The sequence below is a fragment of the Enterococcus caccae ATCC BAA-1240 genome (assembly GCF_000407145.1).
GTDB classification, from domain to species: Bacteria; Bacillota; Bacilli; order Lactobacillales; family Enterococcaceae; genus Enterococcus_L; species Enterococcus_L caccae.
Map to the genome: position 1 here is coordinate 1 of NZ_KE136472.1, position 57,671 is coordinate 57,671.

The following is a 57,671-nucleotide window of genomic DNA, read 5'->3' on the forward strand; positions in this document are numbered from 1 at the left end:
TTATTCCGGCATAGCTCAGTTGGTAGTAGCGCATGACTGTTAATCATGATGTCGTAGGTTCGAGTCCTACTGCCGGAGTAAAGAACGAAAACTTTTCAGTTTTCGTTCTTTTTTTATTTTTATAGTAAAGTAAACTTTATTATTTGATAGAAACAACAAAACATGAAATAATAATAATGATGGGTAAAAATGATGATCTTTATCTAACATTTTTGTCATGTGAAGAATCTATTTTGAGGAATAATGGCTTTCTTATGCTGTTTTTTGATATAATACTTGTAAGTTGATCACTCTAAGACTTTAGGTTGAGTGAGGTCTCTTTAACATGTGTTATAATGATTTTAAGAAGTTAGGAGGGGCAACGTGAAGGTTTTATTATATTTTGAAGGTGAAAAAATATTAGCAAAGTCTGGAATTGGCCGAGCGTTAGACCATCAGAAACGAGCTCTCTCTGAAGTTGGGATAGAGTATACTTTAGATGCTGATTGCACTGATTATGATATTTTACATATTAATACATATGGAATTAATAGCCATAGTATGGTAAATAAAGCAAAAAAAATGGGAAAAAAAGTTATTTATCATGCACACTCAACTGAAGAAGATTTTAGAAATTCTTTTATTGGATCAAATCAGATTTCTCCTTTAGTTAAGAAGTACTTAGTAGGTCTGTACTCTAAAGCAGATTATTTAATCACACCTACACCATATTCGAAAGACTTATTAGAAGGGTATGGAATCACTGTTCCAATCGTTTCTATTTCAAATGGAATTGACTTAGGTCGATTTAAACAGTCTGATGAAAAAGAACAAAAATTTAAAGAGTATTTTAATATAAAGAATAATCAAAAAGTAATTATTTGTGTTGGTTTATACTTTGAAAGAAAAGGAATTATTGATTTTGTTGAATTAGCTAGAAAGTTTCCAGAATATCGTTTTATCTGGTTTGGGCATACACCAATGTACTCGATTCCTAAGGCTATTAGAACCATAGTGAAAGAGGAGCATCCCGAAAATGTAGAGTTCCCTGGTTATATTAAAGGGGATATTATTGAAGGTGGATATTCAGCAGCTGATCTATTTTTCTTTCCCTCATATGAAGAAACAGAAGGAATCGTTATATTAGAAGCTTTAGCGAGTAAACAACAAGTTTTGGTCAGAGATATTCCGGTCTATAAAGGATGGCTTGTAGATAAGCTAAACTGCTATATGGGTAGAACTAATGAGGAATTTGCTCATTTAATTGAAGAACTTGTTGAAAAGAAAATACCAAGTACATGTGAAGCTGGCTATAATGTAGCAGAAGAAAAGAGTATTGAACGAATTGGGCATGAGTTAAAAGCTGTTTATGAAAAAGTATTAGCAAATGAAGTTATTGAAGACAACGAAAAAAAACATCAGGAAAATTAGAATTAATGGAGGGGAACAAAGTGAAATTTGGTTTCTTTACAGATACATATTTTCCCCAAGTTAGCGGGGTTGCAACATCTATTAAGACGCTCAAAGAGGAATTAGAAAAAAAAGGGCACGAGGTCTATATTTTTACGACTACTGATCCTAATGCTAAAGATTTTGAAGAAGATGTTATTCGAATGCCCAGTGTTCCTTTTGTATCGTTCAAAGATCGGCGAATTGTAGTACGTGGTATGTGGTATGCTTATTTAATTGCCAAAGAGCTGGAATTAGATTTAATTCACACACATACAGAATTCGGTGCCGGTTTACTTGGTAAAATGGTTGGAAAAAAACTCAAAATTCCAGTTATTCATACTTACCATACTATGTATGAAGATTATCTTCATTATATTGCTAAAGGAAAAGTGGTACGTCCGACTCATGTAAAATATTTTTCTCGTTTTTTTGCGAATCATACGACTGGTGTAGTTTGTCCAAGTGAACGAGTAATCGATAAATTAAAGGAATATGGTGTAACATCACCAATGAGAATTATTCCAACTGGAATTGATATTAAAAAATTTGAAAGACCAGACATTACAGTAAACATGAAAAAAACACTTCGTGATGAATTAGGGTTAGATGATGATAACATCATGTTACTATCTTTGAGTCGCATTTCATATGAAAAAAATATTCAGGCTGTTGTGAATGGCTTGCCAATTATTTTTGAACGCTTTCCAAATGCACGTTTTGTTATTGTTGGTGATGGTCCTTACGTTAATAAACTTCAATCGCTTGGTGAAGAGTTGGGAATTAGCGATAAAATTCAATTTATTGGTGAAGTTCCCAATGATCAAGTGGCTATCTATTACAAAGCTGCTGATTATTTTGTCAGTGCTTCAACTTCAGAAACACAAGGACTTACTTATACTGAGGCAATGGCTTCAGGTGTGCAATGTGTCGTTGAAGGAAATGCTTATTTGAACAATTTATTTGATCACGTAAGCTTAGGACGAACATTTGAGACAGATGAAGATTTTGCACCAACATTTATTGAGTATGTTGAGTCTGAGATCGCACCTGATGAAGCAATTTTAAAAGACAAACTTTATGAAATATCCGCGACTCGTTTTGGCAATGTAATGCTTGAATTTTATGAAGATATGATTAAGTATTACGAACAGCTAACGACAGAAAAAGAGGCGGCTGACTCAATTGAACGTATTAAAGTGAAATTTACATCATTGAGAAAATAATTATCAAAACTTCTTTTCTTAGTTTATACTAAGGAGAGAAGTTTTTTCATTAAAAGCGTAGGAGGGGTATAATTATGCCGCAAATTGGATTCATTGGAACAGGTGTTATGGGTAAGGCAATCGTTAGAAATATGATGAAACAAGGTTTACAGGTCAATGTATATAATCGTACTAAGAGAAAAACGGATGAACTTATAAAAGAAGGTGCTGTTTGGAAAGACACCCCAGCTGAAATTACTGCAAGTAGTGATATTATTTTTACAATGGTAGGATTTCCTAAAGATGTTGAGTCAATCTACTTTGATGAAAATGGTGTTTTTTCAACTGACATTACGGATAAGATAATTGTTGACTTAACTACAAGTACCCCTACATTGGCCGAAAAAATTGCCTTAAGGGCCCTTGAGCTTGGAGGGGCGACGTTAGATGCTCCTGTCTCAGGAGGTGACCTAGGAGCTAAAAATGGGACACTGACAATTATGGTCGGTGGTGCTCAAGAGATTTATGACCGAGTGTTACCAATATTTAAGACTTTTGGGACAACATTTACATTGCATGGAACAGCTGGTAAGGGGCAACATACTAAAATGGCTAATCAAATCATGATTGCAGGAACAATGACTGGTATGACAGAAATGCTAGCTTATGCGAATAAAGCTGGATTAGATTTGAATAAAGTAATTGAAACATTATCTGGTGGAAGTGCAGCTAACTGGTCGTTAAGTAATTACAGCCCAAGAATTTTAAATGAAAACTATTCTCCTGGTTTTTTTGTAAAGCATTTTATCAAAGATTTAAAGATTGCCTTAGATGAAGCTGAGAAAATGGACCTTAACTTACCGTCTACTAAATTAGCAGCAGAACTATACGAAAAGCTTGCTAATAAAGGGTTTCAGGATGATGGGACACAAGCCTTGATCAAACTTTGGTGGGCAGATGGAAAACAGCCTAAAAGCAAAAATTAAAGAACAGCAAAAAAATTAAAAAAAATGACGAAAAATCATGCAAGAAAGGCAATGTTTTGATACAATGATACAGAACTAGTTTTTAAAGGGAGGCCCATTTATGAAACATTCACAACTTGTGGCGATTATCAAGCGACTTGAAGCGATGACTGAAGCAACAGACAACGAAATTCAAGTTCGTCGTTTTGAACGTGAAGGTGCAGAAAAATGCATCGTAAACTATGATAAATCAACTGAAACATTTGAATTAACAGAAACTGATTCTCAACAAAGTTATCAATTTGATAATATTGATATTGTTGCGATGGAAATTTATGATTTAATTCAATAATTAAGAATTTCGGTTTGTATTTAACAAAAAAATCAATAACAATGATCAAAAACTCTGTGGCGTACATTTTTGTACGCCACAAGGTTTTTTTATTTATGTTTAAAAAGGGAAAATAAGGTTGTTCTTGTAGTGTTTCTAGAAACTAACTGAAAATAAATTGCCAGTGTACGTACATGAATGTGAAAGTTCATGAAGAAGTTCGTTTTTAACAGTAAAAATAGTTTGATTATCAAAATAAAAATAAATAATTGTAAAATAAGTGAAAACTACTAAAGTTTCGCGTAAAGTAAACTAAGTCATAAAATTTGATAGTACTTTTTCAGTGAAACATAATGGATGTAGCACATTTCTTGATTAAGAAAATTTAAAAATCAATTATTTTACTTGCAATATTATTTTATTTGCGATATAGTTTGAACATCAAATGATTTGATAATCAAAGTATATGGATGGTGCACACAAATGGAACCTAATTTAGAAACAGTCAATGATTATCTTGTCAGCGTCTTTAACGACATTTTGACGATTGAAGAATCCGAACTGAAAAAATCACAATTCAATGACTTATCTATTACTGAGATGCACACAATTGAAGCAATTGGAATGTATAAGAAAAAAACTTCTTCTGAAGTAGCCAAAGAATTGTCGATCACTGTAGGAACGTTGACAGTAGCAATCAATAATCTTGTGAAAAAAGGATATGTTGAGCGTATACGTAGTGAAGATGATCGTCGGGTAGTCAAATTAGGTTTGACCAAAAAAGGAAAGTTACTTTTTCGTGTCCATCAGCATTTTCATAGAGAAATGGTTAAGAGGATTTTGAATGGGATGGATAAAACTGAGGAACAAGCTTTATTAAAAGCATTGAAGAATCTTCATGATTTCTTAAAGGAATATAAATAAAAAGTGAGGACCAAGATGAATCAATATGCAAAAATAACTTGTACGAGCCGATATGTTCCTGAAAATGCGGTATCAAATCACCAACTTTCAACGATGATGGATACATCTGATGAATGGATTTCTAGTCGGACGGGTATTCAATCAAGAAATATTGTCACTAACGAAAATACTTCTGACTTATGTGTTCGAGTAGCTGAAAAGTTATTAGAAAAATCTGGGAAAAATGCTGAAGATCTTGATTTTATCTTAGTAGCAACGATGACACCCGATTATGGAACGCCTTCTGTCGCTTGCCTTGTTCAAGGTCGTATTGCAGCAACTCAAGCATTTGCTTTTGATATTAGTGCTGCATGTAGTGGTTTTGTCTATGCACTAAGCATGGGAGAAAAACTGATTCGCACAGGAAAAAAAGTAGGAATGATAATTGGTGGTGAAACATTATCTAAAGCTCTTGATTGGAATGACCGTAGTACAGCAGTACTATTTGGTGACGGAGCAGCAGGTGTGTTATTGGAAGCAAGTGATGAAGAACATTTCCTAAACGAAAAACTTCAGGCTGATGGTCAAAGAGCTAAGTCATTGACTTCTGGTTATATAGAAAACAAGAGCCCATTTTACACGGGAGCTCCCGAGAGTTCGGGCTACTTGCAGATGACTGGTAGAGATATTTATGATTTTTCACTAAATGATGTGACGAATAATATCCGAGAAATCGTAGAAGAAGATGTAGATTATTTGTTACTACATCAGGCAAACAAACGAATTATCGAAAAAATATCAAAAAAACTCAATGTTCCAAGAGAAAAATTTCTCACGAATATGGAACATAATGGTAACACTTCTGCTGCTAGTATCCCTTTGTTACTGGATGAATCAGTAGAAAATGGAGTGCTTCAATTAGGCTCCAAACAAAAACTTGTGTTAACAGGTTACGGCGGTGGCTTAACATGGGGATCAATCCTCTTAACGCTGTAAAACTGTAACTATATAAACTAAAAAAGAAAATTATTGGAGGAATATACACATGGTATTCGAAAAAATTCAAGCAATTATTGTAGAAGAATTAGGTAAAGAGCCTGAGGAAGTAAAATTAACAACAAACATTCAAGAAGAATTAGATGCGGATAGCTTAGATTTATTCCAAATCATCAATGAAATCGAAGATGCTTTCGATATAAAAATTGAATCTGAAGATGGTATCACTACTGTTCAAGATTTAGTAACATATGTAGAAAAACAAAAAGCATAATATTTAAAGCGATCAGGTAAAATAAAAGTTGGATGAGCAAGGCTCTTCAACAATTGCTGAAGAGCCTTGCTTTTTTTCACACCGCTCGTTGGAATTAAAAAAGCTGGTACTAAACTTATAGAGTTTTGTTCCAGCTCTTTTTTCATTAATTATTCTACAATTTAAAGGATGTAATTTATGCAGTCAAAGATATGTGAGCTAATTGGAATTAAGTACCCGATTTTTCAAGGAGGAATGGCTTGGATTGCAGATGCTTCATTAGCTGGAGCAGTTTCTGAAGCTGGTGGGCTTGGGATCATCGCTGGAGGTAATGCACCAAAAGAAGTGGTTCAAGCCGAAATCAAAAAAATTAAAGAAATTACAGATAAACCTTTTGGCGTCAATATCATGTTGCTTTCACCATTTGCGCAAGATATTGTGGATTTAGTTTGCGAAGAAAGGGTACCAGTTGTTACGACAGGGGCAGGTAACCCAAGTAAATATATGGCTCGTTTTAAAGAACATAATATTAAAGTAATTCCAGTGATACCTTCAGTTGCACTTGGTGCCCGCATGGAAAAAATAGGGGCTGATGCAGTAGTTGTTGAAGGCATGGAAGCTGGAGGACATATCGGTAAATTAACAACAATGAGCCTTGTACCCCAAGTCGTAGATGCACTAACAATACCAGTTATCGCTGCGGGTGGTATTGGCGATGGACGAGGAATGGCAGCAGTGCTGATGTTAGGAGCTGATGGCATTCAAGTGGGTACACGTTTTCTGGTAGCAAAAGAATGTACTGTACATGAAAATTATAAAGCCAGAATCATCAAAGCAAGGGATGTTGATACAACGGTCACATGTCAACATTTTGGACATCCAGTGCGAACAATCAAAAATAAGTTGACGAATGAATATGATCGATTAGAGAAGATAGAATTAAGAAAAATTGAACCTGATCTTGAGAAATTTGATAAATTGGGACAAGGAGCCTTACGTAAAGCAGTCGTTGAAGGTGATGTGAATCATGGATCGATCATGGCTGGACAAATTGCAGGACTTGTAAAAAAAGAAGAAACAGCAAAAGAAATTATTGAATCTTATATTAGTGAAACAAAGAAAGTTATGGCCGCTGAATGTAGCCGCTGGCTGTAAGAACGATTAAATTTATTTAGCATTTAATGTAAGGGAGTAAAGTAATGAAGACAGCTTTTTTATTTAGTGGGCAAGGTGCTCAGTATATTGGAATGGGTAAAGAATTATTTGATCAAGAGATGATTGTTCGCGAAACATTTCAAGAAGCAAGTGATGCTCTAGGTTATGATATGGCAGAACTTTGTTTTACTGAAAATGACAAGTTAAACGAAACAATGTACACACAACCTGCGATTTTAACAGTTAGTGTTGCTTTTTATCGTCTTTTGAATGCTAAAGGATATCAGCCGGATGTTGTAGCCGGATTAAGTCTTGGAGAATACAGTGCACTTGTTGCCAGTGGTGCGATTCCATTTAAAGAAGCTGTTCAATTAGTGGCTAAAAGAGGCAAATTCATGGCTGAGGCTGCGCCATCTGGAACAGGAAAAATGGTTGCAGTGATGAATGCAGAGCGATCATTGATTGAAGAATGCTGTCAAAAGGCAAGTTCTTTTGGAATCGTGTCCCCTGCAAACTATAACACGCCTCAACAAATCGTGATTGGTGGCGAAACACCTGCTGTTGATAAAGCTGTCGAGTTATTAACAGAAGCTGGTGTGAAGCGAACAGTTACGCTAAAGGTCAGTGGTCCTTTTCATACGGCACTATTAAAACCTGCTTCTGAAAGATTAGCAGATGAACTGAAAAAAATAAACTTTGCAGAAATGACGATTCCTGTAATTAGTAATACAACGGCTCAAGTAATGGAGCAAACAGAGATCAATGAATTATTAGAAAAACAAGTCATGTCTGCTGTTCGCTTTGCCGACAGTATTGACACAATCAAAAAAATGAATGTTGATGTAATTATAGAAGTGGGACCAGGAAAAACATTAACTGGTTTTATCAAGAAGATCGATAAAGAATTAAAAACAGCTCGTGTTGAAGATAACAAAACATTATCTGAAACAGAAGCTCTTTTGAAAGGGAGGTAACACATGGAATTAAAAGGGAAAAACGTATTTGTTACAGGAAGTACACGAGGCATTGGAAAGGCTGTTGCTCAAGCTTTTGCTAAGGCTGGAGCAAATGTTGCCTTGAATGGGCGTGGGGAAATCAGTTCTGATCAGATTTCCGAATTGGAATCATTTGGTGTTAAATGTATTGGCGTATCTGGCGATATCGCTAATTTTGAATCAGCTGGGGAAATGATACAGGCTGTTGTTGACGGTTTAGGATCAATTGATATTTTAATCAATAATGCTGGAATCACAAATGATAAATTAATGTTGAGAATGTCAGAGGAAGATTTCACCCGTTGTATCCAAATCAATTTAACGGGCACTTTTAACATGACGCAACATGCAATCAAACGAATGATGAAACAACGTAGCGGAACAATTATAAACATGTCAAGTGTTTCTGGATTGATTGGAAATATCGGACAAGCTAATTATGCTGCAAGTAAAGCCGGAGTAATCGGGTTTACAAAATCGGTTGCAAGAGAAGTAGCAGCAAGAGGAATTACGTGCAATGCAATTGCACCTGGCTTTATCGAAACCGAAATGACAGAAGTTTTATCTGATAAAGTAAAGGAACAAATGAATCAACAGATCCCATTACAAACGTTTGGTCAAGTAGAAGATATCGCAAATGCAGCGATCTTTTTGGCAAGCAGTCCATATATTACTGGCCAAGTATTAAATGTTGACGGTGGTTTAGTCATGCACGGCTAATGAACAAGCTTGAAAGGAGCGATCGAATGAATCGCGTAGTGATTACAGGTTATGGCGTAGCCTCCCCAATTGGGAATAACGCAGAAACCTTTTTAGAAAGTTTACAAACAGGAAAAAACGGAATTGGACCGATTACAAAATTTGATGCCACCGAAACAGGCATTACATTAGCAGCAGAAGTCAAAGATTTTCCATTCGATAAATATTTTGCTAAAAAAGATGCTAAAAGAATGGATTTATTTTCTCTTTATGGTATCTATGCAGCACTGGAAGCGATGGAAATGAGTAAATTAGATACAGAGCAAATCGATGTTGACCGTTTTGGGGTCATGGTTGGTTCTGGTATTGGTGGACTTCAAACGATCCAAGACCAAGTGACTCGAATGCGTGAAAAAGGTCCAAAAAGAGTAGCCCCGCTATTCATACCAATGGCAATTGGGAACATGGCGGCAGGCAATATCGCTTTACGTGTGGGTGCAAGAGGAACTTGTACTGCAACAGTTACGGCCTGTGCTACGGCGAACAATTCAATCGGTGAAGCTTTTAGAAATATTAAACATGGTTATTCTGATGTTTTACTAGCAGGGGGAACAGAAGCTTCCATTACTGAGATAGGTATTGCAGGTTTTGCTTCGTTAACTGCTGTAACTTCTGAAGAAAATCCAAATAGAGGTTCGATTCCCTTTGACAAAGACCGTAGTGGTTTTGTGATGGGAGAAGGAGCAGGTATTCTAGTTCTTGAGTCATTGGAACATGCTCAAAATAGAGGCGCCAAGATTTTGGGAGAGATTGTTGGTTATGGTTCAAATTGTGATGCGTATCATATGACTTCTCCTAGACCTGACGGAAGTGGTGCCGCTAAAGCCATGAAACTAGCAATCGAAGAAGCGGCAATCGACACTTCTAAAATAGGGTATATCAATGCTCACGGTACAAGTACACCATCAAATGATGTTGCGGAAACTAAAGCAATTCAAACGGCATTGGGCGAAGCTTCTAAAAATGTTCGTGTCAGCAGTACGAAAAGTATGACTGGACACTCATTAGGTGCAACTGGTGGTATTGAAGCAATTGCTACTTTGAATGCTTTACAACATCAATTTATTCCACCAACGATCAATGTTGAAGAGCTTGATGAAGCTATTGAAATAAATATCGTTACAAATGAAAGTCAGAAACATGAATTTGATTATGCTTTAACAAATTCATTCGGCTTTGGTGGTCATAATGCAGTACTTTGTTTAAAACGTTGGGAGGATTAAGATGGATATCAATGAAGTGAAAGAGCTATTAACACAATTTGACCAATCAACATTAACAGAATTTGACCTTAGGGAAGGTTCGTTTGGTCTTTATATGAATAAAAATAAAGTAACGCAAAAATCATCAAATGAAGTAAAACAAGTAACTGACAGTAACGTAGTAAGTCAAGGAACACCAGAAGTCTTAAGTCAAACAGTAGAAGTAAAAGAAACTGTAAATGAGACTGTAAAAAATGAACCAAAACCAGAAAATACAGAAGAAATTATTTCTCCAATCGTAGGAGTTGTGTACTTAAAACCTGCACCAGATAAAGAAAACTTTAAGCAAGTAGGCGATTCAGTAAAAAAAGGTGAGGTCGTTTGTATTGTTGAAGCGATGAAACTGATGAATGAAATCACCTCAACTATAGATGGTGTGATCACGGAAGTCTTGATACAAAATGAAGATGTTGTTGAATACAATCAACCGCTATTCCGTGTAGCGACTTCTTAAAATTAAATTTGCTGCAGAAAGAATACCAAGACAAATAAAGGCTCAACGAACACTTCGTTCGTTGTACTGTTTAACGTCAGCTCATAAAATATATTCGCTGTGTTTCACAGCAAAGGAGTGTAGTATGAATATTCAAGAAATCAAAGAAATTATACCCCATCGATATCCTTTTTTACTGTTAGACACTGTGGAAGAAATCGTTGTGGGTGAAAAAGTTATCGCCAAAAAAAATGTCACGATCAATGAGCCTTTTTTTCAAGGACATTTTCCTGGTGAGCCTGTTATGCCAGGGGTTCTGATTCTTGAAGCATTGGCACAAGCAGGAGCTGTAGCATTATTGTCTATACCTGATTTTAAAGGTAAAACCGCTTATTTTGGCGGTATTGATAAAGCCAAATTTAGACAAAAAGTTGTTCCAGGAGATACTTTGATGTTAGAAGTAGAAATTATGAAAGTAAAATCAAGAGCCGGTATTGGCAAAGGAACTGCGACTGTGAATGGGAAAAAAGTAGCGGAAGCAGAATTGACCTTTATGATTGGATAGGTGAGCTATGTTTTCAAAAGTTTTAATTGCAAATAGAGGAGAAATCGCAGTTCGGATCATTCGCGCATGTCGTGAATTAGGCGTGCAGACCGTTGCCGTATACTCTGAAGCGGATAAAGAAGCGTTGCACACACAACTTGCAGATGAAGCAATTTGCATAGGGCCTGCGAAAGCAGCAGATTCTTATTTAAATGTTCAAAGTGTTTTAAGTGCGGCTATCGTAACGAATGCAGAAGCGATTCACCCTGGTTTTGGTTTCTTATCAGAAAACAGCCAATTTGCGGCAATGTGTGAAGAGTGCAATATTACCTTTATCGGTCCAAAAGCAGCAACGATTGATGCAATGGGCAATAAAATCAATGCACGTGAATTGATGCAAAAAGCCAAAGTACCGGTTATTCCTGGAAGTACTGGTGTGATCAGTTCTGTTGAAGAAGCTTTAAAAATTGCTGATGATATAGGTTATCCTGTTATGCTGAAAGCAGCAGCTGGTGGCGGAGGTAAAGGAATTCGTAAAGTGATGAATAAAGAAGAACTACCTCAGCACTTTACTTCTGCTCAACAAGAAGCAAAAGCAGCTTTTGGTAATGATGATATGTACTTGGAAAAAATTATTTATCCAGCACGTCATATTGAAGTACAAATTTTAGGTGATCAGTATGGACATGTGATTCATTTGGGCGAACGAGATTGTTCTTTACAAAGAAATAATCAAAAAGTTCTTGAAGAATCGCCATCGATCGCAATCTCACCTGAAAAACGTCAATTGTTAGGTGAAACGGCTGTGCGTGCAGCAAAAGCTGTTCAGTATGAAAATGCTGGAACAATCGAATTTTTGATGGATAAATCTGGTGAATTTTATTTTATGGAAATGAATACTCGAATTCAAGTTGAACATCCTGTTACTGAAATGGTGACAGGGATTGATCTTGTCAAAGCACAGTTACAAGTGGCTTCTGGTGAAGAATTAGCGTATACACAAGAAGATATCATGATTTCAGGACATGCAATTGAATGTCGAATCAATGCAGAAAATCCTGCCTTTAATTTTGCGCCATCTCCTGGGAAAATCAATAATTTACTACTTCCAAGTGGAGGCATGGGTTTAAGAGTTGATAGTGCGATGTATTCAGGCTATACGATTCCGCCTTACTATGATTCGATGATTGCTAAAGTGATTGTACATGGAAATGACCGGATGGATGCGCTGATGAAGATGCAGCGGGCGTTGCATGAGATCGTAACAGATGGAATCATCACGAATGCAGAATTTCAGCTAGATCTGATCACGCATGAAAATGTATTAGCTGGTGAGTATGATACTAGCTTTTTACAAGAAACATTTTTACCAAATTGGGAACCAGAAAGCGATAATTAAAAAGGAGCAAGTGTATGGCTTTATTTAAAAAGAAAAACTACATTCGAATCAATCCGAATCGCACAGGCGACCAATCTTCCGTAAAAAAACCGACAGTTCCAGATAACATGTGGGCCAAATGTCCTTGTTGCAAACGCACGCTATACACAAAAGATATGGGGGCAGAAAAAGTCTGCCCTTATTGTGGTTATAGCTTTAGAATTGGTGCTTGGGAACGCCTTGCCTTGACGGTAGATGAGAAGAGTTTTGAAGAATGGGATACAGATTTAGTCACTAAAGATCCGTTAAATTTTCCTGATTATTTGGATAAAATCGCTATTATGCAGGAAAAGACAGAATTGCATGAAGCAGTTTTGACGGGGAAAGCTAGAATAGATGGTCAAGAAATAGGTATTGGTGTGATGGACGCCAATTTTATTATGGGAAGTATGGGAACTGTTGTAGGTGAGAAGATCACTCGTTTATTTGAACGTGCAACGGAACAGTGCTTACCAGTGATCATTTTTACTGCTTCAGGTGGAGCGCGAATGCAGGAAGGGATTTTTTCTCTGATGCAGATGGCAAAAATCTCTGGTGCACTTAAACGACATAGTAATGCAGGATTGCTGTATATTACTGTATTGACGGATCCAACCACTGGTGGTGTCACAGCTAGTTTTGCGATGGATGGCGATGTTATAATAGCCGAGCCTCAAAGTTTGATCGGGTTTGCAGGCCGCCGAGTAATCGAACAAACGATCCGTCAAGAGTTGCCAGATGATTTCCAAAAAGCTGAGTTTTTATTGGATCATGGATTTGTTGATAAAATTGTTCCTAGAAATCAGTTGCAGGAAGTACTTAGTAGATTAGTCAAGATTCATACGATGAAAGGGTGGAAATAGCGATGGAAAAAACAGCCAATGATATTGTCACTCTAGCTCGAGCACAAGATCGTTATACTACCTTAGAGTATATTGCTGCCATCTTTGATGACTTTATTGAGTTTCATGGAGACCGTTATTTTGGCGATGATTTAGCTGTTGTAGGTGGTATTGCAACATTAGAAGAAAAACCAGTAACAATCGTTGGAATCCAAAAAGGACGTAACTTACCTGAAAATATTGAGCGGAATTTTGGTGCACCGCATCCAGAAGGTTATCGTAAAGCCTTGCGTTTAATGAAGCAAGCAGAAAAATTTGGCCGTCCGGTTGTTACGTTTATCAATACTGCTGGCGCTTATTGCGGAATTGAAGCGGAAGAACGTGGTGAAGGGGAAGCAATCGCTCGAAATTTGATAGAAATGGCTGATTTAAGTGTGCCAATCATCGCAATCATCATTGGTGAAGGTGGCAGTGGTGGCGCATTAGCACTTGCTGTAGCAGATGAAGTTTGGATGTTGGAGCATACGATTTACGCGGTTTTATCACCAGAGGGATTTGCCTCGATTCTCTGGAAAGACGGAAGTCGAGCTAAAGAAGCAGCAGAATTAATGAAAATTACAGCGACAGAATTAAAAGAATTAACAATCATTGATCGAGTGATTCCAGAAGAAATGAATGGCGAAGCATTAGAACAAACAAAAATCAATCGAATGATTCAAAAAGCACTTATTAGTCAATTTTCTGAGCTTTCAAAATGGGAGACCGAAATTCTATTGGAAAAGCGTTATCAAAGATTCCGAAAATTTTAAAGAAAATCGAAAATTTCTTATTAGAATAAGTAAAAGTATGAGGTTGGGACAGAATACGTGGCTGCTTCTCCCGCTTTTTATTCGATTTTTAAGGGTTCAAGATATAACTTTTATAGTTATATCTTGAACCCTGTTTTTATTTGTTATTATTTGTACTAAATAATTATGTATAAATTAGGAAAAATGTATATTTCTAATAATATAACAAACGTAATAAATTTAGAAAGGTAATACAATAAAAAGAGAATTAAGTTATAAATTTCATACATTTCTAAATGTTTAAGTTACTGTTACAAAGAACGATTTCTCCTTTTTTTTGTAGATATCTTTGATAATATAGAGTGAGTTTGGTACAGCTGACCAAACGTTAATAATTTACTAGAGAAGGAGAAGATAAGTGATGAAAAAATTAGCTATTTTAGGAAGTGTAATGGGCGTATTATTATTTGGTGCATTCACTCAAGGAACATCTGTAGAAGCAACAACTGTAAGTCAACCGGTAAAAAGTGAAATGGCTTTTCTTAAGTCTGGCACCCCTGAATTTACGAAAGAAGAGATTCAACAGACAAATGCTTTAAAAACTTTTAAAGGGGATACAATCATCCTGACGTCAATCAATCCAAATCCAAAATATGAATTGAAAATTGGTGAAATTGATACTAAAGGGACTGGCTTTTACAATGTACAGCCTGTAAAATTGAATAAGATTGATCCTCAACTTTCTTTGATTAATGTTTCAAAAACGCTAAATGAAAGTATGTTTATCATGTTTTACGTAGAAAAATCAAATCCTAATGTTACAGTGGATTATTTCTTCGTCAAGGAAATATAATCAGATAATTAAATAAGAAACAACTAAGACGACATATTAAAATCTGAGAAATAAGCAAGGGCCTACGAAAATTGGACGTCAGCTTATTTCAGAGATCGTCAACTCATAGTGCTTTAGAGTATAGAAGTTGATATGGTTGAATCAGAGTGTAGTATCTTCTTTAGTTGTACCGTTTATTGGATTTTAGGGGTATGAGACATAACTTTTATAGTTATATCTCATACCCCTTTTTTAGATTTTAATTCGGCAGAGAAAGTTTTTAGTTATGATTATGAGTATCAGACGAATAAAAAGATGAAATTTTATTAAAAATAGCGTATAATCAAGAAGCGAATAACAAAATGGGGAGCCTATATGTTGCTCCTCTTTTACTATTAAGGAGATAATATGTTTTCAAAATATAAACCAACATGGATGGTTGATGCGATTTACAAAATCACACCCAACCAACTAAAAAAATTAGGAATCAACGCTGTTCTGACTGATTTAGATAATACCTTGATTGCTTGGGATAATCCTGATGGAACAGAAGAGCTATTGACGTGGATCTTAGAAATGAAAAATGCTGGAATTCCAGTTGTGGTAGTATCAAATAATAAGTCTAGCCGAATTAAACGAGCAGTTGAGAAGTTTGAATTAGATTATGTATCTAGAGCATTAAAGCCATCAACTAGAGGGTTTAAAGAGGCACAAAAGAAGCTAAATATGAAACCAGAAGAATTAGTAATGGTCGGTGATCAGATCATGACCGATATTCGAGGGGCCAATGCTGCTGGAATTAGAAATATTTTAGTTCGTCCAATTGTTGATACTGATGGGTGGAATACAAGAATCAATCGTTTTTTTGAACGAAAAATTATGAAGCATTTAGCAAAGAAACATCCAGATATGCTATGGAAAGGCGGACTAGAATGAGCGAACAAGAAGCAATTCAATGTATTGGTTGTGGAGCAGTCATTCAAACAGAGGATAAAGATGAACTAGGTTATACGCCTAAGGCTGCGTTTGAAAAAGGTATAGAGACAGGAGAAGTCTATTGCCAACGCTGTTTCCGTTTGAGACATTATAATGACATTCAAGATGTTCAATTGACGGATGATGACTTTTTACGTTTATTGAATGAACTAGGCAAAGAAGATGCGTTGATTGTAAATGTAGTTGATATTTTTGATTTTAATGGATCATTAATCCCAGGTTTACATCGTTTTATTGGGGATAATCCAGTATTGATGGTAGGAAACAAAGTCGATATTCTCCCAAAATCATTAAAGAAACCTAAAATGATTCAATGGATGAGAGAACGAGCACATGAAGAAGGCTTACGCCCCGTTGATGTTTTACTAACTAGTGCCAAGAAACCTCATGAAATGGAAAATTTGCTTGAAATGATCGAAAAACATCGGGATGGCAAGGACGTTTATGTGGTTGGTGTGACTAATGTTGGAAAATCAACGTTGATCAATCAAATCATCAAGCAGACTGCTGGTGTTCAAGATGTTATTACAACGTCACAATTTCCAGGAACGACATTAGATAAAATTGAAATTCCTTTAGATGATGGACATTTCTTGATCGATACACCAGGAATCATACATCGTCATCAAATGGCGCATTATCTAGGTAAAAAGGATTTAAAAATCATTGCACCACAAAAAGAAATCAAGCCGAAAGTATACCAGTTAAATGCTGAACAAACATTGTTTTTAGGTGGATTAGCCCGTTTTGATTTTGTTCAAGGGGAGCGTAGCTCATTTATTGCCTATGTTTCAAATGATTTATCCATTCATCGCACCAAGTTAGCAACAGCTGATGCTTTTTATGAAAAACATGTTGGGGGCTTATTACAACCGCCGCGTCCAGATGAAGTAGCTGAGTTTCCAGAGTTAGTTCGTTTTGAATTTTCAGTTAAAGAGAAGACAGATATCGTATTCGCTGGACTTGGTTGGATCACTGTAACAGAGCCTTGTGTAGTTGCTGGCTGGGCACCTAAAGGCGTTGATGTTTTAAGAAGAAAAGCCTTGATTTAATTATAAGTGAAAATAGAGAGAAGGAAAATTAGTGGATTTAAGAGGAAAACAAAAGCGTTTTTTACGTAGTCAAGCGCACCATTTACAACCGATTTTTCAAATTGGTAAAGGTGGCTTGAATTCTGCGATGGTAGTACAGATCAACGAAGCGTTAGAAAAACGTGAATTAATCAAAGTCACTTTACTACAAAATACGGATGAAATCGCTGAAGATGTAGCGGAAGCGCTAAAAGCAGATATTCATTGCGATATCGTTCAAATCATTGGACGCGTATTAGTATTATTTAAACCGTCATCTAACGAAAAATATCAAAAGATCTCTAAAGAAGTTAAAGCAATTTAAAACTTGGAGGTAACAAAAATGGGGACAAATACGAATGCAGCATTAAGAGCAGAAGTAATTGTAGAAGAAGCAGAGCTTTTTCAAAAGCGTAAACAGGTAGGAATATTAGGTGGAAATTTTAATCCAGTTCATGTGGCTCATTTAGTAATGGCCGACCAAGTGCAACAACAACTTGGGTTGGACAAAGTCTATTTGATGCCTACTTATTTGCCACCTCATGTAGATGAAAAAAAGACAATTGATAGCAAACATCGTTTGGCAATGCTGGAACTAGCAATTGAGGATAATCATAATCTAGCAGTTGAGCCGATAGAATTATTCCGTAAAGGGAAAAGTTATACGTATGATACAATGAAAGCTTTGACACAAAATAACCCGGATACAGATTATTATTTTATTATTGGTGGAGACATGGTGGAATACTTACCAAAGTGGTATAAAATTGATGAGTTGTTAACGTTGATTAATTTTGTTGGTATTCGCCGACCTCACTATGGTACGATCACGCCTTATCCGATTATGTGGGTGGACGTTCCTCAAATGGATATTAGTTCAACTCTAATCAGAGAAAAAGTCAAAAATGGTTGTTCTACACGCTACTTACTGCCTGATAGTGTGATACACTATATAGAAGAAAAGGAGCTGTATGTAGATGGATTTTAGCGGAAAATATACAACGCTTAAACGCGAAGAATTGATGCAAGAAGTTCAAATGCATATGAGTGAACGCCGTTTTCAACATGTTTTAGGTGTGGAAGAAATGGCTGTAGCCTTAGCAGCTAAATATGGAGCTTCTGAGGAAAAGGCAAGTATTGCAGCTTTGACCCACGATTATGCTAAAGAACGTCCTGATGAAGAGTTTGAGTTAATCATCCAACGTGATGGTTATGATCAAGACTTACTGAATTATGGCAATGCGATTTGGCACGGCCTAGTTGGTGCTAGCATGGTTCAACGAGAACTTGGAATTGACGACGAAGAAATTTTAGAAGCGATTCGTTTGCATACGACCGGTGCTGCAAAAATGAGTTTGCTAGATAAAATCATTTATGTTGCTGATTATATCGAACCAGGTCGAAATTTTCCAGGGGTAAAAGAAGCACGGGAATTGGCTTTGGTTGATTTGGATGAAGCAGTTGCTTATGAAACAAAACATACACTGCTGCATCTTATTGAACAAGAACAAAAAATTTATCCAAAGACCATCGAAACATACAATCAATGGGTCAGTAATAAAAGCTGATTCAAAAACTAGAAAAAAATTAGATCAATTAATGGGAGGAAACCATCATAGATAGTCAACAGATTTTAGAAATTGCTGTAAAAGCAGCGGATTCAAAACGAGCAGAGGAAATTGTCGCTTTAGATGTGCATGAGATTTCACTTTTAGCAGATTACTTTATGATTTGCCAAGCAACAAGTGAACGTCAAATCAATGCCATTGTGGAAGAAATTATCGAAAAAGAAGAAGAAGCACAGGTTGAAGTGAAACGAATTGAAGGAAAAGATGGCGGTAAATGGGTTTTAATCGATTTAGGTGATATCATTGTTCATGTATTCCAATCAGCAGAACGTGGTTTTTACAATTTAGAAAAACTTTGGTCAGATGCACCAATGGTTGATCTTCACGCTTGGGTCGAGTAATATGGCATACGAAACATTTGCATTTGTTTACGATGAGGTAATGGATGATAGTTTGTATGATCAATGGCTAGCATTTTCAAAACGTCATTTACCAGAAGGAAAAATGGATGTTTTAGAAATGGCTTGTGGGACTGGAGCATTAGCTGTAAATTTTGCTAAAGCTGGTTTCACTGTTACAGCCTTAGATTTGTCAGAAGAAATGTTGATGATGGCTAGCAAACGAGCGGCAGAAGAAGAGGTTCATGTTCAGTTTGTCCAAGGAAATATGATGGATTTATCTGAAATGGGTCAATATCATGCAATTACTTGTTTCTCTGATTCATTGTGTTACATGGAAAATCGTCAGGAAGTTCAACAAGTATTTGATGATGTATATCAAGCATTAGAAGACGATGGTGTCTTTATTTTTGATGTTCATTCGACCTATCAAGTAGATAAAGTATTTCCTGAATATAGCTATCATTATCAAACCGAAGAATTTGCTTTTTTATGGGATAGTTATCCTGGTGAAAAAGAACATAGCATAGAACACTTCCTTACTTTCTTTGTAAAAGAGCATGAGAATGACGAAGTGTTTGTTCGGCAAGATGAGCTACATCAAGAACGAACCTATACAATGGAAAATTATCTGATGATGTTGGAAAGCGCTGGGTTTATGCATGTTGAAGTTTATGCGGATTTCACAGATGATGCACCAACAGAAGAGAGCAGACGCTGGTTTTTTGTTTGTAAAAAGTAATCTAAAAATGAGTGGAGCAAAACTTTTTTAAGTTTAAGCCGCTCATTTTTCTTTTGTTTCCGTAATAAAATAAACATGGTATGATGGATTTTAATAGAAACGATCTGGATGAAGGAGAATAGAAATGAAAAGTTGCGGCATTATTGTTGAATACAATCCATTTCATAATGGGCACCAATACCATGCGAAGAAGGCACGGGAAATAAGTGGTGCAGAAGTTGTGATTGCTGTGATGAGTGGAAATTTTTTACAACGAGGCGAGCCTGCGATCATCGACAAGTGGGCACGAGCAAATGAAGCGTTGAATCACGGTATTGACTTAGTTATAGAATTACCGTTTGCTTATGCTGTGCAATCAGCCGATTACTTTGCTGCTGGAGGAGTAAAATTACTTCAAGCTTTGCATTGTGAGGCTTTATGTTTTGGTACGGATAATCAAACAGAGATGGATTATGAACATTTTGGGGAATTTGTGAATCATCATCAGATAGAAATCGATCAAGCTTATCAGACAATCAAAAACAACGGAATGAGTTATCCTCAACAAATGACAGAAGTTTTTCGCACGCTTTATCCAAATAATGGGTTAGATTTTTCTTCTCCAAATCATATTTTAGGGTTAAGTTACGCAAAAGAAAATGCCACGTATGAAAAGCCGATGATTTTATACCCGTTAAGACGAGAACAAGCTGGGTATCATGATACTAAGATTTATCAAGAATTTGCGAGTGCAACGGCGATTAGAAAAGCCGTCTTTTCAGGGGAATTAGAGAAAATCAAACAAGTATTGCCTGAGCAAGTAGCAATCGATTTAGCGAATTCACCTACCGTTTCTTGGGAGAATTATTGGCCGTTATTAAAATATAAGTTGATCAGCAGTTCGATCACTGAATTACAAGAGATTTATCAAATGAAAGAAGGCATAGAATATCGCCTACAAGAAGCAGCTAAGGTTTCTGATTCTTTTCAAACTTTTATGAAACAAGCTAAAACAAAACGTTACACTTGGACGCGTCTGCAACGATTGGCGACATACATTTTAACTAATGTGAAACAACAGGAAATAGAAAACTCTTGGAATTATAGTCATTTACAAGTTCTGGGCTTCACGGAACAAGGACAACGTTTTTTGCGAGAAGAGAAAAAAAAGCTAGCATTGCCGCTGATCACAAAAGTTTCTAAGAATTTGACTACCCAGTTAGCATTGGATATTCGCAGCAATCAACTTTATCAGTTAGGAAATGATCATATTTTAGAACAAAGTTTTGGCCGTTTCCCGATTCGTATCTCTTAAAAGCAAAAAACACTTAACAAAAGTCCGTTTGCCAAGTATAATAAGAAAGGCGCTATAATCAAAAATAATAATGAATGAAAGCGAAGTGAGAATATGGGTCGTAAGTGGGCAAATATTAAAGAGAAAAAAGCTGCCAAAGACGCAAATAACAGCCGAGTTTATGCAAAATTCGGAATTGAAATTTACGTAGCAGCGAAATCGGGTGATCCTGACCCTCAAGCAAATCAGAAATTAAGATTTGTTATCGAGCGCGCAAAAACATATAATGTACCAAAACATATCATCGATCGAGCAATCGAAAAAGCTAAAGGTTCTGGCGATGAGCAATATTCTGAATTACGTTATGAAGGATTTGGGCCAAATGGTTCAATGGTCATCGTTGATGCATTAACAAATAACGTAAACCGTACAGCTTCAGATGTCCGTGCGGCATTTGGTAAAAATGGCGGAAATATGGGTGTCAGTGGTGCTGTAGCATACATGTTCGATCATACCGGCGTGATTGGTTTCGCTGGCGATGATGCGGATGAAATCCTTGAATACTTGATGGAAAAAGACATTGATGTTCGTGATGTGACTGAAGAAGAAGGTCAAATCATTGTTTATACAGAGCCAGAAGATTTTCATGCCGTGCAAGAAGCACTAAAAGAAAAAGGCGTTGAAGAATTCTCAGTAGCAGAATTGGAAATGATTGCGCAAAACGATGTAGAATTAGCAGGTGAAGATTTAGAAAAATTTGAACACATGATTGATGTTTTAGAAGATCTTGATGATGTTCAAAAGGTTTATCATAACGTTGATTTAGGTGAGTAAAAAAGTGGAAGAACCCTATAATTAAGGGTTCTTTTTTTATTTTTAAGATATGAAAACAAAAAAATAAACCCTTCATACACACACTATATGAAGGGAAACACAATATGAAAAAACTAAGAACAAAACTATAATAGCATCTTTCGATTAAATTCTCAAATATTTAGCATTTTATCGAAATTTTTGAGAATAATAGATATTTAACATAGAAACGGTTACTTTTTACTAAAATTATTTTCTTTTGCTGGTTCTATTAATAGAATTATTTTTTTATTGAAAATACTAAGAAAAAGATCACAAATATTTTACTTTATTTTAGCATCAGTATAAAATCAATCTAAGGACATGAAGTATTCTTTTCTTATTTTTAAGTATAATACTTTTTAAATTATATTTTTATATTAGTTAATACTATTGGAAATAAATGCTATTAAGCAATCACTAGCTAGTGGGGGTGTCAGTGTGAAACGTAAATGGTTATTTTTATTTTTAGTAGGGCTGATGTTCAGTACTCTTTTAGTCAATTTCCATCAAGTTTTTGCGGAAGATGAAATAGTAGAGGAACAAACTGAGTTGTATAATGAGCAAACTGAAACGTCGAGAGATATTCAGGAGCGTCTGGTTACTGTTGGATCAGGTTCACTTAGTGGAACTTATACAACGGGTGCAACGGGACAATCAATTATCACAATGACGTATACTTACACACCAACACTAGATCTATCTCTGGGGGGGCAGCCTGTAATCATACTTCAATTACCCTCAGAAATAGCGAATCAACTTAATGGTAGTACGGCAAAGCAACAGAGTTTTTTATCATTACTCACTGGAACGGTGACCGTTCCTGCCCCAATAATTGGAAGTACTTCCTATAATATTCATGATACGACACGAGGATTCACGTTGGCGTACAGTAGTACTTATAACTCAGTATATGTAACATTTCCTACCAATCTTGTCACTTTGTTGGGGCTGAGTCGCTGGGCGGTTAGTTTTAGTTTTGATGTAGCAATTTTGTATCAAAATGGTATTACAATTCCACCGGCAAGTAATGGCATAAATTATCCTATTAAAGGCGTATTTGGTTCATCAACAGATGGATTAAATATTATCAACTTAGTTTTAGGAAATGTGTCAAAGTCAGGCGTGATTGCTCTTCCTTCTATGTCAGTTGGGACCAGCGTTCCGAATGTCACAGCGCCTATTTTAGATAGTCCTCTTTTGAATTTACAAACAACGGTGGGTGGTAAGATTCAACAAGTGCAAAATAGCGCTTACAATTACACTGTTCAACTGACAGTTACCCGTTCTGATGGAACCTCAACCCCGATAGTTATTAATGGTATACCCGTTGATATTTCTGGAAATTTCAGCACAGTTTTAGTTGATGCTTTACAGTATGGGGACAGTGTTTCAGCACTCGTTATTGCACAATCAAAGACAACAAGTAATTATATCCAGAGTCTACCCTCGGCCTCACAATCAGTAAGTTGGCCGATCCAACCAGTAACGACTAGCTCAACGACACCAGGATCCACGCAACTTTCAGGAACTGCCGTACAAACAAGTGCAGGAACGTATCAAGTTGCACTACGGATAAATGCTGGAACGATCTATACAACGTCTTTAAACGCAAACGGAAGTTTCCAGTTTTCAAATTTACCAATGTTTAATGGCGGTGAAACAGTTAGTTTAACAGTACAAGGATTAAGTAACAGAACAGGTGCTGTTTTAGTCACAAGTACGGGCTATAATCAAATGGTTCCATATTTAGCCCCAACAATTTCTAGTATACAGACGATTGAAAGACTGAATGCACAAGGAAATTGGGAAGTTGCCCCTTCTGCTGTGACGGGCCAAACTGTTCGCTATACATTGACCACTACTTTGATGAATCAGCCAGCGACCTGGGGTCAGCAAATGTTAAAAGCTTATATCCCTAATGAGTTAACACAATTAAGTTCAGTGTCTTTGACTCGAATCTCTAGCACAGGTGTTCAAACGCCTGTACTGGGAACTCAGCTTCTAACAGATTCTAGTTTGAATCAGCAATATTGGTATTACCAAAATTCTCTTGCAAGCAATAATTTCACACAACCAAATACTAGCTTTAAATTGCAATATACCGGGGTTATAGCTCAAAATATGACAGGTCAATCGTTATCATTTTCTAGTATTATTGGTGGAGTAGACGGTGGTGGAACGGCATTTGCTCCGAAAAATACTACTGATTCAATTGCAGTCGGAGATGGTACATTACGATTTGTCCAATCACCTAAACAAATTTCATTTAAACGTATCCCAGTCCCTACTAAAACAACAACTTACAGCCCTAATAATGTTGATACTTCTTTGGTTGTAGCGGATGGACGAGTAGCGAAAAGTCAGTGGCATTTACTCGTCAGAGAAAGCCAGCCTATGAAGTCCACCACAACAAGTAAAACGATCAATCAAGCATTTGTCTATCGGAAAAATGGGCAGGATACCACGATAACAGCAATTGCTTCTGAAGCGTATGCCTATACATCTCCTAATAACAATGATGTCGTCATTTCGTGGAATCAGCAGAACGGTGTTTTTTTAAATTTGACTCCTAGTATAAATATCAATGTAAATGAATCATACACAGCACAATTACAATGGATTTTATCAGATGCTCCTTTATAATTTGGATTTGGCTTCTTAAAAAATAAGAAGTTAAAATAAAAAAAGAAAGAAGGCAGTAAAGATGAAAATAATTCTAGGTTCTTTAGCTACAGTTGCTATAGTTAGTTCATTTGTTTTTGTTGGCGGAACGGTTGGAGAAGCAGTTGCTGTAGGTTCTTTAACATCAAATGCAGATATTAGTTTTTCCCAAGATACGACAATCACACCCCCTGTTGATCCGACTGATCCAACATCTCCTGTTACGCCTAATCCAGGTGATCCTCATCAACCAGGAACGGGGGGACCACTAAGTTTAGACTATGTATCAAATTTTCACTTTGGAACAAAAGTTATCCAAGCCGCTGATGCAACGTATTATGCCCAACTCGATCAAGTTCAAAATTCACTTTCTACATTGATCAGTGTTCCTAACTATGCTCAAGTGACTGACAAACGAGGCTTAAATCTTGGTTGGAAATTAACTGTAAAACAAAATGGTCAATTTCAAACAGCTGATACTACACCAGCTGTGTTGACGAATGCTCAGATGAGTATGGTAGCTGCAACCCCAAATTCTACTGAATTAATCGCACTAGCACCGTTAACTGTACCTGTAACATTAGATCCAACAGGTGCGGCATCTTCACCAGTTGCTACTGCAGCGGTTTCTACTGGGATGGGGACTTGGACACTTGCTTTTGGTTCAGGAACAGGAGCAGCCCAAGGCGTCAAATTGACTGTTCCTAACGCAACGACAAAATTGACAAATAATCAATATAAGACAACACTTACTTGGACATTAAACGATAGTCCGTTATAATGGCGAAATAAAAAAAGTCTAATTTTGAAAAGTCTCCAACAGAGAGGAAAAGCATTTATTTAGTGTTTAGGCCCAAAACAAATCAATTGTTAGGTTTGTCTAGGGCCTAAATAGAACGAGTTGTATGCAAAAGGAGTTTTGATCATGAATATGAGGATATCTAAGCTAGGATTTGCTATTATTTTATTATTATTGTTTTTGAGTTCTGGGATCGACGGTCAAGCAAGTGAGATTAATTTTAATGTTAAAGCAATCTTACCGGAGAATCAGCGTAGTAAGGAAGTTAGTTATTTTGACTTAAGAGTAGTTCCAGGTGAGAAGCAGATACTTAGTGTAGAGTTGATAAATGATACGCAAGAGGATGTTACTATTCAAGCTTCAGCAAATTCAGCCATTACTAATGATAATGGAATAGTTGATTATTCTTATTCTGATACCAAAAAAGACTCATCAGCTGCTTTTACATTTAGCGAAATTGCAAAGATGCCGAAAAACATCGTTTTGCCTAAAAAATCAAGTAAAATAATGGAATGTATTGTTGAAATTCCAGAAGAGTCATTTGACGGATATGTTTTAGGCGGCCTTTATTTTGAGCAAAAAGGAGAGGCGGAAGAAAAGAGTAAAGGCGCTTTAGCAGTTGGTAATCGTTTTTCTTATGTAGTAGGTGTTTTACTGAGCGAGACAGATAAAGAAGTCAAACCAGAATTGGCATTGAACAAGGTGCAGGCAACTCAACTTAACGGAAATAATGCAGTAATTATGAATCTTCAAAATAAAAAACCCGCCATGGTCAAAAAATTACAGCTAGATGCAAAGCTTTATTATGAAAACGAAACGAAGCCAAGGTATGAGAACCATCAAGAATCATTAGCTATGGCCCCAAACACCAACTTTAATTATAAGATCGATTTAAAAGAGCAACCATTTATTGCTGGAAACTATACAGTTAAAATCAAAGCAAATGATGGTTATAAGGATTGGACCTGGGAGAAAACATTTGTGATAAAGGAAAAAGAAGCAAAAAAATATAATGCTACAGCTATTAACCTACCTCCTAATCCAAAACTTGGGTTTCCTTGGACACTTGTGATTAGTATAGGTGCGGGGATATTAGTTGTAATTTTGGGGATTATTTATTACTTTAATCAAAAATTGAAAAAAGAACAACAGAAACAGCATGAAAAGTATGAAGAATTAAAAAAGAACCTAGACAAGTAGCTTCAAAAATAATTAGATAGTAAAACGATTTTTGAAGCAGGAATAGGATGAAAGAAAGTATCTATTTTCTTCATGGTTATCCAGTAACATACCGTTATAGTGAACCTATTTTTTATTTTTAATTCCATCCCCGCCACTCTCAAAGGGCGGGGATTTTTCTGTGTATGAAAGATCGACCTTCAAAATCAATGGTCAAAAATTAATCCATATCCTAAGGCAAAAATCTCTCTAATATAGGTTTTGAATACAGCAGAAGATTTAGAAACTGAAGGAAGTCCACTAATATCAGAGATGCCCAAACGTTTTGCTAATAATTTTGCTCGATACATATGGAAATCGCTTGTAACAATAACCGTATTTCCTAGTTTTTGTTTCTTTTGGGCATTTTGGATATTCTCTTTTGTCCGAGTAGAGGTATCTTCAATTAGTATTTGTTCTTGTGATAGTCCATTGGCTCTTAAGTATTCGGCCATTACATTGGCTTCACTATCAGGTTCATCAGAGCCTTGTCCGCCGCAGACGATAGCAATAGCCTTGGGATGTTCTTTTAAATATGGAATAGCTGCATCTAGTCGCTCTTTTAAAACAGTGCTAGGATAAGCATTGTCTTTTGAAGAACCTTTTACTTGTGCACCTAAAATAAGTACAGAATCAGGTTTTTTTGTAGGTTGATTTTTCGTTCCGCTTAAAATTAAGCAAAAAATGAGACCTGTATACACGATTCCTAAACCTATAATAATCAACATCATTCGTTTCACCCATTTCATAACACCACAACCTTTCTTATCTAGTGTAGTAGATAAAGCGATTGAACAGTGTGCATCCTTTCTATTTTAAAGTTTTTTTAACGAATTTAAGAAAAAGTATAACATAACTGTCAACTTATCTTATACTTTAGATAGAAGGTAAAACTGGAGGAGATTATGAGAACAGAAAAAGAAATGTTTCAACTAATTTTAGATACAGCGAAAAACGATTCTAGAATATTGGCAGTTGGGCTAAATGGTTCGCGAACCAATAAAGCTGCTCCGAGAGATTTATTTCAAGATTATGATGTTGTTTACGTTGTAGAATCCGTTGAAGACTTTGTTAAAGAGACGGCATGGATCGATAAATTTGGCTCGCGTTTAATTATGCAAACACCAGAAGATATGACATTATTCCCGCCAACTGGAAATGGCAGGTTCACTTATTTAATGTTGTTTGAAGATGGTAACCGGATCGACTTAACCTTATGTCCAAAAGAGCAGGCTAATACTTGGAATGAAGGTGATCGGTTAGCTGAGGTTTTATTAGATAAAAATCATATATTACCTAATTTAAGTGTTGCCACCGATCAAGATTACTGGGTCAAACAGCCAAGTCAAGCTGAGTTTTCGGATTGTTGTAATGAATTTTGGTGGGTTAGTACATACGTTGTTAAAGGATTATACCGTAATGAACTATTCTATGCAGCGGATCATCTAAATGAAATCTGCCAAAAAGAACTTCTTCGTTTGCTCTCTTGGTATGTAGCAGGTGAAATTGAGTACAAGTTTAGTGTTGGTAAAAATTATAAATATCTACCTAACTATTTAAGTGAAGAACAATATCAAGCCATCTTAAGAACAATGAATATCGCCAGTATTCCATTGGCATGGGATGCTTTGATTTCATTACAAAACCAGTTCGATTATTACGCTCAGGTGTTTTCCAAAAAGAACAATTTGGTTTATGATCAGAATACTGCAGAAAAAGTCAAAGATTATACAAAAGTTTTTAGACTAGAGTGGAATTAGCTAGTCAATCGAGTGATGTTACAGAAAAAAAGATGCTATTAAGTGACTGATTAAAGTTTAATGTAAATAAATAATAATTTAACGAAATATATTGTCAAATAGTCTTTTTTCCTCTCCCTTATGTGTGGTAGAATGGTAGGTACACTGTATCAAATTTTGTTGGTTCCTGCTCACTAAAAAATAAACATTTATATATATAAAATATAAATTTTTCTCATATGTAGGCAAATTAATTGAAGATTGCCGGAATTTTAACTACACTGTCTTTAAAATGCAGTTATGAAAGCAATAATTAGGGGAAAAGTTAAAGCAATCAAGAGGAAGCACCCATTCTTTTTGTACTATTGTTAGATCAGGAAAAGTAATCCATCAAAATAAGTATATAAATCATAAAAAAGGAAGATAGCTCAATGGAAAATGAAGAATCAGTTAGTCGCTCGGCAAAAAATGCAAGAGCACCCCATAATAAAAATCAACCAAATAATAAAAAGAAAAAATGGTTAGTTCCATTAGTTGGTTTGTTGATTTGTTTAGCATTAGTATTCACTGGCGGACTTGTCTATTTTCAATCGCACTTTTTCATTACAGCAAAGGCCAATGGTGTTGATATTAGTTTGTTGAACGCTAAAGCAGCCAAAGATAAGCTAGAACAGCTGAATAAAGCTGAAGATGTTGTGATTAAGATGAATGGTAAAGAAGAAAAAATAGCTTTACCTGTAAAATATGAAATCACAGAAGAGTATTTGAAACAAAATATTGGTGACCGTTCAATTAAATTACCAATTAATGAAGACTACAAGAACGAATTAAAAAACAAGTTAAATGAGCTTTCATTTGAAGCAGGAACACCAAGTCAAGATGCTCGGGTGGAAAAAGTTGACGGTAGTTATCAAATCGTACCGGAACAAATCGGAACAGCGGTTGATAAAGAAGCGTTGATGAACCAAGTGTTGAAAGATGTTGACGAAAACAAAGGTAACTATGTTTATGATGTGAAAGATTTTTATCAAAAACCGACTGTAACAAAAGACGATAAAAAATTACAAGAACAGTTGACATTACTATCGAAAAAAGAAAATAAATCGATTACGCTTGATATCAATGGTGAAAAGTTAACACTTACCAAAGAAGAGTTACAATCATTTATGGATACAGCAGGTAACGTTGATCCAAATAAAGTGTATGCTTGGGTAGAACAAACCAACCAAAAATATGGGTCGATTTTTAAACCAATTATTTTTAAAAATGTTCATGGTGTGACAACGAAATACAAAAACAATGGTAGCTATGGTTGGGATATCAACATGCCACAAACGAGAGATCTACTTGTTCAAGCAATCAACAGTGACAAAGATACTGAAGTAATCACTGTACCGATTGATGGTGATGTGACACAATCTTCAACAGTTGATAAGGATTATGTAGAAATTGATCTGAATGATCAAAAAATGTACTTCTTTAAAGATGGTGTTAAAGTTGTTGAAACAGATGTTATCACTGGTCGTTATAATAAAGGGACTGCAACTGTGCCAGGATTCCACACTATTTTGTACAAAGATACAGATACAAAATTAGAAGGTGAAATGCTTGATGGTTCAAAATATAGCGTACCTGTAAAATATTGGATGCCATTAAAAAGCTTTGGTGGTGTGGTTACTCAAATAGGAATCCATGATGCAGATTATAAAGCAGAATATTTTGGGAATAAACAAGCTTATAAAACTAATTTTGGAAGTAACGGTTGTATTAATACACCGGGTGCTGCAGTTGCTCAAATTTTCAACGGTGCCTATGCTGGAATGCCGGTAATTATTTATGGACACATTTATGATGATGCGCCAGGAGAGTTTGACAAACCGGTTGATTATGGTGAGCCAGCATAAAATAATAAGTAAAAGAAGTCCAGTAGGGCTTCTTTTTTTATTTAAAAAATCTTAATACATACGGAAAAACAAGCAAATAGAAATAGTCATATTATGTTTTAGGGAATAAATAAACGTCTTGAAGTAGATTTAAACTATTAAGCAAATGATATGTATGATAAAATTTTATTATAATTCATTTTTATGAGTAAGTAATAGCTATTTGTAAAATGAATTTGAATTATCATGTTTAGAGAAAGATATTCTTGGTAATAATTAGATAGGATAGTTTTTTATGGTGGTCTTAAATCAGAGCATAATAAAAGAGTAGATTAATGTTTTCAAATGAATATAGTTTGTATGAGGGGAATAACATGTGGAGATCTCTCAAATCGTGATTTCTTATGCAGGAACAAATCCGAGAGACTTAAAGGATATAGAAATAGACTTACGAACAGTTGGTGGTTTCTTTGATAAAATAGTTAGTCCGGGATTTTCATGTTCTCCGATTCAACAGCGATTAGAAGGGAAATTAGGTTCTGCTAAATAGAAAGAAGAAATAAGAGAGTTGAAAGAATGAGCAAAAGAATATCTAAAAAGTAATACTTTTTTTAAAACTATCAGAACAGGAGCGAAAAACATGCCATTTATTCACGTAGAATTAGTCGAAGGACGCAGTGAGGAACAACTAACGAACATGGTCAAGGAAATAACCGAAGTCGTTTCTAAAAATACGGGAGCACCTCAGGAGAATATCCACGTTATTGTAAATGAAATGAAAAAAGGCCGCTATGCGCAAGGGGGAGAATGGAAAAAATAATCATTTTTAAGAAATACTTGCTTTTTATTTCAAGAAGTGTTTAAATTAACACATAAATGATTGATGAGAAAGACAACTGAACTTGCAAGCAGTCTTTTAGAGAGGAAAATCTTGGCTGAAAATTTTCCAGACCCGCACAAGGAATGACCACTTTTTCCAACCTTTGTCGAAACAAAGGCGGTCGCACCGTTAATACGCTTGAGGAACATGGCTGTTTGCTATGTTTAAAAATAGGTGGAACCACGAACTTTTCGTCCTAGTATCTGATTTAGTATCAGGTACTAGGACTTTTTGCATTTTTTCAAAATTTTGCAAAGTACGGTTCAAATAAAGTGAATACACGATCTTTTCAATCATAATTTACTAAAGGAGGAAACAAAAATGTCAATTAAAATCACATTTCCAGATGGCGCAGTCAAAGAATTTGAGGCTGGTTCATCAACGTTAGACATCGCTAAAAGTATCAGTAACAGTTTAGCTAAAAAAGCATTAGCAGGGAAATTCAATGGTATATTAATAGATTTGACTCGCCCGATCGAAGAAGACGGAAGTATTGAAATCGTAACACCAGATCATGAGGATGCGCTCGGTATTTTACGCCATTCATCTGCTCACTTAATGGCTAATGCTTTACGTCGTTTATTCCCAAAGATCAAATTCGGTGTAGGTCCAGCCATTGATTCTGGTTTTTACTATGATACTGATAATGGTGAAAATCCAATAACAGCAGAAGATTTACCAGCGATTGAAGCTGAAATGATGAAAATCGTGAAAGAAAACAACCCAATCGTCCGTAAAGTTGTTTCTAAGGGTGAAGCGCTAGAATTATTTGCGGATGATCCTTACAAAGTTGAATTGATTTCAGAGCTTCCAGAAGATGAAGTCATCACTGTTTACGACCAAGGAGATTTCGTTGATTTATGTCGTGGTGTCCATGTACCATCAACTGGTCGTATTCAAGTATTCCAATTATTATCAGTAGCTGGTGCGTATTGGAGAGGAAATTCTAACAACCAAATGATGCAACGTATTTACGGAACAGCCTTTTTCGATAAGAAAGACTTAAAAGAATTTATCAAAATGCGTGAAGAAGCCAAAGAACGCGATCACCGTAAATTAGGGAAAGAGCTTGATTTATTCATGCTTAATCCAGATGTTGGTTCTGGTTTGCCATTCTGGTTACCTAAAGGTGCAACAATCCGTCGTACAATCGAGCGTTATATCACAGATAAAGAAATCAGCTTAGGGTATCAACATGTGTATACACCAATCATGGCCAATGTTGAGTTTTATAAGAGATCAGGACACTGGGATCACTATCATGAAGACATGTTCCCACCAATGGATATGGGAGATGGCGAAATGTTAGTCCTTCGCCCAATGAACTGCCCGCATCATATGATGGTGTATAAAAATGATATCCATAGTTATCGTGAATTACCAATTAGAATCGCCGAACTTGGGATGATGCATCGTTATGAAAAATCTGGGGCTTTATCTGGGTTACAACGTGTGCGTGAAATGACATTGAATGATGGGCATACATTTGTTCGTCCAGATCAAATCAAAGAAGAATTCTTGCGTACACTGAAATTAATGGTGGAAGTCTATGCTGATTTTGATGTAACAGATTATCGTTTCCGTTTAAGCTTAAGAGATCCGAATAACAAAGAAAAATATTTCGATGATGATGCAATGTGGGAAAGATCTCAAACAATGATCAAAGAAGCAGCGGATGAAGCAGGAATCGATTATTTTGAAGCCGAAGGTGAAGCTGCTTTTTACGGCCCTAAACTTGATGTTCAAGTGAAAACTGCATTAGGTATGGAGGAAACACTTTCTACAATTCAAATCGATGCACTTTTACCAGAACGTTTTGATTTGACTTATGTAGGGGAAGATGGAGAAAATACACACCGTCCACTAGTTATCCATAGAGGAATCGTTTCTACAATGGAACGTTTCGTAGCATACTTGACAGAAGTATACAAAGGCGCTTTCCCAACTTGGTTAGCACCGATCCAAGCAACTATTATTCCTGTATCTGTTGAAGCTCATTCTGATTATGCGTATGAAGTGAAAAAACGCCTGCAAGAACAAGGGTTACGCATTGAAGTAGACGATCGTAATGAGAAAATGGGTTACAAGATCCGTGCCTCTCAAACACAAAAAATCCCTTACCAAATCGTGGTTGGGGATAAAGAGATGGATGACGCAACGGTTAATATCCGTCGCTATGGTAGTAAAGAAACAGAAGTGATCGATTTAAATATCTTTGTGGATAGCATGGTCGCAGATGTAGCAAATTATAGTAGAAGATAATAACAAAGAGATGAAAAAAGAGTGTTTAGTTCCAAGAAATCATGAGGAGCTAAACACTTTTTTCATCATTGACTCAATAAAAATTAAATATTTTCTTAGTAAGAGGATTCCCTCTATTTTTTTTTGTGTTTTTTCGTTACAATAGAGAAGCGAGACTTTTCTCATATGGAGGATTAAGAATAAATGAAAAAACTGAGCTTTTTAGATAAATTAAAAAATGATAATGAAGAACCCATGACACAAAAAAGTAAAAAATCACATATTCCATTTCGGTTGAACTTATTGTTTTTTGTGATTTTTGGTTTGTTTGTGGCGTTGATCGTTCGCTTAGGGTATTTACAGATCGCTGAAGGACAGCAATATGCACAAAAAGCCGAAGAAAATTCGGCATTAAGAATCAAAACCAGTGCTCCTCGTGGTGAGATTTATGATGCAAAGGGCAATTTATTAGTAGGAAATAAAGCAAATTTAGCAATCACATATACACGTGGCAAAAAAGTTCAAGCAAAAGATATAGTACCAGTCGCAAATAAAGTGAATGATTTGATTCATGTACCCGCAGACGAATTATCAGAACGAGATAAAAAAGATTTCTGGTTAGCAAATCCTGAAAATTTGAAAGCTGCGCAAAAACGGTTAACAGATGCAGATAGAACAGATGAAAAAGGAAACAAGATCACGGACGAGGGGACTTTGTACGTAAAAACAGTCGAAAAAGTAACACCAGAAGAAATCAATTTTGATGAGCATACTATGCAAGCAGCTACGATTTTCAAACGAATGAATGCTGTTCAGGAATTAAATACGGCTTTCATTAAAAATGAAGGTGTTACTCAGAATGAAATTGCGATAATTGGTGAGCATACATCAGAAATTGCTGGGGTTTCAACAGGAATGGACTGGGATCGGGAATATCCTCAAACTACGGATCTTAGAAGTCTATTAGGAAAAGTCTCTTCGCAAAAAGCTGGTTTACCTGCCGAGGAAGTAGATGAATATATCACAAAAGGATATGAACTAAATGATCGTGTAGGCACAAGCTATTTAGAAAAACAATATGAAGAGGTTCTTCAAGGCCAAAAAGGCATTTCAGAAGTAACATTAGATAATAAAGGAAAAGCACTTACACAAACACCTGTTAAAGAAGGTAAAAAAGGGGAAAATTTAAAATTAACGATCGATATGGCTTTTCAAGCGAAGATCGAAGAAGTTGTTAGAGCTCAGTACCAGCAGCTATTAGCAACGGGAAATGCCGCGTATTCAGATGGAGCATACGTTGTTGTCATGAATCCTAAAACAGGTGCTGTGATGGCAATGGTTGCGCTAGATCGTGATTTAGCTACGAATGAATTGACCTCTAATCCATTGGCTACGATCAATAAAGCTTTCGAACCAGGGTCAGTAGTAAAAGGAGCCACAATTTCAGCTGGGTATGAGCAAGGTGTGATTACTGGAAATGATGTACTGATCGATGAACCGCTACAAATATACGGAAGTGAACAGAAATCATCTGTATTTAATAAGATTCCAGGAAATCAAATTCCGCTTAGCGCAGAACAAGCTTTAGAATATTCATCAAATGCTTATATGATGAAATTAGTATTAAAAATGATGAAAACAGACTACCAATACAATATGGTTTTACCTTATCAAACTGGCGATCCTACATTATTTAATGTGTTACGTAAGACATTTGGCGAGTATGGAATGGGTGTTTCGACGGGTATTGACTTGCCAGGAGAATCAACAGGACTTTCTAATAAGGACTTTGATTCAGATTTAGCACCAATGCCAGGTCATTTACTAGATTTATCTTTTGGTCAGTACGATACTTACACAGCAATGCAACTAGCACAATATGCTTCAACTGTGGCAAATGGAGGCACTCGGATTGCACCGCGTATCGTTGATGGTATTTATGAAAATAAAGAGGACGGTTCACTGGGTCAGCTAAAAGAGGAAGTGAAACCTAAAGAGTTGAACAAAGTTGATATCAGCTCAGAGCAAATGGATATCATTCAAAAAGGTTTTTATGATGTGGTACATGGAAATGGTATCTTTACAACAGGAAAATATATGCAAGGTGCAGCTCTTGATATTGCTGCTAAAACAGGTACGGCTGAAACCAATGTAGGAGAGCATGTTACTGTTAATAGTAACGTAGTTGCTTATGCACCGTCTAATGATCCAGAAATTGCTGTGAGTGTGATTTTACCTCACTTAACTAGCGAAAGTACTCGACCTAACCAATCAATGGTGACTGCGATTGTTAATGCATATGCTGAATATAAAGCGCAATAAGATTTGTAAAGTAGTTTTCCTTTACAAATTTCGTTAAAAGGGTAGAAATTCCTGAATAAACATGATATGATATTTGAGGCTAAGAAATATCTTAGAAATACGAAATTAGATATAGGAGGGAAAACACATGCGCGTAAACATTACTTTAGAATGTACTTCTTGTAAAGAACGTAACTACCTAACAAGCAAAAATAAACGTAACAATCCTGATCGTTTGGAAAAACAAAAATATTGCCCACGTGAAAGAAAAGTTACTTTACACCGTGAAACGAAATAAGGTTTTTAATTATAGCGCTAAACCCTTGTCATAAAAGGGTTTAGCGCGTTTTTTATTTTGCCAATCTACTGATGTAACGCTGTGGAATCTTCTAAACGATCAAATTTTCAACGAGTAGTACGACAATCACTAACCCGTCTTAAAATGTTCCCATCTACTATCATTATCTGGCCCATATAAAAACCGCCTTACATATAAGTATGCAAGGCGGAAGTAAATTGTTTTATCTAACAAAATAATTACTATCATAACGATTTTTGTTCCTATTGAAGTAAATTTGAGTGAAAAATCTAAATAACTCTTTTTTTTAACGTTAATTTTTCATATACTGTTATAATAGGGTTTTATTTTTTTTGTTCACAAAATGTTAAGAAAAAATTAAATGCTTCAAAAGTGCATCTAAAATATTTCTATTGTGTTACATTGTTGTTGAAGGAGTTTTTCATGAAAAAAATAATGTTGGTTGTTAGTGGGTTGTTATTGTTTGCACCTGTTATTTGTTATGGAGGGGATACGTTTGATTCTTCAGTTGTATCAAAGTTCGATGCATCAAGTGATTTAACAAAACGTTATGCTCGTAAACAAGTTTTAAATGGGGAAACAACAAAAAGAAAAAAGAAAAATGGAGAAGTTTATTTAGAGTTTCCTTTTGATAATAGTCCTTATATGAGTTTCTCAAACTTTGTATTGAATGGCCCGACTACTGTTTATAGTGGGTTTATTGAAACTATTTTTTATCGAGATAAAATCAAGATCAGAGATATGTATTATGAAAATAATCCAGTTAAAACAGATCAAATAGGGATTTTTTCAACTGATTTATGTTTTACTTCTGAAGAAGGAGTCATTTATCATTATAAAAATGTACCCTATTTGGTTAGCAGTGATAAACCGACCGTCTTCTTTTCAAAAGTGGATTTTAACAAAGACGATGCTATTATATCTGGCGAAATCAAAAAGCCAGCATCACTAAATTCTTATCAAATTGAACTTTTTTATACTGATAATAATGAGTATCACTATCAAGAAACATCTGCTGATGAAAATGGCAATTTTAGTATAGCATTGAATCGTGATGGGATTGAAGGTGATATGTACCTTAGAAGTAGTGACGGTTTGGGAAATTATGCAAATGCTTGTGATATCGACAAACAAGGGAAGACTAATTATTCAATCTCCACCGAGGATCTAAAAGAAATTAAAGCAAGTCAGCAAAAGATTGTAAACAAAGAAACGAGTATCATAAACATGATTAAAATCATTGTTTGGAGATTTTTGGTTATAATCATACTTATTCTAGTATTACTGCGCTTACGCGTCATTTTAAAAAGAAGAAAGAGACGAAAAATGATGAAGTATAAATAGTTCTAACAATAATCCCTACTATTCAGCGATTAGGGTGTATACTTAGGGGAAAATAAGAAATGGGTATTTAGGGAGAGAATGAAATGAAAATCAGTATTCGCCATCGATATATCAAAAAAATACCAGTATTAGAAGTTGTTTCAGAGGAATATAAAAACGCTACGTTACCTTTAGTCATTTATTATCATGGTTGGCAATCATCAAAGGAATTATCATTGACTCAAGCGAGAAAATTAGCGAGAAAAGGAATGCGTGTGATTTTACCAGATGCAATGAATCATGGTGAACGCAAAACAGGGCCTATTTCACCAATTCCTTCAGTGACATTTTGGTCAAGTATTCAATATAATATTATTGAGTTTGCTCAGTTAGTACGTCATTTTGATAAGCAAGGGTTGATTGAATCTGGAAAAATTGGTGTTGGGGGTGTTTCGATGGGGGGCATTACCACATGTGCGTTACTGACTCAACATTCGGAAGTCAAAGTAGCAGCATGTATGATGGGAACACCTAAACCGTCGCGTTATATTGAGCGAGTGATGGATCGTTCTGTGGAAATGGATTATTTTGTGCCTCAAGACTTGCCTTTGTTGCTTAGCTGGGTGATGCATTACGACCTTTCGAACAATGCTGAAAAATTAGCGCAACGTCCTGTTTTATTTTGGCATGGAACTGAGGATCCTAAAATTCCATACGAAGATGTGGCAGAATTTTATCAAATGATTGAAGGAGAACCATATGCTAAGAATAGTCAGTTTATCACAGGCTCTGGCGAGGGACATTTAGTCAAGGGTGAAATGATGGATGTTGTGGCTAACTTTTTTGCAAAAGAACTAGATCTTTAATTTAAAAATATGATAAGAGAAAGAGGGTAGAATAAAAGCGCCTAGCCTCGAGAAGCAAGTAAGTGCTGTTCTAAGTCAGTTTGTACTTCACAGCAATTTTGGCTTATTTCCGAAGGGATTGCTTCTGCTTCCATCGTTTATCCGGATTCCACTCACTTTCCTACAATTAGTCAAGCAGAAAATAAAGAAATAATGAAAGATAGTTTAATAGTTGTAAACGAAGGAAGTATTTTAGAATGAATTCCGCAATAAATAACCCTGATGGATTATTTGTTTTTTCAATCAGGGTGTTATAATCAAATTATAAGACATTGCCTCATTGGTCCTTAGAGACCGTGTGCGCCTTTGTCTTATTCTCAACTGTTTACAGGCTACGGTCGCAACCTTACCCTTCTTAGGTATAGGTTGCGTTTTTAATTTGTAATAGTAATCTACAATATGATTTGAAGCGGCAGCTTGTTGGCAGATCATATTTTTTACAGTGAAATAAAGAATTTTCCGAGCTTTAGGATTGCCAAGTTTATTGATGTGATCTTTGGCAAGGTACTTTCCTGATTGATACCTACGAGTATCTATCCCAACAAAAGCATTGACTTTCTTGTGGTTCTCAAATCGTCGAATGTCCCCGATTTCACCAATAAGTAAGGCCGCAGAAACTTCACCAATTCCTGGAACACTTTGGTAAAGATCAAACTCAGATAATGGTTTGGTTTGTTCAATAAGCTGCTTAGACAAGGCCTCCTTTGATTGAATAAGCTCTTTTAATTTTTAGGCATAATATTGAACCTTATAACTTTTCCACATAGAAACATCCAATACAAGTACATAAACCATAGTTTCGTCTTCTTTTTCTTTTTTTGAAAGGTTCTTCACTGTTTCATTTCATTCCTAATTTCCTAAACACGAGCTCGAAGCTCCAACATACTTAAACCAGATTTTAAAATGACAGTGAAGTATACCGTTTTTTTTGTAGGGACTCGAAGTCCATGTGAGTATGGTCGATCTTCCTTTCACATCTTACTATATACCTAAAAATAGGAAAATAGAGGAACTCATCCGTCGATAAGTTTACCCTCTAATCTTAGTATGTTTTTTCTGTTAGCCAATGATTTTAGTTGGTTGTGTTTTTACTAATGTTATATTTATGTAATCGTTATTTTAAAAGTTTCAGTCAATTTTTATAACAGTTAAATCAAAAGGTTTTACTTCCGAAATCCAAGTAAATATTGTGGAATATCAACTTGTGTTCTTATTGTGTTTTACAGTAATAAGAACACAAGTTTCGGGAATTATAGTGATTTTTGGGAACTGATGATGAGGAGGACATACGGACTCTTTTTCACATTTGAGGCAGCAAAAGATAATGCTCTATTTCGCTCTGGATTATTTGGATGCAGAAAGAGTAACAGAGAGCTTCTTGTTTACGCAAAAAAGATGACCATTTCAAATAAATCGTATATAGAAAAATGAGTCGTGTTATTTTAACTCTTTACAACTATTATTTTACAATAATTACAATTCAATTATTTGAAATAAAATTATTTAGATAGTATTCTTTACAAAGAAATCCTGTATTTATTCGCTATCTATTTAGGTCGACCTAGAATGAAATAGATAAATAAAATGAAGGATTGAATAAGTGATTCAATTTTTTATTACCTAGTCATGGGGAGCAGAACATGTCTGCTAGACATCTAAAATGAAGGAGGCAATCATGAAGAAGTTAACGTGTTCTAAAATTTCGTTAGTGGGGGTATTGGTTTTACTATTGGCAGCAATTACTCCTAGCTCACTTGTTTTTTGGGAGGATCATAATCAATATGAAGTAAATGCGGAAAGTTCGGCAAGTGCTGCTGATTTAGCAGATATTAGTATTTTAAAGGGAACGCAACTTTCTTCAAAAAATGGCACAATCATGAGTGACGGTGTCAAGTTGGAAAAAAATGCTGATGCTACATATGATTTGGATCTTTCATTTAAAGGTACTGCGATAGCAGATGTTGGTTTGGTATCTCCTAAAGTAATTGTTTTTGCGATTCCAGAAGAATTACGTGGCAAAATGGATGGCCCGATTTTGATTAATGCAAATGCGAAACTATTGCCAATTGTGCCAGGAGATGTGCCTGTTGTGAAAGATTTAGTTTTAAAAGTAGGTGGTTTAGTGACCAGATTACTTGGATTGGCGAAACCTTTAGGCTTACAGCTTGATTCATTAGAAAAAGCGTTTGAGGGACTTAATTCACTTCAAGAGTTAGGGAGCTATCAAGCGACAGTTGAAGGGAAATTATCGCCAGATGGTAAATATGTCATGGTAGATTTCACCGATGGTTTAGGTCAATATGTACGTACAACATATGCTAAATTATTTAATCCTTTGAAAGAAGCCGTTGCAGGGTTAAAATTTACTGGGATTTTAGCGATTTTGAATCCTGTTCTTGATTTACTAAAGCCTGCAGTTAATGGTTTACTGGATCTTGTAGGGGAAATTGCTAATGGTACATCAGATGTATTGACCAATGCGCTGCAAGCTAATGTTCTTGGTGATGTTGATTTTGAGTTTTCTACGAAAGTTTCGGATGTAACGGCAGAAAAAGCTAAAGTGACGGCAATGGCAGTTAATAAACCAGTGATCGATTTGGAAATATTAAATACAATCCATGCAAATGGAGATTCAATTAATCTTTATTTTGATAAAGCTGAAGAGAATCCGTTAGCGGATTATTCTGTTGCAAGCCCGATTGTTGAAGATGTTATCGAAGGTATGACTAGTCTTAAAGGCAGTGTATCTCTTTCACAGCCAGTTCCAACTGGCACGATATTTGAAGCGAAAGTTGAACTACCAGATGGAAATAGGTTATCTGTCGTAGTCAATAAAGAAGGAACATTTGAGGTTCCTTTTGGTGATTATCATCCTCAAGCTAAAGATCAACTAAAAGTACTAGTTGAAGCCCATGTTGGGGAGTATTCCAAAGTCAGTGACCCTATAATAAAACAAGTTATAGCAGACTCATTCCTCAATTATCCTATCGCAAATCCGGTTGTTGAAGATATTATTGAAGGTGCGACGAGTCTTAACGGAAATGTAGTGCTTGTTCAGCCAATACCAACTGGGGTAACATTTAAAGCAAAAGTTGAATTACCAGATGGAACAAGTCTAACGGGCGTCATCAATGAAGATGGGACGTTTACCATACCCTTTGGTGATCATCAAGTGAAAAGTAATGATTCGGTAAAAGTAATGATTGAAGCAACTGATGGCAAACGAATAAAAGTGAGTGATCCAGAAATCAAACAGGTCATTCCAGATCCGTTTTTACACTATATTGTTGCAAAACCTGTAATTGGAGACATTTTGGAAGGGATGCCTAATCTCAATGGTAATGTAGCAATTACTCAGCCGATTCCAAATGGTGTGACATTCCTAGCAAAAGTTGAATTGCCAGATGGAACAAGTTTAACAGGACCCGTCAATGAAGATGGAACGTTCACCATTTTATTTGGCACCTATCAGCCTCAAGGCAATGATCAATTAAAGATAATGATCGAAGCAAATGATGGTAAAAGAACAAAAACAAGTGAGCCAGAAATCAAACAAGTTATTGTAGATCCTTTGAAGAACTACCAAGTGCCAAAACCACAGTTCAAAGCTGTGAATGAAGGTAGTAAGTTGATTACAGGATCTATCGATATAAAAGATGTTCCAGTAGGGAGTAAATTATTTGCCCAAGTTCAATTTCCTGATGGTTCACTGAGAAAAGTAGCGATTGAAAAGGATGGAACCTTTTTGATATCGATAGAGAACAAAAACTTAAAAGAAGGCAATCCCTTAAGGCTTGTAACGATTGCAGAGCATCCTCAATCGTACAAAGGCAAAAATAGTGAAAGTGTTGTTTTTGCAGTTGGCAAGATTCCTTCTTTAGAAGGGTACATTGTTTCGACGCCAGTTGTAGCACCTATTTTTGTTGGCGATACGACAATCAAAGGATCTGTTACCATCACTAATCCGCCGGAAGGAACCAAGTTTAGTATAAGAGTAAGATTCCCAGGAAATATTTATGAAGAAACACCAGTCAATGCAGATGGAACGTTTTCATTGGATATTTCTAGTCGTCAGTTAGTTGCTGGAACTTCGATTACCTTTAATACAACGGCAATACTTGGTGCTGAGACTGTATCAAGCGGTAGAATCATTGTTTCTGTCGGTGCCAAATAAAATACACGGTTTATCAATCAAGAAAGGGTGTATAAAATGAAAAAATCAATATTTGCTACAACGAGTTCTACAGTACTATTATTGTCAGTTGTTTTAGGAACATTATTTATAGAACAAACTGTATCAGCAGCTGATATTAATAAAGCAACTGATCTTGACGTTACGTTTACGCCGGGGGCTTTAACATTAGAGGCTGTTTCTACCATTAGTTATGCATCGCAAACAATCTCGGTGAATGATGCTTCATACATTCCAACTAATCCTAACGCAATCAATGTAGTCGTTTCAGATGCCCGCGGAACAAATGCTGGATGGAAGCTTAGTGGGAAATTAAATGGATTTAAGGATAATGCAGATGCCGCTTCTTTACCAAATGCAAGTCTGAATTTTAAAAATACGCAAGCTGGAACAAATAGTGATGCAGAAGCACCAACGCCAGTTAACTCCGTCGCACTATCCAGCAGCGCTCAAACTGCTTCGCCATTTGCAACTGCTGCAGTAGGTGCTGGTGCAGGAACTTGGACCTTTACTTGGCCTGATGCTGAAAGTAAAGGCGTGACCTTGAATGTACCTGCTGCAATGGCAACACTTGGCAAACATACGTCTACGATCGATTGGACATTGGCTGATGCGCCATAGAATTAAAGTCTGAATGTAAGGGTGTGGGACAAAAGTAACAATCACTTTTGTTTCACACCCTAAATGCGAATAAACGGTAGGATCAGAAGCACTCCCTTCGGAAATAAGCTGAAATTGCTGTAAAACACAAAGAGGAATGAGTTGATGCTTTCTCGCTAAAGGCTCGTCGCAGATAAACATTGTTGCACAGTACCTACTTGGTTCTCGGGATTAAACGCTTCTGTCCATCCTCTTATATTCGAAATAAATGTTTTTATCTCGGCCTCTTTGTTCTGATAATAATAAAGGAGTGATTTGGATGAGAGGGTGTTCTAGGTCGAACGTAGTTGAAATACTAGTTTTAATTGGACTTATTTTTTGTTGTTTATTGAATATAAAGACGGTTTCGGCACAGGAAAAAAGTAAGGAAACGAATAGTTTTTATATACAAGCAGTTATTCCTGAGAATCAAGTTGACATCAATCGATCGTATTTTGATTTGAAAATGTCACCAGAAGAGAAACAAGAGCTACAAGTTAAGCTAGTCAATCCAGAGGCTGAACCAATATCAATAGCGATTAACGCAATAAATGCTACTACAACAGAAGAAGGAATGATCGACTATACGTTAAAAGGAATCAAAGATAAAAGCTTGAAATATCCTTTTGAATCTCTGATCAAGGTTTTAGAAACGAATATCACCTTGCAACCATACGAAACAAAAATTGCCCGTTTTCACGTGAAGATGCCAAAAGAACAGTATGACGGTGTGATTGTTGGAGGAATACGCTTTACAAAAAATTTACCCGAAAGTGAAATAAAAACCAAAGAAGTAACGATTGGTCAGCGTTTTCATTATGTTATTGGTGTTGTTTTGAATGAGACCAATACAATAATTTTACCAGATTATGAAATGGATGGGGTAAAAGTAGCAGAGTCCAAAAATGGTAAGAAAATCTCAGTTATTCATTTGCTTCGGAACAAAAATGCCGCTATTTCAAAAAAAATGACTCTTAAAGTTGCGATTCGAAAAAAAGGGAATCAAACTCCTTTAATTAAACTGGACAAAACAGCATTGGAAATGGCACCTAATTCTGTGATGGATTTTCCAGTGCCAATCAAAAGACAGCTTCAGCCTGGAAAATATATCAGTAAGACTCAAATTGAGCAAGATGGCAAAAAATGGAGTTTTGAAAATGAATTTGAGATAACACGAGAACAAGCCAAATTAATCAATGAAGAAAATAAACCGATGGAGACCAAAAATGATGTTCCTTTATGGTTGTTAGTTGTAATTTTTTTATTAGTTTTACTTGTGTTAGTACAAGCCTATATTTTATGGAAAAAACAGCAAAGTAAATAAATAGTTGCGGGTTCATTGATTATTATTAATTTGATTCTGAGGTTAAGATGGTTTAACCGAGATTGTACTTTGGACATAGTTTCTTATTTCCATTTTTATTAAGTTATTTCCTTTGTATATTTGTTATAATATAAAGGGAATAAATGAGGTGAAGAAAGGATTTTCAATGATGAAAAAAGCGCTAATTACTAAAACTGTTAACTTACTAGATGGAGGTTGTAATGTTTGTGGCATTATTGAGGATGAAAATTATGTGTTGACGATTGGGGAGCAAACAATTCCTTTAGAAGAACTGACTGTTAATGCTTTAATAACAGGGATTGTTTTGAAGAATGGTTATAAGCGAAAATATGTGTCTGATGTTATTGACGATTATACTTTGTATATAAAAGAAGAATATCAAGTTATCCTTAAAGAAGAGTATAACTTTTTGACTTATTCTAATGATACAGAAAAAATAGAAACGCAAGATCAAATTGTGGATGAAAAAAAGTTAGCTGAAAAGGTAAATGAACTATTAGTCACTCTTTTTAAGGTAGAAGAATTAGTATTTTGTTTTTAGAAGACTAAAAGAAGCTTTGGACAAACATTCATGAGGCTATCATTTTCATCGAACAGAATGAAAATGATCGACCGATAGGCTTTTTCCTATCATCCTTGGAGATGATAGGGGAGCTTATCGGTCGATTACTCATTAACGTTCTTTTCTAAGTTAACTTGAAGGGCAAACCAGATCAGTTTATTTTTTTGAGCTGATCATTAGGGTAAGTAATTTACTTTTGTAAATATACCTGTGCATTAGTATAAGCATTTGTATCCCCTGGAAACCATTTTTTCAACTTAGCTGCAAGTTCAACTGCACGTTCATTATTCTCGATATTTATAATCTGTAAATAAAATTTCCCATCGCTTTGTTTGCCATAAGATACTCTAGTGGAAAGGAAATATTGACAGAATTTTTCGCGTAGATTTCCTCGTAAACGATTACTAATCGCTTGCCAATCTTTTGGCAAATTATCGATTTCGATCCAATTGTACTTTTTATCTGCTTGAGCAACAACTTTCATATCGCGTTCATTGTAATTGGAAATTTGGCCTTTTGTCAGTCTTAAACATTCTGATTTCATATAGTCAGTCCATTCAGGTTTTACACCAACGACTTTAACCATTAAGTGAGTTGGATATTCAATTAAAAAGACATTTCCATTTGTTAACATAGGCCATGTATTTTGACGAACAAATCCTGCCATGCTTTTTGCTCCTGTTTCAAGAGGAATATCATTAATGACTGTTTTATATAGCTTTCCATTCTTTACTTCAGGATTTTGATTATGCCCTTGATTCATGAAAGGCTCTTTTGTAATAAACCAGATGGTTCGATCCATTAAATCTTGTTCTAAGACCCAGAGATTTCCTAAAGTAGGGCTGCTGATCATATATTGATAAGGACTGTGTGATTCAGCGGTGCTATCAATTTGTCCAATTGTGTATTCTTGACCAAGGTATTTTTTTTCCAATATGCGCTTACTCCAGTGAATGCTAGCGTTAGTGGCACTGGTACTTAAACGAACTTTAGTACCTACTTTAAATTTCGCAGCAGGAGCAAGAGAGAGATCTTGTTCGTAGATCCATTTACGATAGGTTGTTTCATTAGAGCGGATCAATACCTCATATTCTGAATTACTCCATTTAGAGCTGAGTGCATGAATTTCTTCTACTTTGTAATATTGATTGACTCTGTTTGCCGGAATCGCTTCATTAGACGACCAAGGTGATGTGATTTTTGCGCCAGCAGATAGTAAGACAATATTTCCCACTTTTACTTTACAGGCTCTAGTTGGAAATGCTGTAAATGGGGGGCGCACAACCCCTGCAAAATTATTATAGTTAAATGTACGTTGAGTAGAGGCTTCATTTTTTTCACCTCCATTTTGATCAACACCAACAAATCCTGAACTGGTCACGGAGCCTAAAACAATTCCTGTATGACCTGCTGTACCATAGTTATAAACAAAAATATCTCCTGGTAACGGATAAAAGCCTGCTGTATTCGGAATTACTCGAAATCCTCCAACGTTGCCTGTTTGCATTAAATCTTTTGCTACTGCTCCACTAAATGCAATTCCAAATAACTCATGTGCATATTGATTGATTAAATCAAAACATTGAATGCCGCTTGCACCATCATAATCATATGCCTTTCCGATTGAATTTTTTGCCCATTGTACGCCTTGTGTTTGTGTAACTCCCATATTCTATTCCTTCTTTCTTTTTATTAGTTTATAACACGTCTGTTATATAGGAATTCCTACATTTAGTATAAATTATTTATTCTTTAGAAAACTTTCTATTCTCTGTTGAAATCCTGTTAAAATTCTGTTTGAAGATTTCTAGAGAACAAGTTTTAAGAAAATAGTTATGTATTTAGTAAGAATAAAGTACGGACTAGTCTAATAAGAAAGGGAGGGATGAATCAGTTGGGTAACCGAAATATAAGTTGATTGTATTAAGTGATTTTTTATCTCATATTTTTTTCAGAAATTGAAAAGAGCCTGGGACAAAACTAAAAATCAGTTTTGTCCCAGGCTCTAAATCTGAATAAACGTTGGGATCAGAAGCAAGCCCTTCGGAAATAAGCTGATGTTGCACAGTACCTACTTGCTCACAAAAATTTGAAGAGCAATTTTCGTGAATCCCATCTTATTTCTCGGGGTTAAAAACTTCTGACCCAGCCTCGTAATTAGTCCTTACTTTTGTAAATATACCTGTGCATTAGTATAAGCATTTGTATCCCCTGGAAACCACTTTTTCAACTTGGCTGCAAGTTCTACTGCACGTTCATTATTCTCAATATTTATAATCTGTAAATAAAATTTCCCATCGCTTTGTTTGCCATAAGACACTCTAGTGGAAAGGAAATATTGACAGAATTTTTCGCGTAGGTTTCCTCGTAAACGATTACTAATCGCTTGCCAATCTTTTGGCAAATTATCGATTTCGATCCAATTGTACTTTTTATCTGCTTGAGCAACAACTTTCATATCGCGTTCATTGTAATTGGAAATTTGGCCTTTTGTCAGTCTTAAACATTCTGATTTCATATAGTCAGTCCATTCAGGTTTTACACCAACGACTTTAACCATTAAGTGAGTTGGATATTCAATTAAAAAGACATTTCCATTTGTTAACATAGGCCATGTATTTTGACGAACAAATCCTGCCATGCTTTTTGCTCCTGTTTCAAGAGGAATATCATTAATGACTGTTTTATATAGCTTTCCATTCTTTACTTCAGGATTTTGATTATGCCCTTGATTCATGAAAGGCTCTTTTGTAATAAACCAGATGGTTCGATCCATTAAATCTTGTTCTAAGACCCAGAGATTTCCTAAAGTAGGGCTGCTGATCATATATTGATAAGGACTGTGTGATTCAGCGGTGCTATCAATTTGTCCAATTGTGTATTCTTGACCAAGGTATTTTTTTTCCAATATGCGCTTACTCCAGTGAATGCTAGCGTTAGTGGCACTGGTACTTAAACGAACTTTAGTACCTACTTTAAATTTCGCAGCAGGAGCAAGAGAGAGATCTTGTTCGTAGATCCATTTACGATAGGTTGTTTCATTAGAGCGGATCAATACCTCATATTCTGAATTACTCCATTTAGAGCTGAGTGCATGAATTTCTTCTACTTTGTAATATTGATTGACTCTATTTGCTGGGATCGCTTCATTAGACGACCAAGGTGATGTGATTTTTGCGCCAGCAGATAGTAAGACAATATTTCCCACTTTTACTTTACAGGCTCTAGTTGGAAATGCTTGTTCTAAAAATAGTGATGCCTCTGCCGCTCTACGATTGACTAAACCTTGCAGAATTTGCCCAGTATTATCATGAGTATAAAGTTTCATTTGATTTGTAGCAGCTTCCCATTGTCTGTTGTTGAGACAGGAAAGTAATGCAGACCCTCTTAATATTTCTGGACCTAAATTAAAGTGAAAGCTTGCAAGTGCATCAAATTGGTTTTGATTTAACTGAACACTTACATATTTTGAAATTCCTGCGGCATGGGTGGGCATATCCTCAGCTAAAAATGCATCTGCTTGAGCCTCTGTAATTGTCATACCGGATTTTACTCCTTTTATATGACCATAACCAATCGTCCAAATACCTGATGAATCTTGATAAGCAGTCAAACGTAATCCTTCGAACCCTTTTATTAATTTTATTCCTCTTGGTGATATCTTCATTCCTTCATTTGCCAATATATTTCCTCCGTTCATTCGTATCTTTTTTTTAGAAATAACACGTCTGTTATTTTGGGAATCCCCACTTGTATTGTATATTTTTTAAATAGTATAAAACTGTCTACTATCTGTCATAATTCTGTTTTATATTCACTATGCACTAAGGAAGAAATTTGGAAAAGAAAATAAAGAGCTAGAATAAACAGATAATCATTGTTTTTCTAGCTCTTTTATAAAGTTTTATTTTTAGGTTGCCTGTTCTTTATTAGTCTATTTGAAAATAATCAGACATTGTCAATTTTTCAAATCGTTCTTGTGATGCAAAAACATGTTCATCATGATCGTAAACCAATACTTTAAAATCTTTTGTCTTAGGAATACGCTCAAATGTATCAGTTTCTACTAATAATAGCATTTGCTGACAAAGCCAGTCGAGAACTGTTTCAATATCTTGTTCGTCTTCCACCCAATCGTCAAATAGGTGAAGAGAGGCAAAACGTTGATTTTCATCCCAGTCACGAGCATTATATTTCATTTCTTCTAACTGTGATGTGCTGTGGTTTTTACTCGTATAATAATCGGTTGTTTCTTGCCAAAGGTCTACGGTATTAAAGTAAAGATTGATTTCACCTTCTTCATAAATAGTGCAGTCTAAAGCAAATACATAAAAGGTTTCATCAGAACGATCTAATAGAAAATTATCGATGCTATCTGTTAAAAAGCTGAAAAAGAATTCTTGTTGTTTCTCTAAAAAATTTTCCATGTCTATCCTCCCAATGTTAGGTTCTTTAAACATTGAAACAGATAAAACCTGGTCTGTCTATGGAAAGTTACGATTTGATAGAAAATAGCTATTATTTAAGAAAATGTAAAGTTTTTTTAGTTTAGAATGTTTGTTTATTCTGTAGGGCAGCTAATGTAGCTTTAGATGTAATGTACTTTCAGTTAAATAACATAGTTGTAAATGTGAGGCTCCTATATAAAATTTAATTTGACTTTGTGATTCGATACGCTTATAGTTTAAAATGAATTAAATACTTGTTAGGTGAGGCTCCTATATAAACACAGGCTACTGCTCAGAAATGTCGAAAGACAGGTATGGGTAGGACAAATTTCGTCGAATTAAGGCGTTTTTCAAAGTAGCTAAAAGCAATGCTTTTTACGTTATATAGTGCTAAAACTCAACGAAGAGAAGATCAAGGAAAGTTGTAAATAACTGGCACATGCCATGCGTTTGACTTCTGTTATCTAATCCCTTCGCTGAGTGTTCTTGGTGAAGGATTTTTCTTTTACACGAGAAACCATTTAAGTAGCAGAAAGGAATAACCAATGAAAAAATCTTTAAAAATAATGACAATTGCCTTATTATCAATCCTACTTGTAGTAGTGAGCGCAGGCTGTTATGCAGCAATTTCATTCCAAACAGCAAAGGAAAAAAGTGAATCGAAGCTCTCAAATAAAAATAAAGGTTTTACTGGTGATGAACAGACAAGTGATAAAGAATTGACTGTAATGATCGTGGGGAATGACTCTAGAGATGATGATGAAGATCAGGGACGTTCAGATACGTTGATGGTCGCTCATTATGATGGAAAAACGAAACAACCTAAATTGATTTCGATTATGAGAGATAGTTACGTTACTTTTCCAGATGGCGGACAAGACAAAATCAATGCAGCTTATGCATATGGTGGAGCACAAATGACCAAAGATGTGCTGAAGACAAATTTTGATTTACCAATCAATTATTATGTGGTCATGGATTTTAAAGAGTTTAGTGATATAATTGATGAACTTTATCCCAAAGGAGTGACGATCGACTCCGAAAAAGATATCAATTTAGATGGTGTGGATATTTTGAAAGGGAAACAAACGTTGCACGGCAATAGCTTGCTGCAGTATGCACGTTTTAGAATGGATGAAGAAGGCGATTTTGGGCGAATCAGACGTCAGCAACAAGTGATGGATGCCTTAGTCGCTCAATCTAAAGATTTGATTCCAATTTGGGAACTACCCCAAGTTGCAGGAAAAATGGTCGGGAAAATCGATACAAATGTTCCAACAAGCTTGTTAATCGATTTAGCGAAGGACTTTTTGTCTGGAAAGGTAAATCCTTTAAAATCGTTATCAGTTCCAGTACAAGGCTCTTGGAATTTCAATGACTATACAGAATCTGGCAGCGTGATTGAAATCGATGAGCAACAGAATGCAGAAGCTATTAAGAATTTTATGAAAGATAATTAAATTGTCATTGATCTGTCAGCTCTTATGTAGGGAGCTGATGGGTCTTTTTTAGTATAAAAAGGGTATTTCTATGCGTGAACTTCGAGCTTGTGCTATTCTTTAGGAAAACGGTTTATTTAGAAGGAAGGTTTTACTGTGAAGGTTGTAATCATAGGCGCTTCATTTGCTGGAGTGTCAGCGGCTTTAGCGATTAGAAAAAAACATCCAGAAGCTGATATTCATCTACTGGATAAGCAGCAAACGATCGGTTATTTGCCTGGAGGCATCAATCTTTATTTGAATGAAACGATTGCTCCAATTGAAACAGCTCAGTTCATTTCGGAAAAAGAGCTAGTAGCCAATAAGATTTCATTGCTATTGAACGTCAGAGTAGTCAGTATGGATTCCAAACAACATATTATCACATATGAAAAAGAATCAGTTGCGTTTTTTATGTCGTTCGACAAATTGATTTTAGCGACGGGGTCAAGTCAATGGTCTAAGAACATTATTGGGAGTGATTCGGAGAAAGTTTTAAAATATAAGTTTTTACCAGGGGTACGGCAAGCTATCGAACACTTGGAAAAAAGTGATAAAGTAGCCCTGATCGGTGGTGGTCAAATCGGTGGGGAAGCAGCAGATGCATTGCTAAAAAAAGGCAAAGAAGTACATCTCTTTGAGCGTATGGATTATTTGTTATTTAAGTATTTTGATGAAGAAATGATTCAGCGGGTTCAAGCTGAAATGATCACTCGAGGGGTTGTGTTTCATTTTGATGAAACGGTGGAAAAAATCACAGATACAGATGATGGTCTTTTGATTGAAACAAAGAAGTCTGAGTTAATGTGTGACAGTGCTGTTTTTGCAATGAATGTTCGGCCAGATATACAGTATTTAGACGAACATATTCAAACCCATACGGATCAAACCATTATGGTAAATGAGTATTTACAAACTTCTCAGGCAGATATTTTCGCGATTGGAGATTGCATTCAGGTACCTTATAGTTTGTCAAATGAATCATTTTATATCCCACTAGTGAATAATGCAGTTAGGACAAGGATTAGTAGTAGCTCAAAATCTTGTAGCGCCTACCACGCCGTTTGTGGGCTCGATTCGTACGATCGGCACAAAACTTGTGGATTATTATATAGCAAGTACAGGATTGACCGAAGCAGAAGGATTATTTTATGCTAAGCCAATTTCTGTGACTCATGTTCAACAAAAGAGTTCGTTATTTTCTGGTAGTGAGACAATCTGGGGCAAGATTATTTTTGAAAAGGATACGCATAAAATTTTAGGAGCACAATTAGTTTCAAAAGCGAACATCTTGGAAAAAATCAATACATTAGCACTTGGAATTCAAATGGGTCAAACGCTAGAAGTGTTTTATCAGAAAGATTTTTTGTATCATCCTTATTATTCCAACAGGATCGATATCACGAACCAGTTAGGTTTTGCAGGCTTGTGGAGTGAAGCTGATGAAAATTGAAGCATTATTAGATAGAAAAGAAGCAAGAGAAATTGGCATTTTAAAAAAAGTGATTTTGGCTGGCGGTAAAATCAAGGATGCAGAATTGCTAGATTATTTGGGCGTGTCAAAAGCTTCTTTTGAAAGTGATTTAAAGGAATTAGGTTATTACTTGAAACCTTATGAAAAAGACTGTTCCTTGTTTTACGATGGACAATGGGTGGTAATTCACATGTCGGATCAGTTTTCGATTAGTAAAATTGTAGATGACTATGTTCGAGCATCAATCAAATTTCAGCTAATTGATTATTTATTTCATTATCGGGAATTTACGATTGCTCAGTTGACAACAAAATTTATGATCAGCGAGTCTTCATTATTTCGAAAAATCAAAGAGCTGAATCTATTGTTGAAAGAATTTGATCTTAAAATACGAAATGGTCAATTAAAAGGGGAAGAATTACAAATTCGTTATTTTTATTTTCAAATTTATTGGTTTTTGACGCCATATGAAGTGCATCGGGAAAAAACATTGACCGTTCAAAATTCTAGAATTATTGAAGGTCTGGAAAAAGCTTTGTCACTTTCTTTTGAAGAGCACGGAAGATTAAAAATCAGTTTATGGCTGACCATCAGTAAGAAAAGAATCGTAGTACAAGCAAAACAATTTCAGGAATTGTACAAGAAGAGTCAAGTATACGAACAAGATCCTTTTTTTAAAACATTGCGCTCTTTTGTTTTGCGTTTTTTTAGTCGCTATCCGCTTGAAATCGATGAAGAGGAGAGCTTACTACATTTTATCTTTTTAACAAGTATGTCTGTTTTAGCAGAGTCAGATTTCGCAGATTATAGTTTGATTCGAGGAAGGCGTACGCCGACATCGTTGGCAGATACATTTGTGTTAGAGCATGTGATTTTGTATTATCGTCCACAAAAATTTTTCCCTGAACTAGAGAAAAAAATCTTCTATTATTTTTCTCAAATTCATAGTCGCCTCTATTTTTTCAAAGGTGAGCTAGAATTGTTTGATCGTGAGAATATTTGGCAAAAGGAACAGAATCTTTCTAGTCATCAATTAGCAGATTTTTCTCGTATTCTGCTAGATAAAAGTTTAGAGTGTTTTGATCAATGCTATGAAAAGGGGAATAGCTTACACGAATGGTCATTGGTAAAATACCTTAGTGTACTAGCAATCATTGATTTTGAAATCGTTGGTGAAACCCGTATTGGAATTGATTTGAAAATGGATCATTTGTACAAAGAAGTCATGACGCAAGTATTAGTTTTGAGTTTGAAAAATTTGAATGGTTTAACGATCGAAACGTATGATTCAAAGAAAGCGTATGATTTGATGATCACAAATGTTATGAAGCCGAACGTTTATCGCTCTGTAAAAGAGGTTTATGTTTTATCGGAATTAGGTTCGAGTTATGATATCAATCAAATTAGAATAAAGATTCGTGAACTGCATAATAAAAAATAAAAAGAGTGAAAAACCTTAAAACAAAAAGAATTAGCTTGTTTGTTTTGAGGTTTTTTGTAGTTAAAATAAGGATACTGTCAAAAACTTTCAATTATTTTTGAAATAAAAAAAAAGATGACGTTTTTATAAAACGATTTGCGATTATTATAAATACATGAAATATAAAGCGTTTTCAAATAGAGGTGCTGTTACGATGTGTTATCTAGCTACAAAAGCCCGTTACGCTTTTAAAATAAGGAGGAAACAACAATGACAGAACAAAAGTATATCATGGCGATCGACCAAGGAACAACAAGTTCTAGAGCAATTATTTTTGATAAAAAAGGCAACAATATTGGTAGTTCTCAAAAAGAATTTACACAAATTTTTCCTAATGCTGGTTGGGTAGAGCATAATGCAAATGAAATTTGGAATTCTGTTCAGTCAGTTATCGCAGGTGCTTTGATCGAGTCAGGTGTCAAACCTTCTGATATCGCTGGAATTGGTATTACCAATCAACGTGAAACAACTGTTGTTTGGGACAAGCTAACAGGTTTGCCGATATATAATGCAATCGTTTGGCAATCTCGTCAGTCTTCACCGATTGCAGATCAATTAAAAGAAGATGGACATGGTGACATGATCCATGAAAAAACAGGTTTGATCGTAGACGCTTATTTTTCGGCAACAAAAATTCGTTGGATCTTAGATCATGTTGAAGGGGCGCAAGAGCGTGCTGAAAAAGGAGAGCTATTATTTGGAACGATCGATTCTTGGTTAGTTTGGAAATTAACAGGTGGCGAAACTCATGTGACGGATTATTCCAATGCAAGCCGTACGATGTTATTCAATATTCATGATTTAGATTGGGATCAAGATATTTTAGATATTCTGAATATTCCACGCGTAATGCTTCCGAAAGCGACATCGAATTCAGAAGTGTATGGATTGACGAAAAATTATCATTTCTATGGCAGTGAAATTCCTATTTCGGGTATGGCAGGAGACCAACAAGCTGCATTGTTTGGTCAAATGGCATTTGAACCTGGAATGGTCAAAAATACGTATGGTACAGGATCCTTTATCGTGATGAATACAGGTGAAAAACCACAACTCTCTAATAATAATTTACTAACTACAGTAGGTTATGGAATTAATGGCAAAGTGTATTATGCCTTAGAGGGTAGCATTTTTGTAGCAGGGTCAGCAATTCAATGGTTACGTGATGGATTGAAGATGATTCAAACTGCAGCAGAATCAGAAGCTGTAGCAAATGAATCTCACAATAAAAACGAAGTTTATGTTGTCCCTGCTTTCACAGGTCTTGGTGCACCCTATTGGGATTCTGATGCAAGAGGTGCTGTATTTGGTTTAACAAGAGGAACAACAAGAGAAGACTTTGTAAAAGCAACATTGCAATCGGTCGCTTATCAAGTGCGAGATATCATTGATACGATGCAAAAAGATACAGGAATCAATATCCCTATCTTAAAAGTGGATGGCGGAGCAGCTAATAATGACTTATTGATGCAATTTCAGGCTGACATTTTGAATACTTCTGTTCAAAAAGCACAAAACTTGGAAACAACAGCCTTAGGTGCAGCCTTTTTAGCAGGGTTAGCAGTCGGCTTTTGGAAAGATTTAGATGAATTAAAAGAATTTTATGAAGATGGACAAGTGTTTGAAGCCAAAATGTCTGATGAAGAACGAGATGATTTATATGAAGGGTGGCAACAAGCTGTCGCTGCCACACAAATGTTCAAACATAAATCAAAATAAAGGAAGAAGTGAATGGTATGTCATTTTCAATTAAAACAAGACAAGCATCGATTGAAAAGATGAAGTCTGAAGAATTAGATTTATTGATCATTGGTGGCGGTATTACAGGAGCTGGTGTTGCCTTACAAGCAAGTGCTGCTGGAATGAATACAGGGTTGATCGAAATGCAGGACTTTGCAGAAGGAACTTCTTCTCGTTCCACTAAATTAGTTCACGGTGGCATTCGCTATTTGAAAAATTTTGATGTAGAAGTTGTTGCAGATACAGTCCAAGAGCGCGCAGTTGTTCAAGCCATTGCACCTCATATTCCAAAGCCAGACCCAATGCTTTTACCGATTTATGATGATCCAAAAGCGACGTTTAATATGTTTTCGGTCAAAGTGGCGATGGATCTTTATGATCGTTTGGCAAATGTGATTGGAACTAAATACGAAAATTATACCTTAACAAAAGAAGAAGTACTAGAAAGAGAACCTCAGTTAAAAAGTGAAGGTCTACAAGGCGGCGGTGTTTATCTTGATTTTAGAAATAACGACGCTCGTCTGGTGATTGAAAATATCAAACGTGCCGCATCCGATGGCGGACTGATGGTCAGTAAAGTCAAAGCCGTTGGGTTCATCCAAAATGATCAAGGCAAAATCATTGGCGTAAAAGCAGAAGATTTGCTGACAGGTGAACAATTTGAAATCAAAGCAAAAGTCATTATCAATACAACAGGCCCTTGGTCAGATAAAGTTCGAGGGTTGGATACGAAAGAAAATTTAGTGCCACAAATGCGTCCGACAAAAGGAGTTCATCTTGTTGTGGACAGTAGCAAATTATACGTACCTCAACCAACTTATTTTGATACTGGAAAGCATGATGGACGGATGGTTTTCGTGGTTCCTAGAGAGAAGAAAACCTATTTTGGTACGACAGATACAGATTATACTGGGGATTACGAACATCCTACTGTTACCCAAGATGATGTCGATTATTTACTGGAAATCGTCAACAGTCATTATCCTAAAGCCAACGTAACGATCGATGATATTGAAGCTAGTTGGGCTGGTCTTAGACCATTGATTTCAGAAAATGGCGGATCGGACTACAACGGTGGGAATAATGGAAAAGTCTCTGATGAAAGTTTCGATCAAGTTATCGAGGTTGTTGAGAAATATAAAAATCAGCAAGCAACGCGTTTTGATGTGGAAAATGTCTTGAATCACTTAGAAGATTCATTAGCCGAAAGCAAAGAAAATCCTTCAGCGGTTTCCCGCGGTAGTTTGCTAGAACGCTCAGATGACGGATTGTTGACTTTGTCAGGTGGGAAAATCACAGATTATCGCAAGATGGCAGAAGGTGCTTTGAAAGAAATTCAACGTATTTTGAAAGAAGAATTTAATTGTGCGTTTGAGTTGATCGATTCAAAAACGTATCCTGTTTCAGGGGGAAATCTTGATGCAACAAATGTGGAAAATGAATTAAATGATTTGGCCGCATTAGGTGTGGAAAAAGGATTGAGCCAAGAAGAAGGGGAGTATCTTGCTCATCTTTATGGTTCAAATGTAACAGAACTTTTTGAAAAAATTTCTACAACTGAAATGGTCACAGGTTTAAGTTTAGCTGAAACCTTAGCGCTACACTATGCTTTAGAAAATGAAATGGCCCTAACGCCTGCTGATTATCTTGTGCGTAGAACGAATCACTTGCTCTTTATGAGAGATACGTTAGATGAAGTCAAACAAGGGGTAATTTCGGAAATGAGTCGTTATTATCATTGGTCTAAAGAACAAGAAGAACACTATACAAATGAGTTAAATCAATTGATTGCAGAATCTGACTTGAGTACATTGAAAGAAGGGAAGAAGTAAAATGGATACTTCAAATATGACACAGATTTTCAGTGAGTTTTTAGGCACGATGATTTTGATTCTTTTAGGTGATGGCGTATGTGCGGCAGTTAATTTAAAGAAAAGTAAAGCCGAAGCCTCTGGTTGGATCGTGATTGCATTTGGCTGGGCGATGGCGGTGACAATCGCCGTTTATGTTGCAGGTTATATGGGACCGGCCCAT

At 35.8% G+C, this 57,671-nt stretch carries 53 protein-coding genes, 1 tRNA gene, 1 pseudogene and 1 riboswitch (1 of these 56 running past the window's edge); of the genes and pseudogenes, 50 read left to right on the plus strand and 5 right to left on the minus strand.

Annotated elements, in window-relative coordinates; translation table 11 throughout:
* Positions 1–4 precede the first annotated feature (4 nt).
* The 30 genes from I580_RS00005 to I580_RS00150 all read left to right on the plus strand — a co-directional run bounded on the left by I580_RS00005 (position 5) and on the right by I580_RS00150 (position 26,670).
* Positions 5–78, plus strand: a tRNA-Asn gene (locus I580_RS00005).
* A gap of 285 nt (positions 79–363) precedes the next feature.
* Positions 364–1,410: an LTA glycolipid anchor biosynthesis glycosyltransferase, IagA/BgsA family gene (locus I580_RS00010; protein WP_010773377.1), complete on the plus strand. Its 1,047-nt coding sequence runs from the start codon at positions 364–366 to the stop codon at positions 1,408–1,410.
* Positions 1,411–1,430: 20 nt separating this feature from the next.
* On the plus strand, positions 1,431–2,654 hold the full coding sequence (locus I580_RS00015) for a glycosyltransferase family 4 protein (protein WP_010773376.1): 1,224 nt from the start codon (positions 1,431–1,433) through the stop codon (positions 2,652–2,654).
* A gap of 74 nt (positions 2,655–2,728) precedes the next feature.
* A complete protein-coding gene (locus I580_RS00020) occupies positions 2,729–3,619 on the plus strand; it encodes an NAD(P)-dependent oxidoreductase (RefSeq protein ID WP_010773375.1) in 891 nt (296 codons plus the stop codon).
* Positions 3,620–3,719: 100 nt separating this feature from the next.
* The gene (locus I580_RS00025) at positions 3,720–3,950 is read left to right on the plus strand and encodes a YkuJ family protein (protein WP_010773374.1); all 231 of its coding nucleotides are present in this window, start codon (positions 3,720–3,722) and stop codon (positions 3,948–3,950) included.
* A 462-nt stretch (positions 3,951–4,412) separates the two neighbouring features.
* Positions 4,413–4,853: a fatty acid biosynthesis transcriptional regulator FabT gene (gene fabT / locus I580_RS00030; protein ID WP_010773373.1), complete on the plus strand. Its 441-nt coding sequence runs from the start codon at positions 4,413–4,415 to the stop codon at positions 4,851–4,853.
* Positions 4,854–4,868: 15 nt separating this feature from the next.
* A complete protein-coding gene (locus I580_RS00035; RefSeq protein WP_010773372.1) occupies positions 4,869–5,828 on the plus strand; it encodes a beta-ketoacyl-ACP synthase III in 960 nt (319 codons plus the stop codon).
* Between the two features lie 49 nt (positions 5,829–5,877).
* The gene (locus tag I580_RS00040) at positions 5,878–6,102 is read left to right on the plus strand and encodes an acyl carrier protein (RefSeq protein WP_010760445.1); all 225 of its coding nucleotides are present in this window, start codon (positions 5,878–5,880) and stop codon (positions 6,100–6,102) included.
* A gap of 177 nt (positions 6,103–6,279) precedes the next feature.
* Complete coding sequence (fabK, locus tag I580_RS00045; RefSeq protein WP_010773371.1) at positions 6,280–7,236, plus strand: enoyl-[acyl-carrier-protein] reductase FabK; 957 nt, start codon at positions 6,280–6,282, stop codon at positions 7,234–7,236.
* A gap of 44 nt (positions 7,237–7,280) precedes the next feature.
* Positions 7,281–8,210 carry an ACP S-malonyltransferase gene (gene fabD / locus I580_RS00050; RefSeq protein WP_010773370.1) on the plus strand — a complete coding sequence of 310 codons (930 nt, stop codon included), beginning with the start codon at positions 7,281–7,283 and terminating at the stop codon, positions 8,208–8,210.
* 3 nt (positions 8,211–8,213) lie between these two features.
* Complete coding sequence (gene fabG / locus I580_RS00055) at positions 8,214–8,951, plus strand: 3-oxoacyl-[acyl-carrier-protein] reductase (protein ID WP_010773369.1); 738 nt, start codon at positions 8,214–8,216, stop codon at positions 8,949–8,951.
* A gap of 26 nt (positions 8,952–8,977) precedes the next feature.
* A complete protein-coding gene (gene fabF, locus I580_RS00060; protein WP_010773368.1) occupies positions 8,978–10,213 on the plus strand; it encodes a beta-ketoacyl-ACP synthase II in 1,236 nt (411 codons plus the stop codon).
* 1 nt (position 10,214) lies between these two features.
* A complete protein-coding gene (gene accB, locus I580_RS00065) occupies positions 10,215–10,706 on the plus strand; it encodes an acetyl-CoA carboxylase biotin carboxyl carrier protein (RefSeq protein WP_010773367.1) in 492 nt (163 codons plus the stop codon).
* 124 nt (positions 10,707–10,830) lie between these two features.
* Positions 10,831–11,250, plus strand: coding sequence for a 3-hydroxyacyl-ACP dehydratase FabZ (fabZ, locus tag I580_RS00070; RefSeq protein ID WP_010773366.1), 420 nt, complete (start codon positions 10,831–10,833; stop codon positions 11,248–11,250).
* A 7-nt stretch (positions 11,251–11,257) separates the two neighbouring features.
* Positions 11,258–12,628, plus strand: coding sequence for an acetyl-CoA carboxylase biotin carboxylase subunit (locus I580_RS00075; RefSeq protein WP_010773365.1), 1,371 nt, complete (start codon positions 11,258–11,260; stop codon positions 12,626–12,628).
* 14 nt (positions 12,629–12,642) lie between these two features.
* Positions 12,643–13,509: an acetyl-CoA carboxylase, carboxyltransferase subunit beta gene (gene accD / locus I580_RS00080; protein ID WP_010773364.1), complete on the plus strand. Its 867-nt coding sequence runs from the start codon at positions 12,643–12,645 to the stop codon at positions 13,507–13,509.
* A 2-nt stretch (positions 13,510–13,511) separates the two neighbouring features.
* Positions 13,512–14,297: an acetyl-CoA carboxylase carboxyl transferase subunit alpha gene (locus I580_RS00085; protein WP_010773363.1), complete on the plus strand. Its 786-nt coding sequence runs from the start codon at positions 13,512–13,514 to the stop codon at positions 14,295–14,297.
* A 400-nt stretch (positions 14,298–14,697) separates the two neighbouring features.
* Entirely contained in the window at positions 14,698–15,129 is a 432-nt protein-coding gene (locus I580_RS00090; protein ID WP_010773362.1) for a hypothetical protein, read from the plus strand.
* Positions 15,130–15,516: 387 nt separating this feature from the next.
* Positions 15,517–16,044: a YqeG family HAD IIIA-type phosphatase gene (locus tag I580_RS00095; RefSeq protein WP_010773361.1), complete on the plus strand. Its 528-nt coding sequence runs from the start codon at positions 15,517–15,519 to the stop codon at positions 16,042–16,044.
* Positions 16,041–17,156, plus strand: coding sequence for a ribosome biogenesis GTPase YqeH (yqeH, locus tag I580_RS00100; RefSeq protein ID WP_010773360.1), 1,116 nt, complete (start codon positions 16,041–16,043; stop codon positions 17,154–17,156). Before I580_RS00095 ends, yqeH begins: the two co-directional genes overlap by 4 nt.
* A gap of 31 nt (positions 17,157–17,187) precedes the next feature.
* Positions 17,188–17,499, plus strand: coding sequence for a ribosome assembly RNA-binding protein YhbY (gene yhbY, locus I580_RS00105; RefSeq protein WP_010773359.1), 312 nt, complete (start codon positions 17,188–17,190; stop codon positions 17,497–17,499).
* An 18-nt stretch (positions 17,500–17,517) separates the two neighbouring features.
* A complete protein-coding gene (locus tag I580_RS00110) occupies positions 17,518–18,162 on the plus strand; it encodes a nicotinate-nucleotide adenylyltransferase (RefSeq protein ID WP_010773358.1) in 645 nt (214 codons plus the stop codon).
* Positions 18,152–18,742, plus strand: a complete 591-nt coding sequence (gene yqeK / locus I580_RS00115; RefSeq protein ID WP_010773357.1) for a bis(5'-nucleosyl)-tetraphosphatase (symmetrical) YqeK — start codon at positions 18,152–18,154, stop codon at positions 18,740–18,742. The genes I580_RS00110 and yqeK overlap by 11 nt, the downstream gene beginning before the upstream one ends.
* 62 nt (positions 18,743–18,804) lie before the next feature.
* Complete coding sequence (gene rsfS, locus I580_RS00120) at positions 18,805–19,143, plus strand: ribosome silencing factor (protein ID WP_034701966.1); 339 nt, start codon at positions 18,805–18,807, stop codon at positions 19,141–19,143.
* Position 19,144: 1 nt separating this feature from the next.
* Positions 19,145–19,882: a class I SAM-dependent DNA methyltransferase gene (locus tag I580_RS00125; RefSeq protein ID WP_034860404.1), complete on the plus strand. Its 738-nt coding sequence runs from the start codon at positions 19,145–19,147 to the stop codon at positions 19,880–19,882.
* A gap of 124 nt (positions 19,883–20,006) precedes the next feature.
* The gene (locus I580_RS00130) at positions 20,007–21,176 is read left to right on the plus strand and encodes a nucleotidyltransferase (RefSeq protein ID WP_010773355.1); all 1,170 of its coding nucleotides are present in this window, start codon (positions 20,007–20,009) and stop codon (positions 21,174–21,176) included.
* Between the two features lie 93 nt (positions 21,177–21,269).
* Complete coding sequence (locus I580_RS00135) at positions 21,270–21,989, plus strand: YebC/PmpR family DNA-binding transcriptional regulator (protein ID WP_010773354.1); 720 nt, start codon at positions 21,270–21,272, stop codon at positions 21,987–21,989.
* 459 nt (positions 21,990–22,448) lie between these two features.
* Positions 22,449–24,653, plus strand: coding sequence for a hypothetical protein (locus tag I580_RS00140; RefSeq protein ID WP_010773353.1), 2,205 nt, complete (start codon positions 22,449–22,451; stop codon positions 24,651–24,653).
* Positions 24,654–24,714: 61 nt separating this feature from the next.
* A complete protein-coding gene (locus I580_RS00145) occupies positions 24,715–25,452 on the plus strand; it encodes a WxL domain-containing protein (RefSeq protein ID WP_010773352.1) in 738 nt (245 codons plus the stop codon).
* Between the two features lie 144 nt (positions 25,453–25,596).
* Positions 25,597–26,670 (plus strand): WxLIP family cell surface protein, encoded by a 1,074-nt coding sequence (locus I580_RS00150; protein ID WP_010773351.1) that lies wholly within the window; start codon positions 25,597–25,599, stop codon positions 26,668–26,670.
* A gap of 185 nt (positions 26,671–26,855) precedes the next feature.
* Here I580_RS00150 and I580_RS00155 read toward each other — a convergent pair whose 3' ends face one another.
* Positions 26,856–27,437, minus strand: coding sequence for a YdcF family protein (locus I580_RS00155; protein ID WP_010773350.1), 582 nt, complete (start codon positions 27,435–27,437; stop codon positions 26,856–26,858).
* Positions 27,438–27,593: 156 nt separating this feature from the next.
* Here I580_RS00155 and I580_RS00160 point away from each other — a divergent pair, with 156 nt between their 5' ends.
* From I580_RS00160 to I580_RS00195, 9 genes are all read left to right on the plus strand, one after another.
* Complete coding sequence (locus I580_RS00160) at positions 27,594–28,448, plus strand: aminoglycoside 6-adenylyltransferase (RefSeq protein ID WP_010773349.1); 855 nt, start codon at positions 27,594–27,596, stop codon at positions 28,446–28,448.
* Positions 28,449–28,858: 410 nt separating this feature from the next.
* On the plus strand, positions 28,859–30,331 hold the full coding sequence (locus I580_RS00165; RefSeq protein WP_010773348.1) for a L,D-transpeptidase family protein: 1,473 nt from the start codon (positions 28,859–28,861) through the stop codon (positions 30,329–30,331).
* Positions 30,332–30,686: 355 nt separating this feature from the next.
* The gene (locus tag I580_RS16860; protein WP_010773347.1) at positions 30,687–30,860 is read left to right on the plus strand and encodes a hypothetical protein; all 174 of its coding nucleotides are present in this window, start codon (positions 30,687–30,689) and stop codon (positions 30,858–30,860) included.
* 90 nt (positions 30,861–30,950) lie between these two features.
* Positions 30,951–31,130, plus strand: a complete 180-nt coding sequence (locus I580_RS00170; RefSeq protein ID WP_010773346.1) for a 2-hydroxymuconate tautomerase — start codon at positions 30,951–30,953, stop codon at positions 31,128–31,130.
* Positions 31,131–31,511: 381 nt separating this feature from the next.
* Positions 31,512–33,452: a threonine--tRNA ligase gene (gene thrS, locus I580_RS00175; RefSeq protein WP_010773345.1), complete on the plus strand. Its 1,941-nt coding sequence runs from the start codon at positions 31,512–31,514 to the stop codon at positions 33,450–33,452.
* A gap of 183 nt (positions 33,453–33,635) precedes the next feature.
* The gene (locus tag I580_RS00180; protein ID WP_010773344.1) at positions 33,636–35,753 is read left to right on the plus strand and encodes a peptidoglycan D,D-transpeptidase FtsI family protein; all 2,118 of its coding nucleotides are present in this window, start codon (positions 33,636–33,638) and stop codon (positions 35,751–35,753) included.
* Between the two features lie 127 nt (positions 35,754–35,880).
* The gene (rpmG, locus tag I580_RS00185; RefSeq protein ID WP_002296119.1) at positions 35,881–36,030 is read left to right on the plus strand and encodes a 50S ribosomal protein L33; all 150 of its coding nucleotides are present in this window, start codon (positions 35,881–35,883) and stop codon (positions 36,028–36,030) included.
* A gap of 444 nt (positions 36,031–36,474) precedes the next feature.
* Entirely contained in the window at positions 36,475–37,395 is a 921-nt protein-coding gene (locus I580_RS17030) for a hypothetical protein (RefSeq protein WP_010773343.1), read from the plus strand.
* Between the two features lie 83 nt (positions 37,396–37,478).
* A complete protein-coding gene (locus I580_RS00195; protein ID WP_010773342.1) occupies positions 37,479–38,240 on the plus strand; it encodes an alpha/beta fold hydrolase in 762 nt (253 codons plus the stop codon).
* A 366-nt stretch (positions 38,241–38,606) separates the two neighbouring features.
* On the opposite strand, the pseudogene I580_RS00200 reads toward I580_RS00195, so the two are convergent.
* Positions 38,607–39,029: pseudogene (locus I580_RS00200) on the minus strand (transposase); the annotation flags it as partial.
* Between the two features lie 925 nt (positions 39,030–39,954).
* Between I580_RS00200 and I580_RS00205 the strand changes: the two are divergent.
* The 4 genes from I580_RS00205 to I580_RS00220 all read left to right on the plus strand — a co-directional run bounded on the left by I580_RS00205 (position 39,955) and on the right by I580_RS00220 (position 44,996).
* Positions 39,955–42,453, plus strand: coding sequence for an adhesive domain-containing protein (locus I580_RS00205; protein ID WP_010773340.1), 2,499 nt, complete (start codon positions 39,955–39,957; stop codon positions 42,451–42,453).
* 36 nt (positions 42,454–42,489) lie between these two features.
* Entirely contained in the window at positions 42,490–43,092 is a 603-nt protein-coding gene (locus tag I580_RS00210; RefSeq protein WP_010773339.1) for a WxL domain-containing protein, read from the plus strand.
* A gap of 298 nt (positions 43,093–43,390) precedes the next feature.
* Positions 43,391–44,434: a WxLIP family cell surface protein gene (locus I580_RS00215; RefSeq protein WP_010773338.1), complete on the plus strand. Its 1,044-nt coding sequence runs from the start codon at positions 43,391–43,393 to the stop codon at positions 44,432–44,434.
* A gap of 166 nt (positions 44,435–44,600) precedes the next feature.
* Complete coding sequence (locus tag I580_RS00220) at positions 44,601–44,996, plus strand: DUF4809 family protein (protein WP_010773337.1); 396 nt, start codon at positions 44,601–44,603, stop codon at positions 44,994–44,996.
* A 211-nt stretch (positions 44,997–45,207) separates the two neighbouring features.
* Here the strand turns inward: I580_RS00220 and I580_RS16375 are convergent, their stop codons facing one another.
* The 3 genes from I580_RS16375 to I580_RS00235 all read right to left on the minus strand — a co-directional run bounded on the left by I580_RS16375 (position 45,208) and on the right by I580_RS00235 (position 49,444).
* Positions 45,208–46,686 carry a CHAP domain-containing protein gene (locus I580_RS16375; protein ID WP_010773336.1) on the minus strand — a complete coding sequence of 493 codons (1,479 nt, stop codon included), beginning with the start codon at positions 46,684–46,686 and terminating at the stop codon, positions 45,208–45,210.
* 495 nt (positions 46,687–47,181) lie between these two features.
* Entirely contained in the window at positions 47,182–48,699 is a 1,518-nt protein-coding gene (locus I580_RS16580) for a lysozyme (RefSeq protein WP_010773335.1), read from the minus strand.
* Between the two features lie 247 nt (positions 48,700–48,946).
* A complete protein-coding gene (locus I580_RS00235; protein WP_010773334.1) occupies positions 48,947–49,444 on the minus strand; it encodes a hypothetical protein in 498 nt (165 codons plus the stop codon).
* A gap of 267 nt (positions 49,445–49,711) precedes the next feature.
* A riboswitch (M-box (ykoK) riboswitch) is annotated at positions 49,712–49,880 on the plus strand.
* A 130-nt stretch (positions 49,881–50,010) separates the two neighbouring features.
* On the opposite strand from I580_RS00235, the gene I580_RS00240 reads away from it, so the two are divergent.
* The 7 genes from I580_RS00240 to I580_RS00265 all read left to right on the plus strand — a co-directional run.
* Entirely contained in the window at positions 50,011–50,925 is a 915-nt protein-coding gene (locus tag I580_RS00240; RefSeq protein WP_010773333.1) for an LCP family protein, read from the plus strand.
* Positions 50,926–51,060: 135 nt separating this feature from the next.
* Positions 51,061–52,101: an NAD(P)/FAD-dependent oxidoreductase gene (locus I580_RS00245; RefSeq protein ID WP_010773332.1), complete on the plus strand. Its 1,041-nt coding sequence runs from the start codon at positions 51,061–51,063 to the stop codon at positions 52,099–52,101.
* Positions 52,043–52,396 carry a hypothetical protein gene (locus I580_RS17165; RefSeq protein WP_245558666.1) on the plus strand — a complete coding sequence of 118 codons (354 nt, stop codon included), beginning with the start codon at positions 52,043–52,045 and terminating at the stop codon, positions 52,394–52,396. The genes I580_RS00245 and I580_RS17165 overlap by 59 nt, the downstream gene beginning before the upstream one ends.
* Complete coding sequence (locus I580_RS00250) at positions 52,386–53,858, plus strand: AcpB/EbpR/MafR family transcriptional regulator (protein WP_010773331.1); 1,473 nt, start codon at positions 52,386–52,388, stop codon at positions 53,856–53,858. The genes I580_RS17165 and I580_RS00250 overlap by 11 nt, the downstream gene beginning before the upstream one ends.
* A 249-nt stretch (positions 53,859–54,107) precedes the next feature.
* A complete protein-coding gene (gene glpK / locus I580_RS00255) occupies positions 54,108–55,616 on the plus strand; it encodes a glycerol kinase GlpK (protein WP_010773330.1) in 1,509 nt (502 codons plus the stop codon).
* Between the two features lie 17 nt (positions 55,617–55,633).
* The gene (gene glpO / locus I580_RS00260) at positions 55,634–57,469 is read left to right on the plus strand and encodes a type 1 glycerol-3-phosphate oxidase (RefSeq protein WP_010773329.1); all 1,836 of its coding nucleotides are present in this window, start codon (positions 55,634–55,636) and stop codon (positions 57,467–57,469) included.
* Position 57,470: 1 nt separating this feature from the next.
* A protein-coding gene (locus tag I580_RS00265) for an MIP/aquaporin family protein (protein WP_010773328.1) crosses the window boundary here: on the plus strand, positions 57,471–57,671 show its 5' end (the start). 519 nt of this gene lie beyond the right edge of the window; 201 of the gene's 720 nt are visible here — the first part of the coding sequence; its start codon is at positions 57,471–57,473; the stop codon falls past the right edge of the window.

Excerpts from the sequence above, each read along its gene's own strand:
- I580_RS00020 (WP_010773375.1), top strand. The coding sequence starts at position 2,729 with ATGCCGCAAATTGGATTCATTGGAACAGGTGTTATGGGTAAGGCAATC.
- I580_RS00025 (WP_010773374.1), top strand. The coding sequence starts at position 3,720 with ATGAAACATTCACAACTTGTGGCGATTATCAAGCGACTTGAAGCGATG.
- fabT (WP_010773373.1), top strand. The coding sequence starts at position 4,413 with ATGGAACCTAATTTAGAAACAGTCAATGATTATCTTGTCAGCGTCTTT.
- I580_RS00035 (WP_010773372.1), top strand. The coding sequence starts at position 4,869 with ATGAATCAATATGCAAAAATAACTTGTACGAGCCGATATGTTCCTGAA.
- I580_RS00040 (WP_010760445.1), top strand. The coding sequence starts at position 5,878 with ATGGTATTCGAAAAAATTCAAGCAATTATTGTAGAAGAATTAGGTAAA.
- fabK (WP_010773371.1), top strand. The coding sequence starts at position 6,280 with ATGCAGTCAAAGATATGTGAGCTAATTGGAATTAAGTACCCGATTTTT.
- fabD (WP_010773370.1), top strand. The coding sequence starts at position 7,281 with ATGAAGACAGCTTTTTTATTTAGTGGGCAAGGTGCTCAGTATATTGGA.
- fabG (WP_010773369.1), top strand. The coding sequence starts at position 8,214 with ATGGAATTAAAAGGGAAAAACGTATTTGTTACAGGAAGTACACGAGGC.
- fabF (WP_010773368.1), top strand. The coding sequence starts at position 8,978 with ATGAATCGCGTAGTGATTACAGGTTATGGCGTAGCCTCCCCAATTGGG.
- accB (WP_010773367.1), top strand. The coding sequence starts at position 10,215 with ATGGATATCAATGAAGTGAAAGAGCTATTAACACAATTTGACCAATCA.
- fabZ (WP_010773366.1), top strand. The coding sequence starts at position 10,831 with ATGAATATTCAAGAAATCAAAGAAATTATACCCCATCGATATCCTTTT.
- I580_RS00075 (WP_010773365.1), top strand. The coding sequence starts at position 11,258 with ATGTTTTCAAAAGTTTTAATTGCAAATAGAGGAGAAATCGCAGTTCGG.
- accD (WP_010773364.1), top strand. The coding sequence starts at position 12,643 with ATGGCTTTATTTAAAAAGAAAAACTACATTCGAATCAATCCGAATCGC.
- I580_RS00085 (WP_010773363.1), top strand. The coding sequence starts at position 13,512 with ATGGAAAAAACAGCCAATGATATTGTCACTCTAGCTCGAGCACAAGAT.
- I580_RS00090 (WP_010773362.1), top strand. The coding sequence starts at position 14,698 with ATGAAAAAATTAGCTATTTTAGGAAGTGTAATGGGCGTATTATTATTT.
- I580_RS00095 (WP_010773361.1), top strand. The coding sequence starts at position 15,517 with ATGTTTTCAAAATATAAACCAACATGGATGGTTGATGCGATTTACAAA.
- yqeH (WP_010773360.1), top strand. The coding sequence starts at position 16,041 with ATGAGCGAACAAGAAGCAATTCAATGTATTGGTTGTGGAGCAGTCATT.
- I580_RS00110 (WP_010773358.1), top strand. The coding sequence starts at position 17,518 with ATGGGGACAAATACGAATGCAGCATTAAGAGCAGAAGTAATTGTAGAA.
- yqeK (WP_010773357.1), top strand. The coding sequence starts at position 18,152 with ATGGATTTTAGCGGAAAATATACAACGCTTAAACGCGAAGAATTGATG.
- I580_RS00125 (WP_034860404.1), top strand. The coding sequence starts at position 19,145 with ATGGCATACGAAACATTTGCATTTGTTTACGATGAGGTAATGGATGAT.
- I580_RS00130 (WP_010773355.1), top strand. The coding sequence starts at position 20,007 with ATGAAAAGTTGCGGCATTATTGTTGAATACAATCCATTTCATAATGGG.
- I580_RS00135 (WP_010773354.1), top strand. The coding sequence starts at position 21,270 with ATGGGTCGTAAGTGGGCAAATATTAAAGAGAAAAAAGCTGCCAAAGAC.
- I580_RS00145 (WP_010773352.1), top strand. The coding sequence starts at position 24,715 with ATGAAAATAATTCTAGGTTCTTTAGCTACAGTTGCTATAGTTAGTTCA.
- I580_RS00150 (WP_010773351.1), top strand. The coding sequence starts at position 25,597 with ATGAATATGAGGATATCTAAGCTAGGATTTGCTATTATTTTATTATTA.
- I580_RS00155 (WP_010773350.1), bottom strand. The coding sequence starts at position 27,437 with ATGAAATGGGTGAAACGAATGATGTTGATTATTATAGGTTTAGGAATC.
- I580_RS00160 (WP_010773349.1), top strand. The coding sequence starts at position 27,594 with ATGAGAACAGAAAAAGAAATGTTTCAACTAATTTTAGATACAGCGAAA.
- I580_RS00165 (WP_010773348.1), top strand. The coding sequence starts at position 28,859 with ATGGAAAATGAAGAATCAGTTAGTCGCTCGGCAAAAAATGCAAGAGCA.
- I580_RS00170 (WP_010773346.1), top strand. The coding sequence starts at position 30,951 with ATGCCATTTATTCACGTAGAATTAGTCGAAGGACGCAGTGAGGAACAA.
- thrS (WP_010773345.1), top strand. The coding sequence starts at position 31,512 with ATGTCAATTAAAATCACATTTCCAGATGGCGCAGTCAAAGAATTTGAG.
- I580_RS00180 (WP_010773344.1), top strand. The coding sequence starts at position 33,636 with ATGAAAAAACTGAGCTTTTTAGATAAATTAAAAAATGATAATGAAGAA.
- rpmG (WP_002296119.1), top strand. The coding sequence starts at position 35,881 with ATGCGCGTAAACATTACTTTAGAATGTACTTCTTGTAAAGAACGTAAC.
- I580_RS17030 (WP_010773343.1), top strand. The coding sequence starts at position 36,475 with ATGAAAAAAATAATGTTGGTTGTTAGTGGGTTGTTATTGTTTGCACCT.
- I580_RS00195 (WP_010773342.1), top strand. The coding sequence starts at position 37,479 with ATGAAAATCAGTATTCGCCATCGATATATCAAAAAAATACCAGTATTA.
- I580_RS00205 (WP_010773340.1), top strand. The coding sequence starts at position 39,955 with ATGAAGAAGTTAACGTGTTCTAAAATTTCGTTAGTGGGGGTATTGGTT.
- I580_RS00210 (WP_010773339.1), top strand. The coding sequence starts at position 42,490 with ATGAAAAAATCAATATTTGCTACAACGAGTTCTACAGTACTATTATTG.
- I580_RS00215 (WP_010773338.1), top strand. The coding sequence starts at position 43,391 with ATGAGAGGGTGTTCTAGGTCGAACGTAGTTGAAATACTAGTTTTAATT.
- I580_RS00220 (WP_010773337.1), top strand. The coding sequence starts at position 44,601 with ATGATGAAAAAAGCGCTAATTACTAAAACTGTTAACTTACTAGATGGA.
- I580_RS16375 (WP_010773336.1), bottom strand. The coding sequence starts at position 46,686 with ATGGGAGTTACACAAACACAAGGCGTACAATGGGCAAAAAATTCAATC.
- I580_RS00235 (WP_010773334.1), bottom strand. The coding sequence starts at position 49,444 with ATGGAAAATTTTTTAGAGAAACAACAAGAATTCTTTTTCAGCTTTTTA.
- I580_RS00240 (WP_010773333.1), top strand. The coding sequence starts at position 50,011 with ATGAAAAAATCTTTAAAAATAATGACAATTGCCTTATTATCAATCCTA.
- I580_RS00250 (WP_010773331.1), top strand. The coding sequence starts at position 52,386 with ATGAAAATTGAAGCATTATTAGATAGAAAAGAAGCAAGAGAAATTGGC.
- glpK (WP_010773330.1), top strand. The coding sequence starts at position 54,108 with ATGACAGAACAAAAGTATATCATGGCGATCGACCAAGGAACAACAAGT.
- glpO (WP_010773329.1), top strand. The coding sequence starts at position 55,634 with ATGTCATTTTCAATTAAAACAAGACAAGCATCGATTGAAAAGATGAAG.